This window comes from Streptosporangium sp. NPDC020145, assembly GCF_040631275.1.
Classification (GTDB): domain Bacteria; phylum Actinomycetota; class Actinomycetes; order Streptosporangiales; family Streptosporangiaceae; genus Streptosporangium.
On the sequence record NZ_JBEXZT010000009.1, the window covers coordinates 225040 to 281081 of the forward strand.

Genomic DNA, 56042 nt, shown 5'->3' on the forward strand with positions numbered 1-56042 from the left:
TGGAGCACCTCGGGGTGAGCCGCGCCGTGGCCGGGGTCACGGTGCCGACCGGTTACTCGTTCAACCTGGACGGCACGGCCGTCTATCTGACGATGGCCACCCTGTTCGTCGCGGGCGCCACCGGCGTCTCCCTTCCTGCGGGGGAGCAGGTGTCGCTGCTGGTGTTCATGCTCGTGGCCTCCAAGGGGGCGGCCGGGGTCACCGGGGCGGGCCTGGCGACCCTCGCGGGCGGGCTGCGGGCGCACCGTCCCGACCTGGCCGACGGGGTCGGGCTGCTCGTCGGCGTCGACCGTTTCATGTCGGAGGCCCGCGCGCTGACCAACTTCACGGGCAACGCGGTGGCCGCCGTCCTGGTGGGGGCGTGGACCGGAGGGTTCGACAGGGCGCGCGCCGCGCTGGTGCTGTCCGGGGGCGCGCCGTTCGACGAGGCCGGTGATCGGGCCCCCGCCCGGCCGGAGGATGTGTCCACGGGGCACGAGGCGCTGGAGCGCGACGACAGAGTGGGCTGATCCCACACGGACAATTCACCATCCACCCCACGTCCTTTATAGGTGATATGTCCGAAATGGGGTGTTTTTATGGCATGGGTCGGGGATCATGAGCAGAAGACCTGCCGGACCGTCCTGTCCCGCCTGCCGTACCGGCCTGGGAGAACCGTGGGGAGAGGACGGCCGGGCCGGGCGTACCCTCCGGCGCCCATCGGTGTCGTCGTTTCCGTTCCGCCCCGTGCCCCGGCGCGGGGTGGAAGAAGAGGAGGGGCCGTGAAGTTCATCGAATCGGCCAGGCCGTACGTCTTCGCCCTGTTCCGTCTTGTCGTCGGACTGCTCTTCACCTGCAACGGGGCCGCCAAGCTCTTCGGGGTTCTCGGCGGTGGGGCGCTGCCCTTCGGCTCATGGCCTGGGTGGTACGCGGGTGTCGTCGAACTCCTCGGAGGGGTTCTCGTCATGGCCGGGCTCGGCACCCGGATCGCGGCGTTGATCTGTTCGGGGGAGATGGCCTACGCGTACTTCGTCGTCCACCAGCCGCAGGCCCTGTGGCCGATCCAGAACGGCGGTGAGCTGTCGGCCCTCTACGCCTGGGCGTTCCTGCTGATCGCGATCGTGGGGCCGGGGGCGTGGGCGCTCGAAACCGTCTCGGCCCGCACCCGGGTCAGGGACCGTGGGGACGCGCGCCCGGCGGAACCGTCGGAGAACCCGCTGACGACCCTCTGAGCCGACCGGCGGTTTCCCGGGGCCCGCGTTCCCGGGAAACCGCCGCGCTCCCGTCTCAGCCTCCGTTCAGGACCTCACGCAGCCGGGGGGCGAACCCCGCCGGGTCGTCGACGAAGGCGATGTGGCCACCGGGGAAGACCGTCGGCTCCGTGCCGAGCGCCGTGGCGAGCGCGGCCGAGGTGAGGTCGCAGAACTGACCCGCCGAGTCCTGCCCGACGCCGACCACGACGCGGACCGGCCCGTCGCGCAGGGCCGCGATGTCGGGCCGCCAGCGGGTGGTCTCCCGCATCTCGTGCAGGAACCAGAAACGCTCGTCGGCCACCTGCCGCGGGTCGCGCTCGGCGGGCGCGCCGGACTCCTCATCAGGGGCCGGCGGGATGTTGGCGTTGACCAGGAACTTGACCCAGGCTCCCCCGACGTCGCCCGAGGCGTAGGTGGCGATGATGTCCTCGACCGCGGCGTCCCGCCCGGCGGGGTCGTCGAGCACGTGGTTCAGCGGGGCCTCGTGCGCGATCACGGTGTGCGCCCGCTCGGGGTGGGCGACGGCGAGCGCCAGCGCGGTGACGGCGCCGCCGCTCGAACCGAAGACCGCGGCCGGGCCCCGGCCGAGGTGCTCCAGGAGCAGGGAGAGGTCGTCGGCGCGCAGCCCGGGGGTCGAGTCCTGCTCGGGGGTGTCCAGGACACTGCGGTTGAGCCCCCGGGGGTCGGTGGTGAGCACGGTGTGGTCGGCGGCGAGCAGGTCCGCCAGCGGCGCGAAGAACGTGGCGTCCATCGGGGCGCCGACAAGCGCCACCAGGGGCCCCTCGCCCCGTACCTCGTAGTGCAGCGTGGCGTCGGAGACCCTGAGGGTCCCGGTGGTGACGGTCGTCGTGCGGTTCATCGGATCTCCCGTGATGCGGGCCTGAGGTTTTCGGTCGAAGAAGGAGACTCCGGCGGTGGGGCAGAATCGTCGTCTGTGAGGGAAGTTTTTTCCGGACAAAAGGAGACATCCACCGGCGACCCCGACCTGGCGCGGGCGCGCGGTGGAGACGACGCCGCGTTCACCCGCCTCGTACGGCCGTTGCGCGGTGAGCTGCACGCGCACTGCTACCGGATGCTCGGTTCCTCCCACGACGCCGACGACGCGCTCCAGGACGCCCTGCTGCGCGCCTGGCGGGGGCTGGCGCGCTTCGAGGGACGTGGTTCGCTGCGCTCCTGGCTCTACACCGTGGCCACCCGGACCTGCCTGGACATCGTCGAGGCCCGTGGCAGGCGGGCCCTGCCCGTCGACCTCGGCCCGTCGAGCGATCGGGCCGTCACCGGGGACGTCCCGCGCACCGACATCGCCTGGCTCGGCCCCTACCCCGACGCGGACCTCCCCGAGGGGCCCGCCGGGCGTTACGAGCGGCGCGAGGCCGTCGAACTCGCCTTCGTCGCCGCCCTGCAGCACCTGCCGGGCAACCAGCGGGCGGCGCTGCTGCTGTTCGAGGTGCTCGGATTCTCCGCCGCCGAGATCGCCGAGACGATGAACACCTCCGCCGCCTCGGTGAACTCCGCCCTGGCGCGGGCCCGCCGGGTCGTCGCGGAGCGGGTTCCCGCCGTCACCCAGCAGCGGACGCTGCGCCAGATCGGCGACGCCCGGGTGCGGGAGATCGTCGCGGGATACTCCGCCGCGCTGGAACGCGGTGACGCCGACGCCCTGGTCGCGTTGCTCACCGAGGACGTCACCTGGTCGATGCCGCCCATGGCGCACTGGTACCGAGGCGTCGAGGCCGTCATGGACTTCGCCGTGCGGCTGCCGCTGACCTCGTGCGGAAGCTGGCGGCATCTGCCGGTCGGGGCGAACGGCCAGCTCGGTGTGGCCGGTTACCTGTGGGACGAGGAGGCGGGGGCACACCTCGGCTGGTCGATCGACGTGCTGACCCTGCGTGACGACCGGATCGAGGAGATCACCTCCTTCGTCGGCCCAGGCCACCTCGGGAGGTTCGGACTGCCCGCCTCACTGCCCTGACCAGCCCGGCAGGGCACGGCCGCACCGTGGCCCCGCCGTCTCATCCGGCCCGCGGCCTCACCTGGCTCCGGTCCTGGCCCCGGCGAGGTAGATCCGCCTGGCCAGGGTGGTGGTCTGCGCGGTCGAGCGGCTCCAGGTGGCCGTCGAGGGGTGGGCGGTGAGCAGCACCATGATCCAGCGCTCCTCCGGGCCGACGAGACCGGTGGTGTGCAGCACCGGATGCCCCAGGTCGGGGACCGTGACGGCCGCGGGACGGGCAGGGAGCGAGGCGGTCCTCCAGGTGGCGGGTACGGCACCGCCCGAGGCGGGGGCGGTCTTGGCGCACCGGACCGGGGGCGTCGAGCCGTACCCCGACCAGCCCTGCTTGACCGCCCAGGGCCGGGGCACCGCGCGGGGGATGCCGAAGTACTGGTCGAAGCCGTCGGAGCCGCACTGCTCGGCGGCGCGCAGGTGCCCGAGGACGATGTCTCGGACCCTCGGGGCGGCGCGGTCGAGGAGATAGCGGTAGGCGCGGACGACGTCCATCGCGCTGAGCGAGGTGTAGCCCCAGAACCCCGGCTTGTCGGCGGGCGGGGGAGCGGTGTCGGTCAGCCCGAGCCTGCGCGCCGTCCGCTCGACGATCCGGCCCCGGCCGCCCCTGGCCCAGAAGGAGGTGGCCGCGGCGTCGTCGCTGACCCGCAGCATCCTGCCCAGCAGCGCGAGGTCGCGCCGGGGGACGTCGCGGTGCGACTCCAGATAGTCGATCGCGATCAGGATCTTCACCACCGACGCGGAGCGGAACCTCCGGTGCGCGTCGTGCTGGACGGTGACGCGGCCTGTCTTCCGGTCGAGGACGACGTAGCCGGCGCGCACCCCGGCCGGCACGTCCGGCTGGGCGGGTGCCGCCGAGGCGGGGGAGGCGAGGCTCAGCAGGAGCAGGGCGGTCGCGACGATCGTCAGGGGGCGTCTCACCCGCACATGCCTACCAGATCACCGCTCTTCCCGGGCGGTCTCGGGAGACCTCGCCGGCCTGGCGGGTTATCTCCCACCCTAAATGCAACTAAACCTGTAGGAATTACTGGTTTTGGTGTTATCGTCATGACATGTCGGCAGATCATCTCCATCTCGCCGTCGCGCTGGACGGCGCGGGATGGCATCCGGCGGCCTGGCGCGATCCAGCCGCCTCTCCGAAAGAACTGTTCACCGCCGCCTACTGGGCCGGGCTCGTGGCCGAAGCCGAACGAGGACTACTCGACTTCGTCACCATCGAGGACACCCTCGCCCTGCAGACCACCCGCCTCGACGGCCCCGACGGCCGTACCGACCAGGTGCGGGGCCGTTTCGACGCCGTCCTGCTGGCGTCGCGGATCGCCCCGCTGAGCCGGAGCATCGGGCTGGTGCCCACGGCCACGACCACCCACACCGAGCCCTTCCACGTCGCCAGTTCCCTGGCCACCCTCGATTACGTCAGCGGCGGCAGGGCCGGATGGCGGGTGCAGCTGTCGGGCAGGCGCACCGAGGCCGCCCACTTCGGCCGCCGCGACGTCCCGGAGCTCGGGCCCGCGCAGGCCGTCGCGCTTGAGGACCACGCCATCTACCACGAGCTGTTCGGCGAGGCCGGGGACGTCGTGGAGGTCGTGCGCCGCCTCTGGGACAGCTGGGAGGACGACGCGGTGATCCGCGACGTCGGGACCGGCCGCTTCGTCGACCGCGACAAGCTCCACTACGTCGACTACGAGGGGCCCCACTTCAGCGTCAGGGGACCCTCGATCGTCCCGCGACCGCCGCAGGGACAGCCGCCGGTCACCGCGCTGGCCCACTCGCGGCTGCCGTACGAGTTCGCCGCGCGCGGGGTGGACGTCGAGTACATCACGCCGCACGACGGCGACCAGGCGCGCGCCATCGTGGCGGAGATCCGCGAGATCGGCGGCGTCCAGCCGAAGGTCTTCGCCGACCTGGTCGTCTTCCTGGGCGAGACCCCCCAGGCGGCCAAGGACCGCAGGGCCAGGCTGGACGAGCTCGACGGCTCCGAGTACGTCTCGGACGCCGCGATCTTCGCCGGAACCCCGGAGCAACTCGCCGACCTCCTGCTCGACTGGCGCGAGGCCGGCCTTGAGGGCTACCGGCTGCGCCCCGCCGTACTGCCGACGGACCTGAACGCGATCACCCGCGCCCTGGTGCCGGAACTGCGCCGCCGCGGCGCGTTCCGCGACGGGTACGAGGCGGCCACGCTCCGCGGTCACCTCGGGCTCGACCGTCCCGCCAGCCGCTACGCAGGGAGCAGCCGATGAAGCAGGTCATCCTCGCCGCCCACTTCCCGGGGGTGAACAACCAGACGGTCTGGAGCGATCCAGCGGCGGGCAGTCAGATCGACTTCTCCTCCTTCGTCCATCTCGCGCGCACCGCCGAGCGCGGCCGGTTCGACTTCTTCTTCCTCGCCGACGGCCAGCGGCTGCGCGAGCAGCGCGGCAGGATCCACGACCTCGACGTGGTCGGCCGTCCCGACTCGCTCACCGTGCTCGCCGGTCTGGCCGCGGTCACCGACCACCTGGGCCTGGCCGGGACGATCAACGCCACCTTCAACGAGCCCTACGAACTCGCCCGAAAGCTCGCCACCCTCGACCACCTGTCCGGCGGAAGGGCCGCGTGGAACGTGGTCACCTCCTCCGACGCCTTCACGGGGGAGAACTTCCGCAGGGGCGGTTACCTGGACCACTCCGAGCGCTACGCGCGGGCCGCGGAGTTCGTGCGGACCGTGCGCGAGCTGTGGGACTCCTGGACGGCCGAGGACCTCGTCGCCGACCCCGCGACCGGGTTCTTCTCCTCGGCGAACGCGGGCGAGTTCGCCCACCACGGCGAGTTCTTCGACATCGAGGGCCGGTTCAACGTGCCGCGCGCCCCGCAGGGGCACCCGCTGACCATCCAGGCGGGGGACTCCGGCGAGGGCAGGGAGTTCGCCGCCGCCCACGCCGACGCCATCTTCTCCAGGCACGGCACCCTTGAGGACGGCAAGGCCTTCTACCGTGACGTCAAGGCCAGGGTCGTCGCCAACGGCAGGTCGCCCGACTCGCTGAAGGTCCTGCCGGGGGTCACGTTCGCGCTCGGCGACACCGACGCCGAGGCCCAGGAGAACGCCGACCACATCCGGCGCCAGCAGGTCAGCCCGCAGACCGCGATCCTGCTGCTGGAACAGGTCTGGAACCGCGACCTGTCGTCGTACGACCCGGAGGGGCCGCTGCCGGAGATCGACCCGCTCGTCTCCGAGGAGACCATCAGCAGGGGCCGCACCCGGCTGACCAGGGACCCGCTGGAGACGGCCGCGCGGTGGCGGGCACTGGCCGAGGAGAAACGGCTCGGCATCCGCGACCTGATCATCGAGGTCACCGGCAGGCAGTCCTTCATCGGCTCGCCCGCCACGGTCGCCGAGCAGATCAACGCGTTCGTGCAGCAGGACGCCGCCGACGGCTTCATCCTGGTGCCGCACCTCACGCCGACCGGGCTGGACGGCTTCGTTGACGAGGTCGTCCCGTTGCTGCAGGAACGCGGCGTGCTGCGTACCGAGTACGGCACGACCACCCTGCGCGGGCACCTCGGGCTGGAGGGCGGAGCGTGAGGTTCCTCGCCATCACGCTGATCGTCCACGGCCCCCACCCGGTCACCGGTGAGCTGAAGCCGACCAACGCGCGCCTGCGTGAGGTCGTGGACAACGCCGTCCTGGCCGAGGAACTCGGTTTCGACGGCTTCGGCGTCGGCGAACGGCACGAGCGCCCGTTCATCTCCTCCTCCCCGCCGGTCGTGCTGAGCCACATCGCCGCGCGGACGTCCAGGATCAGGCTGTTCACCGCGGTCACCACGCTGAGCCTGCTCGACCCGGTCAGGGCCTTCGAGGACTACTCGACGCTCGACCACCTGTCGGATGGGCGCCTCGAACTGATCATCGGCAAGGGGAACGGCGCCGCGCAGGCCAAGCTCTTCCACGTCACCCCCGAGGACCAGTGGGAACGCAACCGCGAGGGTTACGAGCTGTTCCGCCGCCTGTGGCGGGAGGACAAGGTGACCTGGTCGGGCACCTTCCGGCCGCCGCTGGAGGAGGCCGAGACGTGGCCGCGCCCGCTGCAACGGCCCATCCGCGTCTGGCACGGCAGCGCGACCAGCAAGGAGTCGGTCGAGCTGGCCGCCCTGTACGGTGACCCGCTCTTCTCCGCCAACGTCACCAACCCCGTCGAGCCGTACGCCGAACTGGTCCGCCACTACCGGGAGCGGTGGGAGTTCCACGGCCACGACCCCGCCGACGCCCTCGTCGGGGCGGGCAGCGCGGGTCTCTACGTGGCGAAGAACTCCCAGGAGGCGGTCGAGACCTACCGGCCGATCTTCGACGCCAGGCTGGCCCTGTTCGAGAAGGCCGGGGTCGACCCGGTCTTCCGCACGATCGAGGACGCCGTGGAGCGCAGCTCCATCCTGGTCGGCAGCCCCCAGCAGATCATCGACAAGGTCCACCGCTACCACGAACGGCTCGGGCACGAGGTCATGCACCTGTCCGCCGACGCCGACGGTCTGACGGACGAACAGCACCGGGCCAGCCTTGAGCTCTTCCAGAGCGACGTGGCCCCCGTGCTGCGCAGGGAGATCCCCAGCAGGCCCTTCCCCGGGCACGAGAACCAGCACGAGAGCCGGCACGAAAGGCAGTCATGACCTCGCTGTCCATCCTCGACCTGTCCCCCGTCACCTCAGGAGGCACGGTCGCCGACGCCCTCCGCAACACCGTGGACCTGGCCAGGCGCGCCGAGGAGTTCGGCTACCGGCGTTACTGGCTGGCCGAGCACCACTTCGCCCCGGGAGTGGCAAGCGCGGCGCCCGCCGTGCTCATCGCCCTGGTGGCCGCGGCGACCAGCACGATCAGGGTCGGCTCAGGGGCCGTGCAGCTCGGTCACCAGACGGCGCTGGCCGTGGTCGAGCAGTTCGGCCTGATCGACGCGCTGTACCCGGGCCGGATCGACCTCGGACTCGGCCGTTCCGGGCAGCGCAGGACAGAACTCCTGGCCGAGGCGGGCAGGCCGCCCGCCCCGTCGCGGCCTGCCCGCCTCGTGGACGGGCTGCTCATCCCGGAACCGTTCTCCTTCGCGGCCCTGGCCACCTCCCCGGTCTTCGCGCTGCAGTCCTCGCTGCTGCAGCAGCCGGGGGCGCGGAGCCCGGACTTCGCCGACCAGGTGGACGACATCGCGGCCCTCATCGCCGGGACCTACCGCTCGGAGGACGGCCTGGCCGCGCACGCCGTACCGGGGGAGGGGGCGGGGGTCGAGCTGTGGATCCTGGGCAGCAGCGGCGGCCAGAGCGCCCAGGTCGCCGGGGAAAGGGGTCTGCCGTTCGCGGCCAACTACCACGTCAGCCCGTCCAACGTGCTGGAGGCGGTGCAGGCCTACCGGGAGGCGTTCAAACCGTCCCGGGCCCTGCCCGCGCCGCGTCTGGTCGTCTCCGCGGACGTGGTCGTCGCCGAGGACGACGAGACGGCCCGTGAGCTGGCCTCGCCGTACGGGCTGTGGGTGCGCGGCATCCGCAGGGGCGACGGGGCGATGCCGTTCCCGACGCCCGAGCAGGCCGCGGCCCACGAGTGGACGCAGGAGGACCGTGCCCTGGTCGCGGACCGGGTCACGACGCAGTTCGTCGGCTCGCCGCGGACCGTCGCCGAGCGGCTGCGTGTCCTGCGCGACGTCACCGGCGCCGACGAACTGCTCGTGACCACCATCACCCACGACCACGCCGACCGGGTGCGTTCCTACGAGCTCCTGGCCGAGGAGTGGGCGGCGTCCGGCGGCTGACGGTGCGACCCCGCCGGGTCCGCGAGGGAACCGGCGGGGAGCCCGCCGCCCGGCCTCAGCCGAAGAAGCCCGTCAGGTGTCCGATGACCGCGGCGGGCCGTTCCTCGACGAAGTAGTGGCCCGTCCCGGTCAGCTCGGCGACGCGGACGTCGGTCGCCTGGGTGGGCAGCACCTGGTTCATGTGGGGGTGGAAGGCGCTGTGCGCCAGCCCGAGCGTCGGCGCCGTCACCTTCCCGTACGTCCGATGGTCCTCGATGTCCTGGCCGAACGCCTGATACCAGCTGTTTCCGCCGCGAACGGCGTCGGGAGAGGAATAGGCCTTGGCGTACACGGCGCGGTCACGGTCGCCGATCGCCGACTTGTCCACCAGGAGGTGGTCGAATATCCAGTCGACGAGATATCGGGACCTGCCGGAGACGAGCTGCTCGGGCAGTCCCTGAACCTGGTTGAACGCGAACCACCAGGGAAAGAAGGCCTGCCCCGGCTGGGGCAGCATGCGGAACTCGTAGTAGGAGTCGTCGGGGTGGGTGACGTCGAGCAGCGCCAGTCTCCGGGTCGCCTCGGGGTGGTTCACGGCGAAGCTGAAGGCGATCATGGCGCCGACGTCGTGCCCGGCGATGTTCACCCTGTCGTGGCCGAGCGCGCGCACCAGCTCGCGCACGTCCCGCGCCATGGTCTTCTTGTCGTATCCGGAGGCCGGTTTGCCGGAGCCCCCCATGCCGCGCAGGTCCACGACGATGACCCGGTAGCGGGCGGCGAGCGCGGGCATGACCTTGCGGTACTCCCACCAGGTCTGCGGCCAGCCGGGCAGCAGGACCAGCGGCTCCCCGCTGCCTCCTGACACGTAGTGCAGCCGGACGCCGTTCACCTCGGCGTGCCGGCTGGTGAAGCCGCCGGGCAGGGAACGCGCCAGCTCCGCGTCCGAGGGGACCGCCGGTCCCCGCTCCGCCTGCCCGGTCTCCGCCGCGGACGCCGGGGGCACGGCGCCGCCCGTCGCGGCCAGTGCGATCGCCCCGGCACCCAGCGCCATCGCGTTGCGTCTTCCTAGCGACACCTCGGGAAATCCTCTCCTCGGCCGTTCGATGAATCCCCGATTCAGGCGGACCTTTCGGTTCCGCTGAACGCTTGGGCAGATCATCTCGTATTCGGCCGAGAAGAACACCCCCTAATCCGGGGTATTGTCCTACCCATTTAAGGGTGATACCCGGATAAATGCTGCCATTTATCCTTAAATCCTGATAACAGGGGTGCCGGGTGGAATTTCGTGACGAATGAAACAGGGTACGGCCGCGCCGTGTGGCGTCGCCGTACCCTGTTTCAAGGTTTCAGGGTTCCAGGGTCAGGTGCGGCTGGCGACGGCGGTGATGAGGGGCTGGACCAGGCGAGCGGCCAGCGGGCCGAACGCGGCGAGGATGAGGACGTAGGCGGCGGCCAGCGGGCCGAGGTCGGGGTGCACCCCGGCCGCGACGGCGAGTCCGGCGATCACGATGTTGAACTCGCCTCTCGGGATGAGCGCGATGCCCGCCCGGGCCTGGCCCGCCTTGGCGATCCCGGCCCTGCGGGCGGCGTACGCGCCGGTGAGCAGCTTGGTGACCATGCTGACCAGGGCGAGCAGCGCGGCCAGCCCGGCGACCGGGGCGATCTTGGTCGGGTCGGTCTGCAGGCCGAAGAAGACGAAGAACACCGCGGCGAACAGGTCGCGCAGCGGTGTCAGCAGCGCGTGGGTGTCCTCGGCCAGCTTCCCGGAGAGCGCGATGCCGACCAGGAAGGCGCCGACGGCGGCGGAGACCTGCAGCTGCTGGGCGACCCCGGCGACCAGCAGTGCCAGCCCGACCACCTTCAGCAGCAGCACCTCCGAGTTGGGGCTGGCCACGAAGCTCTCGATGAACCGGCCGAAGCGCAGCGCGATCAGCAGTACGACGCTCACCGTGCCGAGCGCGATCGCCACGGTGACCGCGCCGCCGATGAAGCTCAGCCCGGCCAGCAGCGCGGTGAGGACCGGCAGGTAGATCGCCATGGTCAGGTCCTCGAACACCAGCAGGGAGAGCACCACCGGCGTCTCCCTGTTGCCGATCCATCCCAGGTCGGAAAGGACCTTGGCGGTGATGCCCGAGGAGGTGGCGTAGGTGACCCCGGCCATCGCCACGGCGGCGACCGGGCCCCAGCCGAGCAGCAGCGCCGCGATCGCGCCGGGCGCCGCGTTGAGCGCCAGGTCGACGAACCCGGCGCGCGCGTTGCCCTTCAGGCTGGTCACGAGTTCGTCGGCGTTGTACTCCAGGCCGAGGGTGAGCAACAGGAGGATGACGCCCAGCTCCGCGCCGACGGAGATGAACTCCTCGCTGGTCGCCAGGGGGATGATGCCGCCGGTGCCGAAGGCGAGACCGGCCAGCAGGTACAGGGGGATGGGGGAGATGCCGACACGCAGTGCCAGCGCGCCCAGGACGCCCAGTCCGAGCAGGACGGCGCCGAGCTCAAGCAGAAGGATCGCTGTGTGCACCCGCTGCCCTAACCGTGGGCCAGGATCTCGGAGACCGCGGACGTGCTCTCCGGGCTGCCGACCACGACCACCACGTCCCCGCCGTCGAGCGTGAAGTCGGGGCCGGGGCTGGCGAACACCTGGCCCGCGCGGACCACGGCGACGATGGAGGCGCCGGTGCGGGTGCGGACCCGGGCGTCGCCCATCGGCCTTCCCGCGTACGGCGTGCCCGGCGAGATCGGCAGCTGCAGGCTGACCAGGCCCTCGACCTCCCGGTGCAGGGCGTTGAGGCGCTGCACGATGCGCGGGGCGCCGAGCAGCTCGACCAGCGCGTCGGCCTCCTCGTCGTTCAGCTTCACGGTCTCGCAGGCCCGGTCCGGATCGGCGGGGTCGTAGATCACCAGGTCGCGGCGGCCCGTGCGGTGGGAGACGACTCCGATGCGCCGGCCTGCCCGTGTGGTGAACTCGTGCCGTAGCCCTATCCCCGGCAGCGCCGTCTGTTCGACGTCCACTGTGCCCTTCCTCCACTTTCGCGTAAATCGACGAAATCCTGAACCTATCAACGAACGACATCGGCTCCGGTTCCACGCATAACCCCTATTACCGATTGACTTTGTGAGTTATATGGCCGACGATGGGCGAAACCCCGCCTGCGTGACCGTGGAGGAGACCCCGTGAAGTTCCACTGGTTCCTGCCGACCGCGGGCGACAGCCGGGTCCTCACCGGCGGCGGGCACGGTCTCGGCAGAGGCCACGGCCGCCCGGAGAGCGCGGCCTTCCGCCCGCCGGACATCGAGTACCTCGCCCAGATCGCCCGCTCGGCGGAACAGCTCAGGTTCGAGGCCGTACTGACCCCGACCGGTTCCTGGTGCGAGGACGCCTGGCTGGTCACGGCCGCGCTGACCCGGGAGACCGAACGGCTGAAGTTCCTGGTCGCCTTCCGTCCCGGCCTGCTGTCGCCCACACTGGCCGCGCAGATGGCCGCGACCTACCAGCGCCTGTCCCGTGGCAGGCTGCTGCTCAACGTGGTGACCGGGGGAGAGTCGGCGGAACAGGTCAGGTTCGGCGACCACCTGCCGAAGGACGAGCGCTACGAGCGCACCGGCGAGTTCCTCTCGGTCGTGCGCGGGGCATGGAGCGGCACGCCGTACGACTTCGCGGGCAGGCACTATCAGGTCGAGGGGGCGACCGTCGCCGAGGTGCCCGACCCGGTCCCGGAGATCTACTTCGGCGGTTCTTCGGCGGCGGCGGGGCCCGTCGCGGCCGGGCACGTGGACGTCTACCTGACCTGGGGTGAGCCGCCGGACCAGGTGGCGGGGAAGATCGAGTGGATCCGCGGGCTCGCCGAGGAGCGGGGGCGCACGCTCAGGTTCGGCGTACGGCTGCACGTGATCACCAGGGACACCGAGCGGGAGGCCTGGGCGGAGGCCGAGCGGTTGCTGGCCGCGCTCGACCCGGAGGACATCAGGGCCGCCAGGCGGGCGCTCGGCCGCAGCGAGTCGGTCGGTCAGCAGCGGATGCTCGCCCTGCACGAGGGCTTCGCCGGAGGTACGGCCCGCGACCTGGAGATCCATCCCAACCTGTGGGCCGGGGTCGGCCTGGTCAGGGGAGGCGCGGGGACGGCACTGGTCGGCAGCCACGCCCAGGTGGCCGAACGGATCGAGGAGTACGCGGCGCTGGGCGTCGAGGAGTTCGTGCTGTCCGGCTATCCGCACCTGGAGGAGGCCTACTGGTTCGGCGAGGGGGTGCTCCCCCGGCTGCGCCCGGCCCTGGACGACCTGACGGCGGCCCCGGCCCGCCGCGCCCGCGTCCCCGCCCTGTGACACCCCGCCTCACGGCACTCGGCCTCACCGCCGTGGGCGGCTCGCGGAGGGCCGTGTCCGCCGTGTCCCGGAGCGTGCCCCCTGCCGGCCCCGCGAGGAGGCCCGCGGTGACGGCCGCCCCGGAGGGCGTGACCTGCGGTCGGCGAGCACGTCGGCGACCGCGACCACCAGCGCGGCCAGCACGAAGCCGATGGTGACCAGCAGCGCCGTCCTGAACGCCGTGGCGTGGTCGCCGTGTGAGGAGGCGGTCACGGCGAAGAACACCGAACCGATCGCCGCGATGCCCAGGGCCGTGCCGATCCGCTGGCCGGTCTGCAGCACCCCGCCCGCGGTGCCCGCCTCGGCGACCGGGACCTGGGCCAGGGTGAGCGTCTGGTTCGGTGAGATCACCAGCCCGCTGCCCAGCCCCGCCAGCAGCAGCGGCGCCGCGATCGCCCAGGCGACCCCGGGCCCGGCGTTCAGCCGTACGGCCAGCTCGGTGACGGCCAGCCCGATCACCACCATCACCAGCCCCGCGACCACCAGCGGCCTGCCGAACCTGACGGTGACCCGTCCCCCCAGCATGGAGGCGACCGCCGAGCCCGCGGCGAACGAGGTGCTGGCCAGGCCCGCCTCAAGCGGGGAGTACCCGAGCCCGTTCTGCAGGTAGATGGTGAGGATGAAGAAGATCGAGGTGAACCCGGCGAAGTAGAGCGCCGCGATCAGGGCGCCGAAGGTGTAGGACCGTCTGCCGAACAGCGACAGGTTGACCATCGGTTCGCGGCTCCGCCCGTACCGGCGCTCCCAGAGGGCGAAGAGCCCGATCGTCGCCAGTCCGGCCACGGGCAGCAGCCACCTGCCCGCGCCCCGCCACTGCTGGCCCTCCACGAGCGGCAGCAGGATGAGCACGAGCCCGGCGGCCAGCAGCAGCACCCCGACGGGGTCCATGCTCTTGCGCGAACGTCTCTCCGGCGGGCGGCGCGGGATGTAGCGGTAGGCCAGGGCGATGGCGAGCAGGCCGATCGGCACGTTGACGTAGAAGACGAGGCGCCAGCCGTCGTGTTCGCCGCCCAGGCGGATGAGCAACCCGCCCAGCAGCGGGCCGACCGCGGTCGAGATGCCGATGGTCGCGCCGAGCATGCCGAACGCCCTGCCCCGCTCGGCTCCTCGGAACAGTTGCTGGATCAGCCCGCTGACCTGAGGGTTGACGATGCCGCCCGCCACCCCCTGCACGAGCCTGGCCAGGACCAGCCAGGTCGAGGTCCTGGCGATGCCGGCCGCCGCGCTGGCCAGGGTGAACAGGGCGACGCCGAAGACGAAGACGTTGCGCCTGCCGCGCATGTCGCCGAATCGCCCAGCGGGCACCAGCACCAGGCCGAAGGTGAGCGCGTACCCGGAGACCACCCACTGCAGGTCGCTCTGCGGCGCGCCGAGGCCCGTGCGGATCGCGGGCAGCGCGACGTTGACGATGCTGACGTCGAGCAGGGTCATGAACCCGGAGACCAGGCAGACGGTCAGCGCCTTCCAACGGCGCGGGTCGGCCTCCTCCTCCCGCCACCGGGTGGCCGGTGTCCCGCCGGACCGGGCCTTGGCGCTCATACGCCCCTGTCCCGGCCCGGCGCGGGAGTTCTGCTGCGGAGCATCATGACCGCCTTGGTTCTTGGCCTACCGTGATGGACTTTCCCCACTTAGTGCGACATACCTACCCTTTTCGGGTGGGCCAACCCGCTACCGCGCCCGGCGTGCCTGGGCCCGGTAACGGTCGAGGATGTCCTGGCGGAGGAGATGGCCGAAACCCGCGCCCTCGATGCGCAGGGCGAGTTCGTGCTCGGTCATGCCGAGCGCGGCCGCGGTCTCGGCCAGGTTCCAGCCGCAGGCGGCCAGCCGGGTCAGCAGATGACCGCGCCGGACCTGGTTCTCCGACAGGCGGAACGTCTTGAGGTAGGCGAGCCGGCCCGCGCCGTCGGTGATGAGCTCTCCGATGTGGTTCTCCTGCCGCCGCTCGAAGGACGGCAGGAAGCGGGACAGGAGGTAGCCGTCCATCTCGTAGACGCGCTGGTAGGTGTGGTCCGTCCGCAGCAGCCCGTTCGCCATGACCCCGTCGTGGAAGGACGCCCACTCCTCCTGCCGCTCACGGGCCCGCGCCCGCAGGTCGGCGAGGGAGCCGACCTGCGCGTCCACGATGCGGGCGCGGAAGTCGGGCACCGCCACGCTGTACATCGCGTAGTGGTGGATCAGCTCGCCGTACAGGTCGTGCAGGAGGGTGGTGTGCAGGGCGCGGTAGTCGTCGGGGTGCGGCACCACGAACGCGGAGGCGAGGGCGTCGGCGACGTAGACCAGGACGCCGCACTGGCCGGGGTGGATCTCGAAGATGCGCAGGGCGTCCCGCAGGCCCCTGACCTCGGCGCCGGAGTAGCTCTCCTCGACGCGCGGGGAGAGCCCCTGGTCGATCGCGCGGCGCGACCACTCCTCCCACGCGATCTCCGGCCCGCCGAAGTGCAGCGACAGGTAGCCCTCAAGCGCCAGGTGCAGGGGCAGGAAGCGCAGCCGGTTCCTGCCGGTCCTGCGGGCCATGCGGCGGTGGAAGTGCAGCGGCATCCCGCTGGGCACGTGGTCGCGCTCCGCCGGTCCCCGCAGCTGGGTGCCGTACGCCGCGGCGGGGGAGCCGTCGCGCGTCCAGTCCGCCACGAACCCGTGCGGGATGTAGGAGAGGTACGCGGCCCGCGGGGTCACCTCGACGAGGCCGAACTCCTCCTCGTATATCTGGGCGGACAGCCGCAGGTCCTCGATCGGCTCCTGACGGACCAGCGGGACGAGCCGTACGCCGCCCCAGACCTGCGCGGGGCGGGTGGACAACCCGGTGAGGGTGAGAGCCGTCATGTGTCCCCCAGGAGGAAGCCTTCGACACGGCGTGCCAGGTGGGCGCGCAGCTCGGGGAGCCCGGTGCGTCCGTCCGCGAACTGGGCCAGCTCCACCAGGGCGAGGAGGTTCTCGGCGTCGCGGATCCCGGCGGTCGGGACGGTCGGCGCCAGCCGCCGCACGTCGAAGTCGGCGGCGTCGTAGACCGGGTTGAGATGCGTGACGGCGCAGGTGTGATGCGGGTCGAGCCGGGTGCGCCAGATCCGCAGCACCTCCTCCGCGAGTCCCGGCGGTGAGTTGTCCCATCCGTCGGAGACGACGATGAGGCGTTCCGGCCGGAGTTCGAGGCCGTCGAGGACGCGCTCGCCGAGGGGCGTGGCCCCGTGCGGATGGACGAGCAGCGCGTCCTGGCGGCCGGAGAGCCACAGCGGCGTGTACTCGCGGGCCAGCGCCTCCAGCAGGAAGTGACAGGCGAGCGCGACGGCGAGCGGACGCCGGCGCTTGTGACCCGACCCGTAGGTGGAGAAGCTGTCGTCGAGGACGGCGGCCACCGTCCCCCAGCTCCCGGCCTGCCCGCCCGCGGCCCGGCGGGCCGCCGCGCGCAGTGCCCCGGTCAGCTCGGTACGGCGGCGCGCGCGCTCGTCCAGGGAGAGGGAGAGCACGTACGACGCCAGCCGGGTCAGCGGCATCGTGGTCAGGTCGGCCCGCACCGCCTCGGCTCCCAGGCCGCGTGCCGACTCCTGAAGCCGCAGGCGCTCCAGCCGGGTGAGCCGGGGCGCGATGCGCTCAAGGAAGGCGGCACGCGGGATGCGGTGTTTCGCCGCGAACCCCTCCGCCACCGTGTAGGGCAGCCCGTACAGCGCGGCCTGCTCGTAGTGGGCCCTGCGCCACGTCTCCAGGATCGGCGTCGCGTAGGCGGCCCTCCTGCGCGGAGTGAACAGGAACGGTCCCAGCTCCCCTTCCGGCCGCAGGTGGGCGTGCCGGACCACGTCCTTGACGGCGCCGCGGTACTTCACCGCGTCGAACGCGAGGTCGGGGCGGGCGGCCAGCCAGTCCCGCATGATCGCCCTGGTACGCCGGTTGTTGACCTTGGCGCGGCGCAGCGCGCGGAACAGCCCGTAGACCCGGGGCGGCGGCAGCAGGGCCAGCCGCCGGGCGATCAGCCGTCCCTCTGCGCGGCGCTGTTCCGGATCCGCCTCCGCCGCCGTGGTCAGCAGGTTTTTTGCGATCATCACGGCGTTGTGGTCGTTGACGTCCAGGGCGAGGGTGGCGGTGTACAGATCGCGGTAGTTGCCCAGCAGGTAACGGTGCAGGAAGTCGAGCGAGAGGCTCTGTTCCTCCGCGCCGGAGTGGAACTCACGCTGGCCGGTCGAGGTGATCGCCGCGTTCACGAACAGCAGGACGTCGTCGGCGGCGATCAGGTCCGCGCTGGTTTCGACGTGGGTGTCGATCGTCGCCTCCGGGTCCGATGCCGAGGCCGGCCGGGGAATGAGGGCGCGAACTGCGAATCATCGCTTCAAATGCGGGTTCCGGAAGTCGCGCCGGAGTCCCACGGCCGGCGCTGGAAGCGTAACAGCGTAATTAACGATCTATCAGCTCATTTTTCAGGGCATCTCCGGACACAGATACGGCGGGCGGTTGTGGCCGCCCGCCGTACTGTCACCCGGTTTCCTGGTTGGTTCCGGTGGATCGATCAGAACCGTTCAGCCGGTTCGGATCCTCTGCTCAGATCTTCTGCCAGAGAGCGGGGACGTTCGGCGGCTCCCAGCCGGGGTAGGCCGTGTGTCCCTGGATGCAGCGGTAGCTGGAGCCGCCGTAGGTGACGACGTCACCGGTCGCGTAGGTCTTCCAGGCCGCCCACTCGGTGCCACTCTGGCCGCCGTTCACGGTCAGGGAGATGGTGGCCGTGTGGGTCACGTTCCCGCTGCCGGTGATCGTGATGGTGTAGGTGCCGGTCGGGGTCGTGGACGAGGTGGCCACGTTGACCGTCGAGCTGCCGGGCACGGAGACCGTGGACGGGCTGAAGGACACGGTGGTGCCCGCGGGGGCGCCGGAGGCGCTCAGCGAGACCGACTGCGAGTTGCCGGAGACGAGCTGGGTGTTCAGCGTCGTCGAGGCCGAGGCGCCGGGCTGGACGGTCAGCGAGCTCGGGTTGACCGAGATCGAGTAGTCGTCCGTCGGAGGCTGGCCGCCGACCGTGAGCCTGAAGGTGGCCGACTTGGCGCCGCTGGCCGCGTTGCCGTTCAGGGTGATGGTGTAGGTACCCGACGGGGTCGAGGGGGAGGTGGAGATGGTGACCGTCGAGTTACCGGGGACGGAGACCGTGGACGGGCTGAAGGACACGGTGGTGCCCGCGGGGGCGCCGGAGGCGCTCAGCGAGACCGACTGCGAGCTGCCGGAGACGAGCTGGGTGCTCAGCGTCGCCGTGGTCGAGGAACCCGCCTGCACGGTGGCCGAGGAGGGGCTGACCGACAGCGAGTAGTCGTTGGAGGGAGCGTCGCTGACGCCCAGCTTCCACACGGCGTTCGCGATCGCGTCGGCGTTGACGTCCAGCGCGGTCACGTTGATGTTGCTGGTGGTGTCGCAGGAGGAGTGGTAGCAGCGGTCGAAGGCCTGGCCCGCCTGGCCGCCCCACTTGGCCGCCTGCGCCGAGGACTTGCGGGTCTCGGCACCGGTGAAGACGCCGCCGACCTTCACGCCCGCGTTCTTGAAGGCGGTGTGGTCGCTGCGGCCGTCGCCCTCGGTCTCGATCTCGGTCGGGATGTTCTTGCTGGCGTAGAAGTCGTTGAAGACCTTCTGGATCGCCGGAACGTCGTCGTAGACGAAGTAGCCCGGGTTGGGCGAGGCGGTCATGTCGAAGTTGAGGTAGGTGTCCACCCCGTTCGCGCCGCCGTTCTGCACGTAGTACCTGGAGCCGACCAGGCCGAGCTCCTCGGCACCCCACCACGCCAGGCGCAGGTGCTTGTTGAGGTTGGGCTTGAGGCTGGCCACGTTCAGGGCCAGCTCAAGCAGGGTGGCCGAACCGGAACCGTTGTCGTTGATGCCGGGTCCGGCCGTCACGCTGTCCAGGTGGCTGCCCAGCATGAGGGTGGGGCTGGCGGGACCGGACGGCCAGTTGGCGATCAGGTTGTAGTGGGTCCGGCCGTTGTAGCTGAAGCTCTGGGTCTGCGTGGTGTAACCCACCGCCTCCAGCTTGTTCTTCACGTAGTTCAGCGACGCCGTGTAGCCGGAGGAACCGGACGAGCGGTTTCCGCCGTTGCTGTTGGCGATCGACTGGAACTGCTGCAGGTGCGCCTGGATGTTGCTCACGGACAGATCAGGTGCCGCGAGTGCGGCGCTGTTGCCCGCCGCGGGGGCCGCGACGGCGGTTGTGGCGCTCGCCACGGACGATGCGGCCATGGCGACGGCGGCCAGTACGGCGACCGCGCCTAACTTGACCTTGGGATTCACGCGGGGTGACTCCTCTCGGTGTCCCTTGGGGGGTTTGAGGGATGCAAGGAGCCCTGACGGTTTGGGCTGGACCAAAGCTCACACTCCGGGGACCGGGTGGAGTACCCCACGAATGTGGATAACTTGGAGATATGGTCGGCCAAACCTGGCAGGAAAGGGATATGGTCGTCTAGACCGGCGGAGAAAGCGGCACGTGGCGCCTCAGCCAGGAGGCATAGACCGGTGCGCGCCGTACCTCGGACCAGTAGGTCTTGGTCACCGCCTGAACCAGGTCGGGCCCGTGCCTGGCGATGGGGCCGTGTTCGGTCCAGCCGATCATGTGCCGGAACCGCAGCGGGGTTCCGGCGAGCGGCCGGATGACGATACCCGGATAGCCCTTGCTGGTCGCCTGGAACATGCCCACACAGCGTCCCGCGGCGATCAGGTCGATGGCGAGGCTGAGGTCGGCGGAGTAGGCGATCTTCGGTGCGAAGCCCTGCCGGGCGCAGGCCGCCCAGAAGTGCTCCCTGTGACCGGATTCGGCCAGCGCGTGCAGGGTCCAGTCCTCGCAGGCCAGATCGCGCAACTCCACCTCCTCCCGCTGGGCGAGCGGGTGGGTGGCGGCCAGGCCGACGAAGATCGGTTCGACGGCGACACCCGCGTACACCACTCCGGGGGGCGGGGTGAGCTCGTGCCCCGGATAGTCCCCGAGCGTGGCGAGTTCGAGCCGCTCGGACTCCAGCAGCCCGGGCAGCAGGTCCATGGCCTCCTCGGTGCGGACGGTGATGTCCGCTCCGGCCAGCAGTTCATGGAGGCACTTGATGACGTTTATCGCGAGATGGCTGGACATACAGCCCACTCGGATTTTGAGCTTCTCCGCGGCCTGTTCGGCGTAGCGCATGCCGTCACGCCGGAGCTCGTCGAAGGCCGGCAGCAGGGAGCGTGAACGGACCAGCACCCACATGCCGAGCTGTGTGGGCCGTGCTCCTTCCCGGCCCCGCTCGAACAGCGGTCCACCGAACATGCGTTCGATGCGTCGCAGCTGTGTGGCGAGCGCAGGCTGCGACATCTTGAGGGCTGCCGCCGCCTTGGAAATGCTGCCCGAGTCGGCGATCGCACAGATCGCCCGTAAATGACGCACTTCTAGGTCCACACCGGAAGGTTAATAGTAAAGAACCTTTCCGGTAAGGCCCAACTTTGTTGCGCGCCGTTTTCGTGGGCCGTATATCGGCGTCTGTGCAGCGTGTGGCGTCGGGGGGCCGCATACCAAATCGCATATGACGGCTCGATATGGAGTCCCTGTAAGGAACAAAAGGGACATTTTCACAGCCTGTCAGGCTGGTGAACGGCGTTGGACCACGCCCCGGGGACGGATGGGACCGGATGGGGGACGGGCGTCTCGGTGAGGCCGATCCTACGGTGCAGGCGGCGAAGAGGCGCGGGCGCCCACCAGTTGGCTCTTCCCGTCAGCCGCATCAGGGCGGGCACCAGAACCGCGCGGATCACCGTGGCGTCGACCGCGACGGTCAGCGCCATGCCGATGCCGAGTTCCTTGAGGAAGACGACCCCGCTCGTCGCGTAGGTGGCGAACGACAACGCGAGGATCACCGCGGCCGCGGTCACCAGCGGGGCGCCGCGGGAGACACCGGCCACGACCGAGCCGCGCGGGTCACCGGTGCGCTCGTACTCCTCCTTGATCCGGGCCAGCAGGAGGATCTCGTAGTCCATCGACAGGCCGTAGGCGACGCAGAACATCAGGATGGGGATGCTCGGCTCGATCGAACCGGTCGGGGTGAAGGCGAGCGGGCCCGCCAGGTGGCCGTCCTGGAAGACCCACACCAGTGCGCCGAACATCACCGACAGGCTCACCAGGTTGAGCAGCGAGGTCTTCAGCGGGGCGACGACGCTGCCGGTCATCAGGAAGAGCACGACGAGGGTCACCAGCACGATCAGCGCCGCGACCAGCGGAAGACGGCCCGCGACGCCGTCGTGGTAGTCGGTCATCTCGGCGGGTGAGCCGCCGACGAGCACCTCGAAGGGCGCGGGCACCGCGCGTACGGCCCGAATCAGGTCGCCCGCGCCGGACTCCAGCCGCGCGGAGGAGGGCACGACGGAAAGCCAGGTTCCGCCACGGCCGTCGTGTGCGGTGAACCGCGCCGGGGCGGGGTCACCGGTCCTGCGCCCGCCGCCGAAGGTCCCGGCGGCCGAGTCGACGCGCACCACGCCCTCAAGCCGGGACAGGGCCGCGGCGTACGGCCCGGCCGCCGCGGCGTCGCCGGTGGGGGCGACGACCCGCAGGGCGTCGGCGTCCTCGGCGGCGAACCCCGTGCGGACCTGGTCGTACAGCAGGCGTGCCGGGGCCGAGGCGGGCAGTACCCGGTCGTCGGGCGCTCCGAAGCGCAGGCCGAGGAACGGCGCGCCGAGCAGGCCGAGGACGAGCAGCGCGGCGCCGCCGGAGATCAGGGGGTGCCGGGTCACCGCCAGCGCGGCGCCGTACCAGAGGGAGGAGGAAGAGGGGGCCGGTCGGCGGCGCTCGACACGGGAGCCGAGCAGGACGAGCGCGGCGGGCAGCACGACCAGCGCGGCGGCCACGGCGGCGAGGACGACCGCGATCCCGGCGTAGCCGAAGGAGGCGAGGAAGGGAAAGGGGAAGACCAGCAGCACCGCCAGGGAGGCCGCGACGGTCAGGCCGCTGAACAGCACCGTACGGCCCGCGGTGCGCACGGTCGTGGCGACGGCGGCGCGGACCGGCGCGCCGCCGAGCCGCTCCTCCCGGAACCGGAAGATCATGAACAGGCCGTAGTCGACGCCCAGGCCCATGCCCATGACCAGGCAGACGTTGGCGGCGAAGGTGGAGACCTCGGCGAAGCCGAGCACCCCGCGCAGCAGCGCCAGCGATCCGGCCACGGCGAGCAGCCCGGCGCCGAGGGTGAGCAGCGCGGCGGCCAGGCGCCGGTAGACCCACCACAGCGCCAGCAGCACCATCGGCACGATGATCAGCTCGGCACGGGTGAAGTCGCTCCGCGACTCCTCCATCACCTGGCGGAACACCTCGTCGCCGCCGCCGACCTCGACCCTGACCGGGCCGGACGGGCCGGTGAAGGCCCGCGCCAGGCCGGGCAGGACGTCACGACGCACGTGGTCGGCGCTGCCGGGCACCCAGGCGAGGACGAGCGCGCCACGGGCGTCGCGGCTGCGCAGGGTGTCCTGGCCCGTGGTCCAGTACGACCAGACGTCACCGGCGCCGGGATGGGCGGCGAGCCTTCGGGTGAGGTCGCGACCGGCCGCGGCGACGCGGGGGTCGTCAACGGTGCCCTCGCGGGCGGTCACCAGGAGCGCGACGTTCGGCACCCCGGTTCCGAAGCGCTCGGCCAGGACGTCGCGGGCTCGCGCCGACTCCGAGCCGGGTGCCTCGAACCGGTTGAGGGACAGCCGTGTCATGGTCCCCGAGGCCAGGAGGGCCGCCACGACGGCGGCGATCACCCCGGCCGCGACCAGCCATGCCGGGCGCCTGGTCACGAGACCGGCGAGTCTGCTGAGCATGGATTCCCCCGGTGAAGTATTTTTACGAGTAGTCGCTCGCATCAAGCGAAGATTACGAGTGATTGCTCGTGTTTTTCAAGCGGGGTTCGAGAGAAAGGAGGCCGATGGCCGAGACGACGGAGGATCCACGGCCGCGCAGACGACAGGCACGCGGGGAACGGCGCATGGCGGAGATCCTCGCCGCGGCGGCCACGGTGTTCGCCCGGCTGGGGTACGAGGCCGCGACCACCAACAAGATCGCGGCGGAGGCCGGGATCTCACCGGGCTCGCTGTACCAGTTCTTCACCAACAAGGAGGCCATCGCGCGGGCCCTCGTCCAGGACTACCTCCTGGAGCTGGGACGGGCTCACCGTGGCGCGCTCGACCTCGCCGACCCCGCGGGGCTCGGTCTCGTGGAGCTGGTCGACCGGGCCGTCGATCCGATCGTGGCCTTCAACCTCGCCCATCCCGGCTTCAAGGCGCTGTTCGCGCGCCCCGACATGCCGCCCGAACTGGCCGCCGCGCTCGCGCCGCTCCAGACGGCGTTGCGGGCACGCGTCGAGCAGATCATCGGGGAGCTGGCGCCGCACCGGGACGGCACCGAGCGCGCCCGTGCCGCGCTGACCTGCGTGCACATCGTGCAGGGGGTGATCTCGCTGATCACCTCGGCGGACCCGGCCGAGCGTCCCCCGCTGACCGGGGAACTGAAACGGGCGCTGTGCGGCTACCTGGAGTCGCTGGTCGCGCGCCCGTGACCGCTCACTCCGTGGCGTGCTGCCAGTAGGGGTCGCGGTAGAGGACGACGGTGGTGCCGCGCAGGAGTTCGTCGGGGGCGGAGACCAGGACGAGTTCGCCGTTGGCCTCAAGCCCACGCAGGACGTCGCGGACGCGGGGGCCGACCGGCAGCCGGCCGACGGGCAGTTCGAGGGTCGCGCGTACGGCGTCCGCGACCTGGGAGAGCCGGAAGGGCTCGGTCAGCGGGGTGATCAGCTTGCGGACGAGCTCCACGGTGATCACGGCTTCGGCCTCGGCGTAGGCGAGTTCCCAGCTGAGCTGCGCCTTGCGTTTGCCGGTTCCCGCGCACGAGGTGCAGGGCTGGGAGAAGTTCGGGGTGATCTGCTCCGTCGTGGTGCCCAGGCAGGTGGTGCACTGGTTGGTTTCCATGGCGTGCAGTTCGGCGGCGTCGCGGTCGGCCAGGTGTTTGCCGCACAGGCACAGGTAGCGTCTGAACCCGCCACGAACCACGAGGAGATCGTCGGCGTCGTCCGGAATCTCGTCCCACAGCGTGGTCATGGTGTGTTTTTTCATGATTTTGTGACTCTATCCACCTCAGCTCGTCTGACGCAGTTCAACGGGGACCACCCGCGTGGGCGTGTTCCACAGCCATTCCTCGGTGATGTAGGTCGCGGTCAGCAGCGTCATCAGGGCCAGGGCCCGCTCCGTCGAGGTGGACGGGTGCGCCCCGCAGTCGCCGAACCGGCACATCCACAGCTCGACCGGACTGTCGTCGCCGAGCTGTTCGTGCACCGACGGCCTGGCCACGCTGACGCCGTCCCGCCATATGTCGATCGAGCCGCTGGTCAGCGGAAAGCCCCCGGCGAGGACTCCGCCGCCCGAGGTGACGCGGCGGGCGACGGCGTCGTGCACCGGCAGTATGCCCTCGGCCTGGAAGAGCACGACGCCACCGCCGGGAGGGCTCGCGATCCGCACGGTCTCAAGGGGGGACTCGCGCTCGGCCAGCCGCAGTTCCCCGCCCCTGATCGGCGGGCACCACTCGGGCACCGCCCCCAGGCGGCGGACCACCTCCTCCTCGGTGACGCCGCCGACGAACGCGATGCAGAACTCCTCGTGGTAGTCCTCGTAGGAGAACATCATCTCGTCCACGGTCTCCTGGATCTCCCGCAGGTTCGGGCCGATCCGGGGAGCGCCGGGCAGGTGGGCGAAGAGGTCGGCCAGTTCGGTGAAGAGCGCCTGGAGGCCGGGGGAACGTCCGGCGATGCACGGCCTCCACGGGTCGGCGCCCGCCGCCAGCAGCAGCCTGACCGCCTCGTCCTGGCCGTGCCGTACGGCCTCCCAGAGGGGGGTCACCCCGTCGCCGTCGGTCGCGTCGACCCGCGCCCCCGCGGCCAGCAGCAGCCCGATCACCCGGACCGCGCCCTCCTGGGCGGCCTGGTGCAGGGGCGTCGAGTCCAGCCAGGGAAGCCGTTGCCCGGGGTCGAAACCCTCGGCCAGCCGTTCGCGGATCTCCTTCAGGTTCGTGTCGCTCCACGCGCCGGTGATCTCACTCCACTCGATGTCGCCCACTGTCACCCCATCTCTTCGCGATGACAGGATCAAATCACTCGAAGGCGACATTTTCGATCAAACCCATACGTGACAACCGGTCAGAGATCCGAGTCGTCTCCGGCAGGCGGTGCCGGGGGGTCAGGGCGAGAACGTTGTGACAGGCGGTTTCGAGGTCCACGCGGTGGCCGACCGAGACGAAGACCGGTTTGACGCCGTCCCGGGTGCGCAGCACGCGTCCGACCACCTCGCCGTCGAGGACCAGGTCGCTCCACGATCCCCGCGTGGTGCCCGGAGCCGAGTACGAGCCGACGAAGGCGGTCTTCCCGACGCCGATCGTGGGCAGGCCGGTCAGCACCCCCAGGTGACAGGCCAGGCCGAACCTGCGGGGATGGGCCAGGCCGTAGCCGTCGCAGACGACGAGGTCGGGCGGAGCGCTCAGCCGTCCGAGTGCCTCGACGAGCGCGGGCATCTCCCGGAAGGCGAGCAGCCCCGGCACGTAGTCGAAGGCCACCCGGCCGCCGACGACGACCTGCTCGACGACCTCCAGCGTCGTCCCGTCCAGTACGGCCACGGCCGCCGAGAGCCGTTCCCCCTCGTAGGCCACGTCCACCCCGGCGACCCTGGCGGGCCGCAGCGGGCCGGGACCCGTCAGGTCGACCAGTGGCCGCAGCTCGTCCTGGATCGCCTCGGCTTCGGCGACGGTGCGGGGCGTTCGTGCCTTCATATACACATGATCGCTATTTTTGACGCGTGACGCCGTACTCCAGGGCGGGACATCCCAGGACGCGAGGGAGAGTGACATGTCAGTTCTTGTGGCGTTCAGCGTGACTCCGATCGGCACCGGGGAGGACGTCGGGGAGCTCGTCGCCGAGGCCGTACGGGTCGTACGCGCCTCGGGACTGCCGAACCGGACGGACGCGATGTTCACCACCGTCGAGGGGGCGAACTGGGAGGAGGTCATGGCCGTGGTGCGGGACGCGGTCGCCGCGGTCGAGGCCCGGTGCGGACGGGTCAGCCTCGTGCTCAAGGCCGACATCCGCCGGGGCCGGGACGGCGGTCTCGACGCCAAGGTCGCCACCGTCGAGGACTATCTCGCCTGACACCCCGCGGGGGAGGAGTGGCGCCGGACCGTCGAGCGGACCGTGGTCACCGTCAGCAGCAGGGTCACCAGCGAGGCCACCGCGAGCAGGGCCAGGCTCAGGCCGTAGGAGCCGAGCCTGCCGTAGTCGAGTCCCATCACCAGTGGCGGGACGAACCCGCCCAGGCCGCCCGCCGCGCCGACCAGGCCGGTGATCGAGCCGACCAGATCGGCCGGGGCGACCAGGGTGACCAGGGCGAAGGTGGCCCCGCTGCCCGTGCCGAAGGCCGCGGCCATGGTCAGAAAGGCGACCGTGCCGGTGAGCGCGAGGGACGGGGTGAACGCCTGCGTCGTGGCGCAGACGGCGAGCACGGCGAAGACCGTGACCAGGACGGGAAGCGGTCCCGAACGGTCGGACAGCCAGCCGCCCAGGGGACGCGCCAGAACCGCGACGAGCACGAACCCGGCCATCCTGCGGGCGGCGTCCGCCTGTTCGAGGCCGTAGGCCGTCTGCAGGTAGACCGGCAGGTAGACCGAGAACGCGACGTATCCGCCGAAGGCCACCGCGTACAGGACGGACGCCTGCCAGGTGATCGGCAGCCGCAGCGCGGCGGCCATGCCCGACGACCCCGAGGGCGCAGAAGAGGGCCGTGCCCTCATCGGGGTGCGGGCCGTGTGCCCGGGAGGGTGCCGCAGGACGAGACAGGCGACGACGGCGTAACAGGTCAGCACGCCCGCCGTGAGCAGGAAGGGCGCCGAGGGGCCGCCCGCCTGGGTCAGCCCGACCGTGGTCAGGGCGCTGATCGCCGTGCCGCCCATGCCGATCCCGAAGACGCCGACGGCCAGGCCACGGCGCTCTGGCGGGAACCAGGAGGCGACGAAGGGCACGCCGACGGCGAAGATCGTCCCGGCGACGCCGAGGCAGAGCCCGCCGGCCAGCAGCGCCGCCAGTGACCGCTGCCCGGCCAGGCCGACGAACAGGACCGGCGGTACGGCGGCGGCCGAGACGAGCGGGAAGGTCACCCTGCCGCCGAGCCGGTCGGTGAGGGCTCCGACGGGAATCCGGCCGAGGGAGCCGATGACCACCGGAACCGCCACCAGCAGCGCCTGCTGGGAGGCCGACAGGGAGAGCGTCCGCTTGAACTGCGGGCCGAGCGGGCTGAGCAGCGCCCATGCCCAGAAGTTCACCGTGAACCCCGTCGTGGCGACCGCGAGCATCAGCGCGGGGCGGTGAGCGCGGCCGCTCGCATCGGTCCGTACATCGTTCGATTTCATCGCCCATCCTTGTTGCGCTGGTTTGTGCACAGATGAGGTGGTCGTGAATCCCGTCATTTCTGACGAGTGAACGTGTTCCTGGATAATCCGGACCGCACTGTCCGGTGGAGAAGGCCGGCGGATCGCCGAGGCGGAGCAGAGCGATCCGCTGCCGAGGCGGAGCGTATCAGCTGGAATGAGGCCACGCTCCCCCTGCAAGGACCTTCACCTCCAAAAAGGACGCCGAAAGGCCGGAGGTCTCCGCGGCCGTACCGGGAACACCGGCCGGGGCTTCGCGAGTTAGGGGATCGGAGTCGTTTCTGGAGTGTTGTGAGGGTGTGGGCGAATGGCGGGAAACGGGCGGGCCGGGCGTCTGGTCGCGGGCGGGCTGGCGCTGGCGGCCGTGGGGTGGGCGCTGCGGGACGTCCCGGCCGCGCTCGGCGGCGGGGCGGCGGGCGAGCGGCTGGAGCGGATGCGCCGCTCACCGAGGTTCCGTGACGGCGCCTTCCACAACTCCGTCCCGGGTACGGCGATGCCGAGGGGCGACCTGGTGAAGCTCCTGGGCGAACTGCTTCGCGACCGTGACGGGCGCCGTCCTCCGGGGCGTGTCCCGGTGGTGGGCTCCCCCCTGGTCCCGCCGTCCGAGGACGGTCTCAGTGCCCTGTGGTACGGCCACGCCACGACGCTGGTCGAGATCGAGGGGCGGCGGGTGCTGTTCGACCCGGTGTGGAGCGAGCGGTGCTCCCCGGCGCCGGTCGGGGGCCCCAGACGGCTGCACCCGATGCCCGCGTCGCTGGTCGGCCTGCCCGCCCTGGACGCGGTGGTGATCTCGCACGACCACTACGACCACCTCGACATGGCGACGGTCCGCGCGCTCACCGCCCTGCAGCGGGCCCCCTTCCTGGTCCCGCTGGGCATCGGCGCGCACCTGGAGCGCTGGGGTGTGCCCGGGGAGCGGATCGTCGAGCTCGACTGGGAGGAGGAGACGCGGGTGGCGGGCCTGCGCTTCGTCGCGACCGCCGCCCGGCACTTCTCCGGGCGCACCCTGAGGCGTGACACGACGCTGTGGGGGTCGTGGGTGGTCGCGGGGGAGCGGCACCGGGTCTTCTACGCCGGAGACTCCGGATACTTCGACGGCTACGCGGGGATCGGCGCCGCGCACGGTCCCTTCGACCTGACGCTCATGCCCGTCGGGGCCTACAGCCCGAACTGGCCGGACATTCACATGAACCCGGAGGAGGCGGTGCGGGCCCACCTCGACCTGGGCGGCGAGCTGCTCCTGCCCGTGCACTGGGCGAGTTTCACCCTGGCCTTCCATCCGTGGGCGGAGCCCGCCGACCGTCTGTGGCGCGAGGCCAAGGCCAGGGACGTCCGCGTGGTCGTCCCGCGTCCCGGCGAGCGGATCGACGTCGGCGACGCTCCCGCCCCGGACGGCTGGTGGGAGCTGCTGGGCGGGTGACCTTTACCCCGGCCAACCGGCCGGGGTGTGGATTTGGTAGTTTCCGGACCGTTCCATGAAGAATCTGAGAGTCTTCTGGAACGGTGCAGAACCTCACGTGACAGGTGATGCCTGGCTTACCGCTGAGAATATGATGGGTCATCCTTTATCGTTCTATGGGCCGGTGACGGCCGTGCCTTCAGGCAGGGTGGCCCATGTGATCTGCCTGGGGGGACAGTGCCGGTGTTCCGCATGCGCGTGGTGAGGTCACCGATGCGATGAGCGTCGGCACCGGACCCGCGAGGCGCGCCCTCTACGACTACGAGCGGTTCAGCAGGCTGGCCGGGCCGATGACCGAGCCCGACCCCGGCGAGCCGTACCGGGTTCGCTACCGCTCACTGCTGGCGGGCGAGCCGCACCGGGTGCGCGCGGTGCTGCTGATGGTCGCCGCGCTGCTGGTCGAGTTCACCCTGATGGTCTGGCTGCTGCTGCCCGCTCACTGGACGGAGCGTCCGGACCCCTACGGCGGGCTCCCGTGGTACCTGCCGGTCGCCGACCGGGTCATGCTCGTGGCGATCGCCCTCATCGAACTGTTCCGGCTGGTCAGCGTGGTCTCCAACGTCCACGCCATGCTCGCGGCCAGGGACCCGGTACCGGTGAGGCCGGAGCCCGGCGGCAGGGTCGCCTTCATCACCACCTGCGTGCCGGGCAAGGAGCCGCTGGAGATGGTCAGGCGTACCCTGACCGCGGCGCTGAAGATCCGTCACCAGGGCGTGTTCGACGTGTGGCTGCTGGACGAGGGCGACGATCCGGAGATCCACGAGCTGTGTGACTGGCTGGGCGCGCACCACTTCACCCGCAAGGGCGTGCCCGAGTGGAACCAGCCGAGGGGGCCCTTCAGGGCGAGGACCAAGCACGGCAACTACAACAGCTGGCTGGCCGCCCACGGCGACGACTACGACTTCTTCGTCTCGGTGGACACCGACCACGTGCCGTTGCCGGAGTTCTGCGAACGCATGCTCGGCTACTTCCGTGACCCCACGGTCGCCTTCGTCGTCGGCCCCCAGGTCTACGGCAACTACACCCTCGGCGTCACCAAGGCGGCCGAGAGCCAGCAGTTCCTCTTCCACTCCCTGATCCAGCGCGCGGGCAACCGGTACGGCGCGCCGATGTTCGTCGGCACCAACAACGCCGTGCGGATCAGGGCGCTCAAGCAGATCGGCGGACTGTACGACTCGATCACCGAGGACATGGCGACCGGCATCGAGTTCCACCGCGCCCGCGACCCGGAGACGGGACGGCGCTGGACGTCGGTCTACACCCCCGACGTACTGGCCGTCGGAGAGGGGCCGACGTCGTGGACCGACTTCTTCAGCCAGCAGCTGCGCTGGAGCCGGGGCACCTACGAGACGTTGCTGACCCAGTTCTGGCGGGCCGTCCCGCGTCTGTCGCCCGGCAGGCTGTTCAACTACACGCTGATGGTGACGTTCTACCCCATGTCCGCGCTCAACTGGCTGCTGGCCGGGCTGAGCGCCGTGCTGTTCATGGCGGTCGGCGGCTCGGGCGTGACCGTGCCGATGGACATGTGGCTCATGCTGTACGGCGACGCCGCGCTGCTGCAGATCATGCTCTACACCTGGAACCGCAGGCACAACGTCAGCCCGCACGAGCCCGAGGGCTCCTCCGGCGTCGCCGGGATGGTGATGTCGGCCCTGTCCGCGCCCATCTACGTGGCCTCGCTCGCCGGGGCCGCGCTGCGGCGCCCCAGCCGGTTCGTGGTCACCCCGAAGGGCGACTCGGCCAGTCCGGACCAGGTCGCGACCTTCCGCATCCACCTGTGGTGGGCGGCGGTGTTCGGCGGGGGCCTGCTGCTCAACGTCTTCTGGACCGGCCACCTGCACGTGGCCATGACCCTCTGGGGGGTTCTCGCCCTCGTGATCTGCCTGGGGCCCATGGCCGCCTGGGCGTGGACCTCTAGGAGAGGCCGATGAGCAGGCTGCGCAAGAACCTGGTCGTTGCCGCGATCGTGACCGTCGTCGTGGGGGTCAACCTGCCGGCCGTCGCGGGGTTCGCCTACCGGGAGTGGCACGACTACCGGATCAACCGGGACGACTACAAGGCGAGCCACGGCCACTGGAGCTTCCTGAACATCCCCGAGCGGTTCAAGGTGAACGCCATCCACGCGGCGCTGCTGCACACCGGCAAGGTGCTCATCGTCGCGGGCTCCGGCAACAACATCGTCAACTTCGACAAGGGCACCTTCAAAACCCTGCTCTGGGATCCGGCCAAACCAGGACAGCCGGGCGAGTTCAAGCTGGTCGACACCCCCGTCGACCTCTTCTGCTCCGGGCACGTCATGCTGCCCGACGGCAAGCTGCTCATCGCGGGCGGCACGCTGCGCTTCGAGGTGCTCAAGGACAAGGTCAAACGGGCGGCCGGGCCGCTGGTGGTGAAGAACGAGAACCCGCACATCACCAAGCACCTGCCCGCGGGCACACTGGTCGCCTCCCCCGACGGGCGGCTCTACCGGACCACCTCCATGATCATGGTGCCGCCCGCGACGAAGACCGAGACCGGGGTGCGCGGCAAGGCGCGGGTCACGCCCAGTGAGACCAAGGTGTTCGCCGAGTCGGTGGCCGAGGGCGCCATCGGGGTGATCAACGCGGCCGACGGCTCCGTCAAGTACGAGATCCAGGGGCTGACCACCGACAGGGAGAAGCGCAACCTGTACGCCATGGGCGGCGGTATGACGCTCGACAAGCAGGACTTCCAGGGCATCAAGGACGCCTTCGAGTTCGACCCCGTGACCGAGCGGTACACCAGGGTCCCGGACATGGCCGAGGGCCGCTGGTACCCGACGCTGACGGCCCTGCCGGACGGCAGGGTGATGACGGTCTCCGGGCTCGACACCGTCGGGAAGGTCACCAGGGACAACGAGATCTACGACCCGGCCACGAAGAAGTGGAGCCCCGGCCCCCGGCGCTTCTTCCCGACCTACCCCGCGCTGTTCCTGCTCGACGACGACACGCTCTTCTTCTCCGGGATGAGCGCGGGGTACGGCCCCGGCCAGCTGTCGATGCGTCCCCCCGGCGTGTGGGACTACCGCCACGACACCGACCGTCTGGTGTCGACCCCCGGGGCGCCCGGCGGCCTCGCGCCGGACGAGATGGAGGCTTTCACCCCGGTGCCCGGCCTGCCCGAACCCGAGCTCAACGAGACCGGAGCCTCGGTGCTGCTGCCTCCCGCGCAGGACCAGAAGATCATGGTGCTGGGCGGAGGGCCGGTCGGGGAGCGCCAGCCCGGCCAGAAGAACGCGACCGACCGGACCGCCATCATCGACTTCGAGCAGCCCGCGCCCCGTTACGTCCGCGGTCCCGACCTCTCCCACCCCGTTCGCTACTCCTCGGCGGTACTGCTGCCGGACGACACCGTGTTCACCTTCAACGGTTCGAGCGACTACCGGGGCAGAGGGGACAGCAACATCCTGCGGGCGGAGTTCTACGATCCGCGGGTCAACGCCTTCCGGCAGGCCGCCGCGCCCGCCGTCGGCCGCAACTACCACGCCGAGGGCCTGCTGCTTCCCGACGGCCGGGTGCTCAGCATGGGCTCGGATCCGCTCTTCGGCAACGGGGAGGGCTCGGTCCCCGGCAGCTTCGAGCAGCGGGTCGAGGTGTACACCCCTCCCTACCTGCACAACGGCGAGTCGCGTCCGGTGTTCACCGACGGCAGGCAGCAGGTGAAGCTGGGCGGAAAGGCGGGCTTCAAGACCCCCGACGCCGAGCGCATCACCGAGGTGCGCTTCATGCGGCCCAGCGCGGTCACCCACGTCACGGACGTCGAGCAGCGCTCCATCAAGATCGACTTCACCCGGGTGTCGAGCGGCATAATCGTCACGCTCCCCTCCAACCCCGCACTGATGCCGCCAGGCTGGTACATGATGTTCGGAGTCACGCAAAAGGGAACACCGTCCCAGGCCCGCTGGGTCCACGTCCTGGACGGTCGAGCCTGAGGAGCCCGATGAACAGCTACGGCCGCGCCGCCGCCGCGCTCGCCCTCGCCCTGGCGACGGCCTGTACGGCGGCCCCGGAGCCGTCAGCCGTACGGCCGCCCGCCTCCACCGGAAGCGGCGCGGGGGCCGCGGGGGAGGACGTCCGCTTCTACGTGGACGACGAGGGAGCGGCCGCCAGGGAGGTCAGGAGGCTGCGCGAGGAGGGCAAGACCCAGGAGGCGGAGCTGATCGGCAGGATCGCCGAACGGCCGAACGCCGTCTGGATCGGCGACGCCGACCCCTCACCCCGGGTCGCGGCCGTCACGGAGAAGGCGGCCAAGGCGGGCCAGGTGCCGGTCCTGGTGGCCTACCACATCCCCGACCGCGACTGCGGCCAGTTCTCCGCGGGCGGCGCCGCGAACCCCGACGAGTACCGCTCCTGGATCCGCCGCTTCGCCGAGGGCGTCGCCGACCGGCCCGCCTGGGTCATCCTCGAACCGGACGCGCTCGCCCACATCCTCGACAACTGCACCAAGGGCGGCAAGGCGGATGAACGGCTCGACCTGCTCAGGGACGCCGTCGAGACGCTCAAGAAGCAGCCGAGAACCAGGGTCTACCTCGACGCGGGCAACGCGGGCTGGATCAGGGACCCCGGGGCCTGGGTCGATCCGATGCGGCGCGCCGGGGTCGCCACGGCCGACGGGTTCGCCTTCAACGTCAGCAACTTCTTCACCGTCGAGGAGAGCGTCGCCGTCGCGGGACGGCTCTCCGACGCGCTCGGCGGGGCGCCGTACGTGATCGACACCTCGCGCAACGGCAACGGGTCGCCACAGGGCGCGCAGGGTGACGACGCCTGGTGCAACCCGGCGGGCCGGGCCCTGGGCACGGCGCCGACCACCCGGACGGGCCGCGAGCGGGTGGACGCCTTCCTGTGGGTCAAACGACCCGGTGAGTCGGACGGCGAGTGCCACCGGGGCGAGCCCGCGCCCGGAACATGGTTCCATGACTACGCAATGGAGTTGGCACGTAACGCCAAGTAGTCAGTGAATTCGTTACCTCCCGGATCTTGTCGGTGAAGTTCCGACTGCTGGACATTGACAACTGTTGTCAATCTTCATCGGCCTTCGGGAGTCCCCCTCGATGAACAGATGGAAGACAGTCCTCATCGCCATGGCGGTCGCCGTACCCTCCGGCGTCATGCCCGCGGCGGCCGCGCGAACCGCGGCCGCCCCGATGCCCTCCTCGTCGTCCGCCCCGGTCGTGAACGAGGAGACCCAGCCGGTCTACTCACGCGCCGACGCCCTGACGGAGACCGTGTTCGTCGAGGTCGCCGGAGTGGACAGCGACCGTGACGGCAGCCCCGACCGGGTCGCCGTCGACATCATGCGGCCAAGGGAGACCGCGTCCGGGCTGAAGGTCCCGGTCATCATGGAGTCCAGTCCCTACTACGCGGGCACCAACACCGTGGTCAACCACACGGTGGACCTCGACGCCTCCGATCCCTCGGGCATGGACTACCGCCGCAACAAGCTCGACGGCATGGGTGAGGCGATCTTCGGCTCCGAGGAGCGTCCCCCGACCTCCAGGGCGGTCGCGCCGCCCTTCCGCGGCTACTACGACAACTACTTCGTCCCGCGCGGCTACGCCGTCGTGCTGGTGGAGAACCTCGGTTCCGGGCGGGCCACCGGGTGCCCGACCTCCGGCCTGGAGAACGAGACGGCCGGGCCCAAGGCGGTGATCGACTGGCTCAACGGCAGAGCCCGGGCCTTCGACGCCTCGGGCGGCCAGGTCCGCGCCGACTGGTCGACGGGCAATGTCGGCATGATCGGCGTCTCCTACAACGGCACGCTCGCCAACGCCGTCGCCGCGACCGGGGTCAAGGGTCTCAAGACCATCGTGCCGATCGCGGCGATCTCCTCCTGGTACGACTACTACCGCGCCAACGGCGGCGTGGTCGCCCCCGGGGGCTACCAGGGCGAGGACACCGACATCCTGGCCCGTTACGTCCTGACCAGGCAGAACGCCGAGCAGGCCTGCGGCGCTCTGGTCGACTCGATCGAACGTGACCAGGACCGGGTGACGGGGGACTACTCCCCGTTCTGGGCCCGGCGCGACTACCTCAACCACGTGCGCGGGGTCCGCGCCTCCGTCTTCGCGGTCGCCGGGCTCAACGACTGGAACGTCAAGACCAAGCAGACCGTCCAGTGGTGGAACGCCCTCGCCGCCCAGGGGGTGCAGCGCAAGATCTGGCTGCACCAGGGCCCCCACTTCAACCCCTTCTCCTTCGCCGCCCGCAACGCCGAGTGGCTGCGCCAGCTGCACCACTGGTTCGACTTCTACCTGTACGGCCTGCGCAACGGCATCCTGGACGAGCCGAGGGCCGACGTCGAGTCGGGGCCGGACCAGTGGGCCCAGTACGCCACCTGGCCGCTTCCCGGCACCCGCGACGTCCGGCTGAACCTCGGCGCGGGGACGGGCGGTCGCAACGGCACACTGAGCCCGCGGCGCTCGCACGGCCGCGCCGTCGAGTCCTTCACCGACCAGGGCGGCCGCACCGCCGGTCAGCTCGCCCAGGACGTCGCCACGACCGATCCGAACCGGCTGGCCTACCTGTCGGAGCCGGTGAGCGGGCAGGTGCGCCTGTCCGGCACGCCGAAGGTGCGGGTCAAGGCGGCCTTCGCGGCGGGACGCTCGCCGTACCTGACCGCGTTGCTCGTCGACTACGGCACCGACACCCGTGCCACCGGCGGCGTGGTCTTCGGCCAGGAGCCGGTCTGCTACGGACAGGGCGTGCCGGGGGACACCGGCTGCTCCTACCTGGCCAGGCACGTCACGGAGACAGCCCCCTACAAGATCATCACAAGGGGCTGGCTCGACGTGCGCAACCGCCACTCCGCAGCCAGGACCGAACTGCTGAAGGAAGGCAGGTTCTACGACTTCGACTTCGACCTGCAGCCCAGCGACTACGTGGTCAAGCCCGGCCACCGGATCGGCGTCGTGCTCATCTCGACCGACCGTGACTTCACCCTGCGCTTCCCGGCGGGGACCAGGGTCTCGGTCGAACCGGGTGCGGGTTCGGTCACCCTTCCCCTCGTCGGGGGCCGCGGCGCCCTCGGCTGACGGAACGCGCCCTCCGGCCCTGCCGGAGGGCGCAAACCCCTTGACCTTCACATCAATGTGAAGGTTTTACCCTCCTCTCGCGGTCGGCGGCGCACCATGGTCAACGATCAACCGGGCACGCCGACGTCTGGACTGAGACGTGAGGGGAGCCAAGCGGATGAGCGACGAGGGAAGGCGCCGGCACGGGGCGTCCGAACCCGCGCCGGCGAAGGCGGAGCCGGGAGGCGTGGTGGTCATCGGCGCGGGGCCGGGGATCGGGCGCTCGGTGGCGGCGCGGTTCGCGCGGGAGGGGCTGCCGGTCGCCCTGGTGGCCCGTACGGACAGGACCGTGAAGGCGGTGGCCGAGGCGATCGCCCCGGCAGGGGTCCGGGTGGTCGCCCTGACGGCGGACAGCGCCGACGAGACGGCGCTGCGGGAGGCCCTCGACACGGCGGCGGCCGAGATCGGCCCGCCGGATGCCGTGGTCTACAACGCGGCGATCGTCCGCCCGGACGAGCCCGGTGAGCTGTCCGTACGGGAGCATCTGGACATCTGGTCGGTGAACGTCATCGGGGCGCTCACCGCCGCCGCGCACGTCGCGCCCGGGATGGCCCGGCGCGGCGGCGGCTCGTTCATCGTCACCGGAGGGATGCCCGAGCCCAAGCCCGACTACGTGAGCCTCTCGCTGAGCAAGGCGGGGGTGCGCACGCTGGTCGCGCTGCTCGACGGGCGTTACGGAACCTCGGGCGTCCACGTGGCCAGTGTGACCGTCGGGGGCGTGGTCGCCCCGGGGACGGACTACGACCCGGACGACATCGCCGAGCACTACTGGCGGCTGCACACCCAGCCGCGTCAGGAGTGGGAGCACGAGATCGTCCACGGGGCCTGAGGCCGCCCGAGATCGCCCGAGATCACAGCCCGGTGACGATCAGGCGGTCGCTGTCGGTGTTGCGGATCCGCAGGGGGGCGATCCGCTGGTATTCGGGGGAGTCGTTCCACGCGCGGGCGGCCTCGGCGTCGGGGAACTCAAGGACGACGATCCGGCCGGGCTCGGGGTCGCCTTCGAGGACCTCGACGGCTCCGCCCCGTACGAGATAGCGGCCGCCGTACGGTTCGAGGGTCGCCTGGACCTGGGCGCGGTACTCGGCCAGCTCCTCCTCGTCGCCGGTCGCCTTCACCTTCGCGATCACATATGCGGTCATGGGCCTCACCGTACCGGGAGGCGTTCCGCGGTCCCCGCCGCGGGGAGGGGCCGCGGAACGCCCCGGCCTTCACCGGCGGGACGTCACAGGCCGAGGGCCCGGGCGGCCAGCGCGGTCCCCCGCACCCGCGCGGTGATCTTGGCGAACGCGGTGTCGCGGGAGGTCGAGGTGTCGTCGGCGAAGGGGGAGAACCCGCAGTCGTCGCAGGTGCCGAGCTGGTCGGCGGGGATGTGGCGGGCGGCGGCCAGCACCCGGTCACGCACCTGCTCGGCCGTCTCGACCAGGGGGTCGATCGGGTCGATGACGCCGACGAAGACCCTGACGCCGGGGCGCAGGGCGCCGCCGATGAGGCTCAGCACCCGTTCCTGGTCCGGCTCACCGGCCAGCTGGACGTAGAAGTTGCCCGCCTGCAGCCGGAAGAGCGTAGGCAGCAGGTCCGCGTAGTCGACGTCGAGGCTGTGGGTGGAGTCCAGGTCGCCGCCGGGGCAGGTGTGCACGCCGATCCTGGCCCGCTCCTCCTGGCTGAAGCGTTCGAGGACCCGGTTGTTGAGCTCGACGAAGTCCCCGAGCAGCCCGCCACTCGGGTCGAGCTTGAGCGAGAGCCGCCCCTCGGTGAAGTCGAGTTGCACGGCGTGCGCGCCCGCCTCCAGGCAGCCTCGGATGTCCGCCTCCGCCTCATCGACCAGGTCGTCGAGGAAGGCCTTGCGCGGATAGTCGTCGATGCCGTCGGCCGGGTAGAGCAGGCTCAGCGCGGACGGGGCGATGACCGCCTGCTTGACCGGCAGGCCCGTGTGGCTCCTGGCCTGCCTGAGGTACTTCTCCGCGTGCACCGCGTAGCGGAACGGGCCCGAGGTCAGGCACGGCAGCTGCCGGGTGTGGCCGTCGGCGAAGGGGATGACGGCGCCGTCGGGGCGCAGCCCCGCCAGGCCGGTGATCGGATAGGTGGCGAAGCTCGGCTTGGACTGCTCGCCGTCGACGAGGACGGGGGATCCGGTCCCCTCCAGGCGTGTGATCGTCTCCGCGACGGCCTCGGCCTGCCGTGCGGCCAGTTCCTCGTCGCCGATCCGGCCGTCGGCGTGTCCGGCCAGCGCGGCGAGCAGTTCCGGAGGCCGGGGGATGCTGCCGATCGGTTCGGTGGGGATCGTCATGCCGCGAGCGTAGATAACGATGCGTGTTCCATCAATCACTCGTCGGTGGAGATGATTACACCCCGAGATGTGGAACCTCCGCCCACGGATGTGGAACATCCGCGCGCCTGGCCCCGCTCACGGCGCGTCGCCGTCCCGCCCCTGAGGAACGGCGGGCGGTACGGCCCTGCCGGTCGTCAGGTCGATGACGCGGCCGTTCCCGCCGGTCGCGGTGAGCGCCGCGGCGAACAGGACGAGCTGGTTGAGGAGCTTGAGGAAGACGAGCATCGCGGCGGCGCCCGCCACGACCTGGTAGGCCGGGTTGGCCGCGGTCATGCCGATGTAGAGCTGGCCGAGGGACTTGAGGATCTCCAGCCCGACGGTGATGAGCAGGGCCGGGCCGATCGCCCTGCGCGGGGGCAGCCGCAGCCTCGGCGGCCCGCTCAGCAGGGCGAACGCCAGCAGCGTGTTCACCCCGAGCCCGATCAGGAAGGCGGCGGCCGACAGCAGCCACTTGGCCGGGGCGTCGTCGGTGCCCACGGTGTGCGCGACCAGCCAGCTCAGCATCTCCCCGGTGACGAACGCCAGGGCGAGCGTCAGGGAGAGCAGCAGTCCCAGCCCGGCCAGCACCCCCAGGTCGATGAGCTGGCGCAGAAGGAGCACGCCCGGATACTGCTCCAGGCGCCAGATGGCCCTGATCGCCGAGCGCAGCGTGTCCATCCAGAACAGGCCGGTCAGCGGAAGGCCGACGAGGGCGATCATCCCGGCCGTGCTCTGCGCCTCACGCAACGCCGCCACGTCCAGGCGCGGGAAGTTCTCACTCAGATAGTCCTGTACGGCCCGCACGACCTCCGGCGTGTCCAGGACGTGCCCGATGATCGCGAAGCCGAGCAGGCCGAGCGCGAAGACGGCGAAGAACGAGTAGTAGGTGAGCGCCGCGGACAGGCGCCCGCCGTCCACCTGGTCGTAGCGCACGGCGGCGCGCGCCAGATGGTCGAGCCATCCGTGGCGGCGGCGGGCCCGTGCCCACGCCTGGGTGATCCTTCCGGACAGGCGCCCGGTGAAGCTGACGACCGTCATGACAGGGCCTCGCCCCGGGGCCGTGCGGCACGTCCCAGGGGGTGTGGCCAGGGGCCGGATGTCACGGAACGCGACGGAATCATCCCGGAAGTCTGGCAGAAGCCCCGCTCCCAACGGCACCCCGACACCCCGTCGCACGCGGCCTTTCCGGGCTTTTGTCCCCTACGGCGCAGGAGATCGGGGACGTCCCCCGGCCGTTGTGCCGGGGCCGTTCGTGCTGATGGCGTGTCCCGGGTAGCGGGGGCGGCCAAGGCGCGAACAGCCTCGTCCGGCGTGTCGTCCCCCCGACGGGGGGTGGGGTCAGCGCCACCACGATGGACCGGCCCGCCGGATCGAAAGGCCCGGCGCCGATCCCTAGTTTGATGAGCGTCCGGTGACATCGACCGAAGGAACATCCATGAGGAAGACCCCCCTGCGTCGCGGCCTGCTGGTGGCGGTCGCCCTGGGCGCCGTGGCGGCCCCCGCGCTGGCCACTCCCGCCCTGGCCGCTCCCAAACCGGCGTCGGAGACATCGGAGGAGCGGGTCGTCGCGGGCCTTGAGCGTCACGCCCACCCACTGCGCGGCACCCGACCGGACACGCCGGGACATGATCTGAAGGCGCTGTCGGCGCTGGTCCGTGACGCGGAGATCGTGGGAATCGGCGAGGCCACCCACGGTTCCAAGGAGCTGTTCACCCTGCGCCACCGGCTGTTCCGGCACCTGGCGACCACACAGGGCTTCACCACCCTCGCCCTGGAGGCGCCCTGGTCGGCCGGTGTCCGCCTGGACGAGTACGTGCGCACCGGCAAGGGCGACCTGCGCACGATCCTCAAGGAGGAGGGCGAGACCACCGGCGGCGTGTGGAGCACCGAGGAGTGGCTGGGCCTGTACTCCTGGATGCGCGACTACAACCGCACCGCCCGCACCAAGCTCCGGGTGATGGGCTTCGACCTCAGTGACGTCCACCCGCAGCAGTACCGGCGGATCCTCGACTGGGCCGAGGAGCACGAGCCCTCGATCCTGCCCGAACTGCGCCGCCGCTACGCGAAGCTGCTCGCCCTTCCCGGTGGTGCGAAGGAACGGGTCGACGCGCTGACGGCTCTTCCCCCGGAGCGGCTCAAGGCCGTGGCCGGGGACGCCGAAGCCGCCTACCACCTGGTCGAGAAGGCCGCCAAGGTCGACCCCTACGTGCTCCAGGAGGCCCGCGTCATCCACCAGATGACCAAGGTGTACGCCTCGGAGGGGTCCGAACTGCACCTGAACCGCGACCGGTTCATGGCGGAGAACACCATGTGGTGGAAGCGGCAAACCGGTCTGAAGATCGTGGCCGCCGCGCACAACGGGCACGTGACCTACCTCTCCCCCTTCCCGCAGCACTACCCCGTCACCCAGGGGGCCCGGCTACGTGCCATGGCCGGGCGCTCCTACGTCGCCATCGGCACCTCCATCCACAGCGGCGGATTCCGGGCCATCAATCCCGACAACGGCAAGGCGGAGAACTTCGACACGGGGGTTGCGGGGCCGGACAGCAACGAGCACATCCTCGACAAGGTGTGCCATCGCGACTACTACGTGAGCCTGCGCCAGGCGGAGCGCGACCCGGCCACGCGGAAGTGGCTCGGCACCGCCCGCCCGACGTTCACCGTGCCGGCCACCTACCTGCCCGACATGCTCAAGGCACCACTGGCCCTGGGCCAGGCGTACGACATCGTGGTTCACCTCCACCGCGTCAAGGCGGCCGATCCGCTGTGAGGACGCCTGAGGCTCCCGGCGCACGGAGCCGGAACGGCCGCTGAATCCGGCCGGGAAGACGCGGTACGCGAAGGGAAGGAACGCCGGGGAGGCCTGGGCCGGGCCTCCCGGAAACAGCATGGGGGAACACCCTGGTCCTTCCCCCGCCTGCTGTATCGGGGGTTCCATTCGTACTGGCGGCGTGATCTGAGAACTGGTCGATGAGGACGCCAGGGTCGAAACACCACAGAAAATGGATGGAGTGCTACGGAGCGAGGTACCTTAGCAAGAGTTGATCTTCAAACTACTATGCAGCGCGTCTTGACACGGTGATCGTTAACCGGTGTCCTAATGAGGAAGCGAAGCGGAGCACCACCTCCAGCGGACGTAAGAAGTCCTATTGGGAGAGGTGGGTTCCGTGGCCGGGGCAAGGCAGCCGAAGCTCGTCCGGAAGTTGGACGACGCTTCCAAGGTCGTCAAGGCTGCCACTGGCCTTCTCGGGCAGACGACCCACCTGCTTCGGCAACTGGTCACGGTCGTCGGCTGGCTCGTCCTGCTGGTCGCCTCGATGCGGCTTCTGATCTTCCCGCCCGCCACGCTGGCGCCCGCGAACTTCCTAGGCCACGCAGCCGGGGCGGCAGCCATTCTCCAGGGCCTCGTCAAGGTCCCCGCCCGATGGCGACGTAGTCCCCAAGGGATCGAAAGTAAGGTAAAGTAGCTTCCGATTAAGGACCCCCAAAGGCTGGAAGCCCTACTACTTCCGGTGAGTTATGGGGGTTTTGTGTTTCCGGAGTCTCCACTCCACCAGCAACGGGTGGCGTGACGTGCAGATTCTCGCAGGGGTATTCGACCTGCTGAAGGTCGCACTTGTTCCCACAACTGTGTACGTCGGACTCATGACCCTTTCTGCCCTGGTCGCGATCTTCTCCAAGAAGAAGGTCCGCCGAGACATGGCTTGGAAGGTCTTCAACGCCTTGATCCGTCGTCGTGCGGACCTGCCTTCGCTGTCCTCCGTGTCTGCGGACAAGCTGCAGAAGTGACGCAGGGGCGGAATCGGCCTAAACCCGAATGCACGAAGCCCCCGACAGGTAACCTTGCGCCAGTGGTCGGTGCACGTTGGCCGATCACTCTGCGACTCGGCGCACCTGATGCCGATAGCCAATCCGCTCCAAGCCATACCAACCCAAGCCAGCGCGGGACCCGTCGTCACATCCGTGGGGGCGGCGAACGACTTGAGGGCCTTGGCCCTCTCGATCGGCAAGGATGGGTATGTCCAAGTTCCCTCTGTGGTTGCGAGTTCTGCTCGCCGCCATGCTGGCGCTGCCTCTGCTGGTGGTGGTTGTTGCGTTCGTCCCAGCACTCGCGGTCGCGATCCTTTTCGGTAAGGAAAGGCGTGACTGGATGCTGGAAGTCCTGGACCGGCTCGGTGGCTGGTATGGGGCGATCTTCTCCGACAAGGGCGAAGACGACGACAAGGGCGACGACAGCGCCTAGTGAGAACCGTTCGAGCCCCGCCCGGTGCTTCCGCCCTGGCGGGGCTCGTCTGTGCCGGGGGAGACCTTTCTAGGGGTCTCCAGGGTCTACTCCTCCGGCTCCTCTGGATCGTCCGGGAAGAGGTCGGACAGGTCCACGGGCTCGAAGTCCGGACCCTTTACGGCCTTGCCGTCTTGGCTGCCCTCTTTGGTCATGTTCGAGCGGTGGACCCTGGCCAGCACCTCGTCAAGGTCGATACCGTAGGTCAGGGCCGTGCCGTACGTCACGTAGATCACGTCGGCCAGCTCCTGCGCGAGATTCTCCAGGTCGCCCGCTTCGACGGCCTTCCTGACCTCGTTCACCTCCTCATCGAGGAAGCGCTGGCGGGCACTGGCCAGTTCCTCGTCTGCCAGGCCCGGGGTGTCCGCTACGGGGAAGCCGAACTTTTCGTGGAACTCTCGAACCAGTCGTGCTGGTGTCACGGTGGGCTCCAAGATCAGTCATGGGGATATTGATCGGAGTAGCGTTCGGGCGTCCTCGTCGTACAGGGCGACCGTGGATAGATCGTCGAACAGCCGTACGTAGGTGTCGATGTCGCGCGGGTCGGTGAGAGTCAGCTCGGATGTGTAGGTTTCGACGACCACCCGCTGATCGTCGAAGATCGCGAAGCCGTGCAGAGCTACGCGAGGCAACTCGGCTGACCAGGGCACGATACCGAGCCGCACATTGCTGAGAGTGGAGATGTTGGAAAGCCGGTCGAGCTGGGCGAGCATGATGTCCGCCGGTCCGAGCCGGACCCGTAGAGCGGCCTCGGTGATGAGGAACTGGAAGTGGTGATCCGACGAGTAGAGCAGGGTCTGGCGGTCCATGCGGGCGGCGATGGCCCGCGCCATCTCCTCCTCAACGAGGAACATGCTTCGTACGAAGATCTGCCGGGCGTACTCGGCGGTCTGGAGCAGGCCAGGCACCACAGCCGGGTGGAATGACCGCCTGAGGGTGGTGGCCCGCTCCCGCTCGGCCAACATAGCTTGCTTCGCCTCTCCGCGACCTCCTGCCTTGCGCCAGGTCGCGATGTCGGTGCTGATGCGCGTCAGTTCTTCGAGCAGGTCGTCTCGAACCTCGGTGCCCAGCCCGATTGCGTCGGCAAGCCGGGTGACCACTTCGACCGAGGGCAGCATCTTGCCTGTCTCGATCTTGCTGATCGTTGGCTGAGTGACTCCGGCCACCGCCGCGAGGCGCTTCCCGCTTATGCCTGCGGCTTCCCGGACTTCACGCATACGCTCGCCGAACTGGCGTAGCTGGCGTGACCTGTAATCACTCACCTCGCCATAATGCCAGCGGGCGGGCCGCTCGCCAGACGAGGTCACGAGCGAGGACATATGCCTGAGCGTCCCCCTCGTATAGTTCCCGGTCGATCAACTCACCGTCGTCGTTGTAATGCATGAGCACAACCGTGCGTTTGTCGAACAGCCAGAAGTCCACGTTCGGCACACCTTCGGGCACCCGCTCACGCTCGATGAGCTGGATCTCTTCCCCGAAGCTGGCGTTCCGGGTGTAGCTCTCGATCTCCCACCGGAGGTACTCGGTGAGCGGCAGTTCAACCACGTGAACTCGCCGCATCCGGACGCCTCGGGGAACCAGCAGCTTGAGCCGCTCCTGCCAGGGTGTCGTGTCAGCGGGCCACGGCGCCCCGGACTTCCAGGCGGCAAGCCTCGCCTTTTCGCCCGCCACCTTGTATGCCTGCCGAGTTTCCAGCCGGAATACGTCGCGCTTTGAGGAGGCGAACAGCTCGCTCAGGTTCGCTGAGGTCACAGTCCTTGGATCACGTCGGCGGGCACTTCGACGGCTGATTCGCCATCTGGCGTGGTAACAGAGGTGAACGTGACACCCTGCACGACGTAGGTGCCCCGGTCAGTCTTGAACACCTTGGGGCAGTCGTCGCCGTCGCACCCGCGTAGCTGGATCAGTTCCATGCCTGTCCTCCAGTGGTGGTTGCTGGTGTATGCCTCTTGACGGTAGCCCACCAGGAATACCCCACACAAGAGGTGCAGGGTCGCTGGTCAGCCATATTCCCCTGGATGCTTCCGTATGAGGCATAGGCAGGCATAGCCTAGAGGCATTCCCCGGCAACGATACGAGAGACGGGATGCCATGAAAGTGGACTACGAGCGCGAGATGTCGGAGTGGAGCCAAGCCACCGCCAAGCACCTCGGCGAGACCTGGCGCGAGATCGTGGCGAAGGAGCGCCCCTCCTGGGTCGCCGAGCTGATCACTCCCAAGCTCCACCCCAAGGCGGACGATCACATCGTGTGGATGCTGACCAGCGACCAGGCCACCCTGCTCCTGCAGGTCCTCCGCAAAGGCTCGATCGGGTAGGCCATGGGGTGCCTTGGCCCGCACCCTAGGAAGCCGGTCGCCGGGCACCAACGCGTCAGGTGGCTCCCGGCGCGGTGCTGGACGACCCCCACGATTCGCGCTCGGTGGTTCACGTGTTCGTGCCGACCGGTGGCCTACGAGTTCGGCCAAGCCGGGGGGAGGTTCGTCATCCAGCGCATCACCAAGACCGCTAGCAAGGTGGTCGTCGAACGCACCTTGCCCATGCGCCTGGACGAAGCCGAACGTCTCTGGCTGGCCCTCTGCGAGGGCGCTGCTCAATGAGCCGGAGCCCCGCAGGCTTGTTCCCTGCGGGGCTCCAGTTTCCGAGCTAAGGTGTCACCTAGACCTTCATCCGGGACCGCCGGACGCGTGACTCGTGATCACGAGAAGGACAACGTACGGGAGCCCAAGCCATAAGTCGGGTCGCTACCGGTCGATGTTGATCATCGAGCCCGGTACTTCTGTACGTCGGTAAACCCGCCACGTCAGCGCAGGGAAGATTGACACGCTGACGGAGATAAAGGTGGGCATCCTCCCAAACCTGTCCGGCCTGCTAACGGTCGTGTTCGCGCCTGCGGTGCTCTACATGCTGTTGATGTGCGCAGCGGCGGCGGTGGCCATGGGGTCCAAGAAGAAGTTCCGCCGTGACATGGCGTGGAAGATCTTCAACACCCTGGCACGTCGGCGCCCCGACCCCCCAGCTTTGCCTCCCAGCGTTGAAGACAAGCCTCAGAAGTGATCGCGTGCGAAGGTTCCCGACTCCGCGGGAACATGTCGCCGGCCCGCCCTTCGACCCAAAGCTGTGGGGTAGCGCGGGGGGTGGCACGGCGAAGGGCCGCACTCCCTCTCCGGAAATGCGGCGCTAGTACCTACGCCAGGGAGTGCGCCACCCCCTCCGCAGCGTTCTCGCCGGGGGCTCAGCCCTCTCTGACGACCCGGAGCGCCGCGCGGCCCCCTGGGCGCAGCGAGTAGGTAGGCGGAGCGCCATCGGCGCCCCCGTGGCACTCCACGAGGTGCTTGATTTCCCGAAGTGCTCTCCGGACCTGATCAGTAGTGAGGCCCGTCGCCTCATCGATGTCCTTGCGAGGCATCCGCCCGTACTTCCCGAGGGCGTGCAACACCTTGTCCTGGTTGGTCTCCACGCCGGTCGGCGGAGGCAACACCATGATCCTGGGCTTGGAGCCGACCGCCATCTGTTCGGCGAGGCGGGTCACCTCCATCCGACACGTCTCATCACTGATGAACTGGGCCTTGTAGTGCACTGGGCTGTTGAGAGTGGGTGTCTGCATCAGAAACTCACCGGGCATGTGCAGGCTCTTGGGGTCGTAACCACTGTCCGCACCGAAAACCATGGTTCCCAGGTGCTTCTCGTTCATCCGGACACAGATCCGGTTCGCGACGTTGTTGCGTCCGTCCGTGGTTCCGCCGAACACTACCTTGCTGGGGGTCTGGGTGATCAGGACAAAGTGGATGCCGAAAGCTCTCGCCCTAGCCAGGAGCGACATCAGAGGGCTGGAGATCTTCCCTTCGCCCTCGTTGAGGGGGTTGCCTTTGTCATCGCCCTCCCGGACCAACTCCGCCAACTCGTCGGCGAGAACGAAGATTGGCTTGCGCCCGTGCTTCTCGGGAACCCACTTGGTGTCGCCGTGCTCAACGAGGATCTCGCCACGCTCGTCCATCTCCCTCAGCATGCCCTCGAACAGAGCACGGCCCTGCTCCAGGTTGGTCGCGAGGCCGGAGAGGAGCGGCTCGATCTGTCGCAGCTCGGGAGCGCCGCTCTTCATGTCGATGCCGTATAGCTCAGCACCGGCCTCCGCGAGCCGGAAGGCCACCAGCTTGACGAGGTTGGACTTACCGAAGTCGCTCGACCCGGCAATGATCGTGTGTCGGTAAGCGGTCTCGAACTCGGCGGCCTGGCCGTACTGGTCGATCCCAAGCAAGATCGGGTCCAGGAACGTTCGCCCAGGACCAGCCGGTTCGTAGGGCAGAACGTCGGACAGTAGATCCCGGTCGAAGTGGTGCACCACCACGCGGTTGGGCAGGTCCCCGTTCCTCACCTCGAACTTGTCAGTGCGGATGTGGCGCTCGGCAGCCAGGTGGCTCGACACCGAATCCCAGTTCTTGACGACCTGCACTCTGGTCAAGGTCGCGGGAAGCTCTACGGAGGCCGCCCAGCCGTAGGGGGTATCTGCCACCCTGACCGCCAGCGGAAGGGTTTTCCACCGGGTGCGGAGGGCTTCCGCGATGGCCCTCTCCAGCACTGTGCCCGTGAGCACTGGGGCGGGCTCGGGAATGGCAGTTGTTGATGCCGTGAGCTTGCCCGCCAGGGCCATCTGAGCCGTTTCCAGGCGCACCAGCCCCGTCTGGTACTTAGTCATCTTGATCTGTTTGTCGAGGTGGTGGGTGTCGTGGCGCGTGTGGTGTCGGTAAGCCAGGTACGCCGCGAACGACAGGCCGGAACTGATCACCCACGAGTACAGGGTGGGCCAGCCCCAGCCGGAGAGTGCCGATACCCCAGCATGCAGAGTGGCCAGCGAGAAGGCCCCGGAGGCCCACGAAAACGTTTCGCTCCACTTCTTCGACAGGCTGGCCAGGGCCAGGGCTCCAGCCGTTCCCGCTGTCCCCAGCGCGCCGAGTGCCACAACGTCGCCGTACTGCCCAGCGGCGTGCATCGCCAGTCCGGCCACGGCGGAGGATGGCCCGACCGTGCACGCAATCGCGGGCCAGTTGCTCGCCGCTGCCCGCCCAAGCTTGTTCATCGTCCATGCCCCCTTAGTTGGCTGCCCTGTCCGGACACCCGGGCCGACCCGCCTCGGGAGGGTCGGCCCTAGAGTCCTTGCAGTTCAGAGGTAGAGTCCCGTTCCTTCGTCGAGCTTCTTGGCCTGCCGCCTGACCTCGGCCTTCACGGATTCGGGCTTGGCGTCGGGCAGTGCTCGGAGGATGCTCGCCACCACGTCATCCCTGCTCGCCCCGCTCGCGAGCAGCTCGCGCGCCTGCTCGGCGATGCTCGGAGTGCCTGCTCGCTGCTCGTGGCCGGTGAGAACGCTGCTGCTCGGCTGGGCGAGCAGGGGGCGAGCAGGCTGCTCGGGGGTGCTCGGCTGCTCGTGCTCGCTGCTCGCGAGCTGCTCGGGGGTGCTCGTCCGCGCTTGGATGGCCTGCACGCGCTGCTCGGCCCGGACCATCTCGACTGACGTGACCGCGATTGCGCGCCTCATGTATTGCTCATCCCTGGCCTGGGCGAGCCACCTGGCGTCCTCTCGCGACAGCTTCCGGGTGTGAATCGCCATAGTCATGGCCCAAAGGCTCTTGGCCATGAGCGAGATGACGGCGCCGAAGATCGCCACCACTACACCCGCAACCTGGAGGCCGTGCGCGAACACCGCAGCCATCGACACCAACAGGGCGAGCCACCCGCCCCACATCGGGAGCCGACGCTTCTTGGCGTCGAAGCGGTTGCGGAACTCCAGCAGCATAAACGCCACCCACAGCAGGTCGAAGACCGCCGCGACGAGATAGGCCGTCCAGGTGAAGGTCAGAGGGCTGAGCAACTCGCCAATGCTGAGCGTTGACCAGGTGACCGCCCCGACCAGCACGAACCCGGTGATCCCAACAATCACTCTGTCCGCGAGGGCGTCTAGGTCAAGAGGCTCATCAACGGGGACGTTGTAAGTCTTGCCGTTGATGGTGTGTGGCTTGGTCCTATTCATTGGGCACTTCCTCGGTAAGGTCTTCGATTTCAACGCCAAGAATCTCGGCAATCTGTGACCATCTCCACTGAGCTGGGTTGGTGTGGCCCAATTCCCACCTATGCACAGTTGCAGTGCTGACATCGAGTGTGTAGCACAGCCGCCGCTGGCTGAGTTCGGCAGCCTCGCGAGCCGCCTTAAGCTTGGCGCCGCTGAATTGGCGCACGGTGTTCCTCCTAAAACTCAGGGGCCTCCGCCATTCGGGCGAAGGCCCCGGGGGTTCTTAGATCTCCCGGTTGAAGGGCCAGCCGCCGACCTCTCGATTGCGGGCGGCCATCCGTGTGTAAATCCCCAAGTCGAGGATCGTGTCGTCACTTACGCGCCTGCCTTCGACGATGGCGGCGGTCCAGCGGGCCACCTTGCCCACGATGTAGAAATAGATTCCGAGTTCGGTGGCCTCTTCGTTGTGAACTCTCCGGCCAGCCGTCAAGGCCAGGTTCTGGCCGATCTGGATGAGGTCGAGAGCGGCCCCGTTGCCTCCATACTCGACGGCCTTACGTACGACCATGTCGATTTCTTCGCTGGCCATCTTGCTCCACCAGTGAGCCAGTTCCTCGGCCAGTGCTTCCTTGCTCATCGCCATCTCTCCGCCCTTCTTTCGCCGACAATTCCCGTGCTGGGTGCTGGGTGCTGGGTGCTGCCTCCAGCCAATCAGGCCGTACATTGCGGCAAAAGATCGCGGCGCAATTACCCAGGGGTGATGGCCCAATTACTTGTCTCGGAGTCACGTGCGGATCTGAATTCCGCTAATTCCTGCGTGGGAATGTCCCCGCGCCTTTTGGCGGGGGTGCGGGGGCGGAGTGGCCCGCGCGCTGCGGGCGCCTTCGTGGCGGGCCTCCGGAGACCGTCCGTGGCCGCCCTGCGGGCCACCGCCGCCCCCCAGTCTCTGCGCATACGCGCAGGTAGAAGCAATACGGAGCGTGACTGGGTGTCAACCCATTGTGTGCGCGAGGTGTGTGTGCTGTGCTGGGGGTGGCGGTGCCGCCGCTACATCCCCAGCCCTTCTCGTTGAGTGACCCTGTGGCGTTCCACAGGGCGGCCCGTCTTCCCGGCTGATGGAGACAAACTGCTCCCGTCGGCCCCCATCAATCAACGCTCTGGAGGTTTGCCATGCCAAAAACGATCGTTGTTCCAAAATTCAATGGAGAAAAGCTCAGGCAGGCAAGAATTCGCGCCGGAATTTCTCTGCGTGATTCGCGATGGAAATTCAAAAGCCCTGGTACGCGCCTTGTGCAGTGGCAGCGCGGCGCACACGTCCCCAAAATTGAGACGGCTCAGTATCTGGCTCAGGTTCTCGGCTGCCCGGTCAGCGACTTCTACGACTACGTCGAGGTCGGGGGCGACGATGAATGAAGTTCGCTGGCGGTTCGAGCCCAGCATCGACAGGCGCCGGAGGCTGCTCAACCTGCTGTTCAGGGAGCCACTCCAGCCTAATCAAGCCCCAGACATGGAAAGGGGCCGAGTCGCGTGACCTCCACAACCAACGCGACCGGCCCCAATCACCAGATCCTTCACGACCAGGAAATCACAGTGAATAATGATCAGGCAATTACTGACTACACGCACCCGTTCAAGTTTGCACATGGCCTATATCGCGAGGCTGGCTGGCAGGGAATTATTCGACTTCCCCACCTAGCCAAGAAGCACCCGCCGCGCGGGTTCACCGGATACAACGGCCAGTGGCCGAGTGAGCAGCAGCTCGCCCAATGGGCAGACGGGGATGGCGGAAAGGGAAACATCGGCCTACGGCTTCCGCGAAACGTCGTAGGCATAGACGTCGATCAGTACGTCAAGGAGGGCCGACAGAAGCGGGGAGCCGAACAACTCGCGGCTCTCGTCGAAAAGTACGGCCCTCTTCCTCCAACTTGGTCATCGACTCGCCGAGAGCCTGATGGTCCGTCGCGGATCTACCTGTTCCGCGTCCCTGAAGGTACTGAGCTGGAAAACAAGCCCGGTGATGATATCGAGGCCATCCAGTTCCACCACCGGTACGCGGTCGTGTGGCCATCGATGGCGCGGGACGACAGCAACCCGGAGGACTACTGGCAATACGCCTGGTACGCCCCGGACGGCAACCCCTCAGAGCGCGTGCCCAGGCCGGAGGAACTGGCCGAGCTTCCCGAGGCGTGGGTCAAGGGTCTGAGTGGCCGGTCCGGTCGGCGCGGCTCCTCCCGCCTTGCCCAAAAAGTCGCTCTGCCTCGGGATGACTCGGGTCGAGGCAACGACTGGCTGACATCGATTGCGGGCAGTTTGGCCAAGGAGATCCGGAGTTACGACACATACATCGAACTTGTTCGTGCAACCGACCGAGGGTCGGACGCCCCCCAGGACCCCCAAATCGTTGACAGCATCGCCAATCGCATCTGGGAGAAGGAGCAGGCTAAAGCGGAACTCTCGGGAGAGGACACTGGGTGGCTGAGATCTGGCCCAAATCAAAACTGCATCATGTCTACTAAGTCGGACCAACAATGGTCCGACTTCGACATTCGAGTCCAAGGCGTGATCGAGATTGAGGTCAATCGTCAGTACTGCGTAATTATCCGGCGCAAGCGTGACAGCGCTTCCTTCTCGGCCCTGCTGTCCGCTGCCACCGTTGCCAGCAATCAGGCCCTCACCAAGTGGTTGGCCAACTTCGGCTGCACCATCGCCGCGCCTTACACTGACGCTGAACAGCTCAAGGGCATGCCCAATCATATTCGCCTGATGCGTTACCTAGAGTCGCAGGGAGCCCCACCGGCCCGGGTGACTCCATTCCTCGGCTGGGACAACAAGTCAGACGCCTTCCTTACCCACACGGGCCTCATCCTCGGCGTTCCAGGAGAGACGGACGTCTCCCCGTTCAAGGGTGTTCGACCGGACCCGGCGATTCGAGAAAACGACTGGGTGTCGTGCCACTACGGCTTTGAGGCCGACGAGGCCACCGCGCGCCAGGTGCTCGGCGAGGTCATGCACTTCCACTTCCCACAGTTCACGGCAGTGATGGGGTCGTTCATGGTGGCAAGCGTCCTCAAGGGCCAGCTCGACCGGCTTGCGGATGTCTGGCCGTACCCGATTATCGAGGCGCCCTCAGGAGCCTCAAAATCCAACGGCTTCATGCCGATGATCCAGCAGCTCATGGGGCGTAAAGGCAGATCGTCGGTGTTCTCTGAGGCAGCCATGAAGTCCGCCCTGGGCGCCCACCGGTGCCTGCCGGAGTGGATCGACGACCCGAACGACGTCGAGAAGCTCAAGGAGATCTTGCGGCTCTGTTCCTCCAAGGGAGGAGCTACCAAGAAGGGTGGGGCCGACTGGAAGAAGAACGAGAAGACAGTCTTCGTGACCACGCCCATCGTGTCAGCCGAGTCCCTGAACATCCTCGACCAGAAGGCTTACATCGACCGGGCCATCCCTCTCTCCCCAGAGAAGCCCAGCAAGCGGATTTCCCGACACGGCGACTATCCCCAGATCGACGACATCAAGGACCTGGAGATCCGGTACGAGGACGAGCTGTCCTGCCTAGCGGGTCATGTGGTCTCCATGATCCTTCAGCGCAGGCACCTGGTGACCCCCACTCTGTTCCGTAAGTTCAAGGCGGGCCACTCGGGGCGGCACGCGGACAAGCTGGCCATCCTCCAGGTCGGCGCAATGGTCCTAGCGGACATTCTGGGTGAGGGCTTCGAGTGGATCCGGGAAGAGGTCGAAGCCTGGGTCAACGCGCAGGTCTACAACGAAGGCGACAACCGGTTCACTCGAACCATCCTCCGCCAGTACATCGCTCAGAACGAGCTACACGAGAAGCCGACCTACTTGGACCGCTGGCAGGTTTACGCTCCGGTGCTGCTCGCCAAGGACGTCAACGGTGAAGAGGCCCTCTGGGTCAACATCCAGAACCTGGCGATCTGGTGGGACAAGTCCAACCACGGGCGCATCGAAAAGCGCACCGACACCGAAGACGCCATGAAGGGCCAGGCCCGGCAGCTCGGCATGAAAAGTAAGTCGTCCGCGAATCCCGAAATCGGCAAGGACGTCGATTGGCTCTGGCCCAATGTCTACAAGGTGGAGGGCGGGCGGCCCATTACCTCCCGCACGAAGATCTTGTACCAGCGGGTGCCGGACGGAATTACCGAAGCACTTCTCAGTGAGAACACACCCTGAGAACTACTGAGAATCCGGGGCGGTTCTCAGGTGGTTCTCAGCACTAACGTTAGCCCACAAGCACCTTTCCAGGTGAGCGGGAAAATGGGCTGAGAATCCTAGATGACCGCCCTGAGAACCCCATGAGAACTGGGGTGGTTCTCGGCCCCGTGGCCGGTGAGAACACATAGAGAATCTGAGAACCCCCTGGGGGTAGTCATGGAGTAGGGGTGGTCCTCTCTACGGGAGGAGGGGGCAGGGGGGTATATATGGCGGCGCAGATTCTCACCCCGGTTCATTTTAAAGAACGAATGTCAGAGAAAAGAAAAGGAGGCACAACGTGATTCCTGCGAACCCAGGGCTGGTGGCCCGCTTCGAGCACGAGACCGAGAACGACCTCATCATCACTTACCGACGGGTGGAGGGGTGGGACAGGCACGGACGCGCCGTAGTCGTTGGGGACGACGACCGCTTGATTGCTGCGGACGAGTTCCCCAACTTCGTGGGGGTGGCCGAGGCCAGCCCACCCAACCTCCACATCGGGTTCATCCCTGGGCAAGGGTGGCGGCTCAGATACGAGCACCCCGAGACCGGCGAGGCGTGGACCGAGCCGGTGGTGGGCTTCGCCTTCACCGCTGACGGCCAAGGAGTGCCATTGGAGGAGATGTCGGGGGTGGTCAGTCCCGCCGAGGGTGGCACCTACCGGCTTCTTCCGCCCGACGAGCCCAAGGAGCCCAACACCTTGAGGCCGGTTCGCTGATGCTCAGCGAGCAGCAGGCCCAACGGCTCAGGCGAACCGCTCACCTGTACGGCGGTCCCCGAGGCCGATGCGAGGACAACCACCCCGGTGAGAGGTGCGGTCACCAGACCATCATGTGCCGCAAGTGGAGTCCAAGCGCGACCGGTCACTGGGTGCAAAGGCGACGCCTTAATGAGCGGGCCCTGCGGGCCGGTGGCCGCCCCAGCGAGAACGCCGACGATCAACCGACAAAGCGGGTTGGAGAGTGAAGAGGAACGCACCCCTACCCGCGAGTAATTGCGGAAGGAAAGCACAAATGACGAGAACCGCTCGGGGCTGGTACCGGGTCGCCAATCAGCATCAAGCCGACACCGTTGACATCTACATCTACGACGAGATCTCAGCCGAGGGCATCACGGCCAAGGACTTCACCCGAGACCTCCGAGGCATCACCGCCTCCAACATCGAACTCCACCTGAACACGCAGGGGGGAGACGTGTACGACGGCATGACCATCTACAACGCCCTTCGTCGGCACCGGGCTCACGTCACAGTGATCGTCGATGGGTTGGCCGCCTCAATCGGTTCGGTGATCGCTATGGCCGGTGACCGAATCATCATGGCTCCTCACAGTCAGATGATGATCCACGAGGCATGGGTTCGATCTGTCGGGGACGCCGACGAGACACGAAAGACCGCCGATCTGCTGGACAAAATGTCCGACAACATCGCTCAGGTGTACGCCAACAAGGCGGGTGGCTCGGTGGTCCACTGGCGCAGCCTCATGAAGGCCGAAACCTGGTTCACCGCTGAGGAGGCGGTGGAGGCGGGCCTGGCTGGTGAGGTGGCGGACCGGCTGCCCGTCGCCGCCCGGCTGCGAGAGCCGCAATCCGTTCTGCATGACCGCGACTTCGCGGCGATCTTCGACGACGCCATGGCGGTTGCGGCAGCCACTTACTACGAAAGGAACGCCCGATGAACGACCATTTCCCTGCGGTTACACCGTCCACTGAGGAATGGGCCTGGCGCCAGCGCGAGGAGCGCAAGGGAGCTATCAGGCGCGATCCGGTGATCACGACGATTCGGACAAGGCCGACTGACCGGGGCCACTGGCAGGCCGACCGGGCCATTGACCTGCTGGCCAGGGTGCCCCTCACTGAGGCTCAGAAGGAGCGCCTTCGGGAGCTGCTCGGCTAACTGATTCGAAGGAACGGGTCATCGCCCTGGGGGGGGCGGTGGCCCGTTCTGTGTTTGCAGGAATAGGTGACGACCAGCACAAATATTGTGGCGAATTTGGCCAATGAAATAAAATGAAATATGTATCAAGAAGCGCAAACAATGACCGGCGTAACGCTCGCCTGGGGTCAGGGAGAAATTCCAATTCAGCACTCCGATGGGGCCTATGAGGCGCTGAACGAGCTGTTCGGCGACTGCCCGAGGTTCGCGCCGGAGGACCCCGCCCGGGGGCGGTGGCTCGTTGCCCTGCCTGCCACAGCCTCAGCCGACCTGGCCGCGTTCGGCCTGCTGTTCCTCAGCGCCGGAATCTTCACCCTCACCGCGCGCAAGGAGGCCTGACGTGGCCGCCAAGCCCGCTCGCGCCACCCGCGCCGCTGCGCCCGAGAAGGCCCCAGAGGCCCTCGAAAACGTTGCACAGGCCGCCCAGGCCACCACACACCCCACCCCCGGGGAGCGGCTCACCGTGCCAGAGGAGCCCCGACTTTGCCTGTGCGGCTGCGGGGGCGGAGTGGCCAGCAAGAAGGCGCTGTTCCTGCCAGGCCATGACGCCAAGGCGGCAAGCCAACTCGTGCGTGCGGTGGTTGCGGGGGAGTTGACCGAGGCCCAGGCCCTTGAGCGCATTGCCCCCGCCTCTGAGCGGCTCAAGGACAAGATCACGCGCTCAATCAAGGCCAAGCAGGTCTCCACCGGCGCCACCGAGAACGTCAGCGCGTAGCCGCCCACCCCCCGGGCCCCTGCCGAGCCACTCGGCGACGCGGGGCCCCCACCGAAGGAGTTGCAATGAGAGCTGCCATTTACGCCCGAGTCTCGACCGAGGACCAGGTTGACAACACCTCCCTGGTGGACCAGGAGCGCATCTGTCGCCGGTACGCCGAGACCAGGGGGTGGCGCGTCGTGGAGGTCTACCGAGAGGAGGGATTCACCGGAACCAAGGGACGGCGTCCCCAGTGGGACCGCCTCATGAAGGACGCCAGGGCGAAGCTGTTTGACGTTGTAGTGGTCATGAACTGGA

General features: G+C 68.9%; 57 protein-coding genes (2 of these 57 only partly in view). 31 read left to right on the forward strand and 26 right to left on the reverse strand.

Features of this window, described 5'->3' with window-relative positions:
* A protein-coding gene (locus tag ABZ463_RS19350; RefSeq protein WP_352013030.1) for a cation:dicarboxylase symporter family transporter crosses the window boundary here: on the forward strand, positions 1 to 509 show its final stretch. 826 nt of this gene lie to the left of the window's left edge; the window shows 509 of its 1335 coding nt (coding positions 827-1335); its start codon lies beyond the left edge, outside the window; its stop codon occupies positions 507 to 509.
* Positions 510 to 761: 252 nt separating this feature from the next.
* On the forward strand, positions 762 to 1211 hold the full coding sequence (locus tag ABZ463_RS19355) for a DoxX family protein (RefSeq protein WP_362777514.1): 450 nt from the start codon (positions 762 to 764) through the stop codon (positions 1209 to 1211).
* 55 nt (positions 1212 to 1266) lie between these two features.
* Here ABZ463_RS19355 and ABZ463_RS19360 read toward each other — a convergent pair whose 3' ends face one another.
* Positions 1267 to 2091, reverse strand: a complete 825-nt coding sequence (locus ABZ463_RS19360; RefSeq protein ID WP_362777517.1) for an alpha/beta hydrolase — start codon at positions 2089 to 2091, stop codon at positions 1267 to 1269.
* Between the two features lie 75 nt (positions 2092 to 2166).
* Here ABZ463_RS19360 and ABZ463_RS19365 point away from each other — a divergent pair, with 75 nt between their 5' ends.
* Entirely contained in the window at positions 2167 to 3201 is a 1035-nt protein-coding gene (locus ABZ463_RS19365; RefSeq protein WP_362777519.1) for a sigma-70 family RNA polymerase sigma factor, read from the forward strand.
* Positions 3202 to 3258: 57 nt separating this feature from the next.
* Here the strand turns inward: ABZ463_RS19365 and ABZ463_RS19370 are convergent, their stop codons facing one another.
* On the reverse strand, positions 3259 to 4152 hold the full coding sequence (locus ABZ463_RS19370) for a hypothetical protein (RefSeq protein WP_362777522.1): 894 nt from the start codon (positions 4150 to 4152) through the stop codon (positions 3259 to 3261).
* Between the two features lie 131 nt (positions 4153 to 4283).
* Between ABZ463_RS19370 and ABZ463_RS19375 the strand changes: the two genes are divergently transcribed.
* Genes ABZ463_RS19375 through ABZ463_RS19390 form a run of 4 tightly spaced genes read left to right on the forward strand, consistent with a single transcriptional unit; the run spans position 4284 to position 8996 of the window.
* On the forward strand, positions 4284 to 5471 hold the full coding sequence (locus ABZ463_RS19375) for an LLM class flavin-dependent oxidoreductase (protein WP_352013025.1): 1188 nt from the start codon (positions 4284 to 4286) through the stop codon (positions 5469 to 5471).
* A complete protein-coding gene (locus ABZ463_RS19380) occupies positions 5468 to 6793 on the forward strand; it encodes an NtaA/DmoA family FMN-dependent monooxygenase (protein WP_352013024.1) in 1326 nt (441 codons plus the stop codon). Before ABZ463_RS19375 ends, ABZ463_RS19380 begins: the two co-directional genes overlap by 4 nt.
* Positions 6790 to 7872 (forward strand): LLM class flavin-dependent oxidoreductase, encoded by a 1083-nt coding sequence (locus ABZ463_RS19385; RefSeq protein WP_362777525.1) that lies wholly within the window; start codon positions 6790 to 6792, stop codon positions 7870 to 7872. The genes ABZ463_RS19380 and ABZ463_RS19385 overlap by 4 nt, the downstream gene beginning before the upstream one ends.
* The gene (locus tag ABZ463_RS19390) at positions 7869 to 8996 is read left to right on the forward strand and encodes an LLM class flavin-dependent oxidoreductase (protein ID WP_362777527.1); all 1128 of its coding nucleotides are present in this window, start codon (positions 7869 to 7871) and stop codon (positions 8994 to 8996) included. The genes ABZ463_RS19385 and ABZ463_RS19390 overlap by 4 nt, the downstream gene beginning before the upstream one ends.
* Positions 8997 to 9051: 55 nt before the next feature.
* Here the strand turns inward: ABZ463_RS19390 and ABZ463_RS19395 are convergent, their stop codons facing one another.
* From ABZ463_RS19395 to ABZ463_RS19405, 3 genes are all read right to left on the reverse strand, one after another.
* A complete protein-coding gene (locus ABZ463_RS19395; RefSeq protein WP_352013021.1) occupies positions 9052 to 10050 on the reverse strand; it encodes an alpha/beta hydrolase in 999 nt (332 codons plus the stop codon).
* Between the two features lie 285 nt (positions 10051 to 10335).
* On the reverse strand, positions 10336 to 11493 hold the full coding sequence (locus tag ABZ463_RS19400; RefSeq protein WP_352013020.1) for a cation:proton antiporter: 1158 nt from the start codon (positions 11491 to 11493) through the stop codon (positions 10336 to 10338).
* 8 nt (positions 11494 to 11501) lie between these two features.
* A complete protein-coding gene (locus ABZ463_RS19405) occupies positions 11502 to 11984 on the reverse strand; it encodes a cation:proton antiporter regulatory subunit (protein ID WP_352013019.1) in 483 nt (160 codons plus the stop codon).
* Between the two features lie 162 nt (positions 11985 to 12146).
* On the opposite strand from ABZ463_RS19405, the gene ABZ463_RS19410 reads away from it, so the two are divergent.
* Positions 12147 to 13295, forward strand: a complete 1149-nt coding sequence (locus ABZ463_RS19410; protein ID WP_362777531.1) for an LLM class flavin-dependent oxidoreductase — start codon at positions 12147 to 12149, stop codon at positions 13293 to 13295.
* Positions 13296 to 13319: 24 nt separating this feature from the next.
* Here the strand turns inward: ABZ463_RS19410 and ABZ463_RS19415 are convergent, their stop codons facing one another.
* From ABZ463_RS19415 to ABZ463_RS19440, 6 genes are all read right to left on the reverse strand, one after another.
* Complete coding sequence (locus ABZ463_RS19415; protein ID WP_362777533.1) at positions 13320 to 14873, reverse strand: DHA2 family efflux MFS transporter permease subunit; 1554 nt, start codon at positions 14871 to 14873, stop codon at positions 13320 to 13322.
* Between the two features lie 129 nt (positions 14874 to 15002).
* On the reverse strand, positions 15003 to 16154 hold the full coding sequence (locus ABZ463_RS19420) for a hypothetical protein (protein WP_352013016.1): 1152 nt from the start codon (positions 16152 to 16154) through the stop codon (positions 15003 to 15005).
* On the reverse strand, positions 16151 to 17524 hold the full coding sequence (locus tag ABZ463_RS19425; RefSeq protein ID WP_362777537.1) for a hypothetical protein: 1374 nt from the start codon (positions 17522 to 17524) through the stop codon (positions 16151 to 16153). Before ABZ463_RS19425 ends, ABZ463_RS19420 begins: the two co-directional genes overlap by 4 nt.
* Before the next feature lie 334 nt (positions 17525 to 17858).
* Positions 17859 to 19583 (reverse strand): M28 family peptidase, encoded by a 1725-nt coding sequence (locus ABZ463_RS19430; protein WP_362777539.1) that lies wholly within the window; start codon positions 19581 to 19583, stop codon positions 17859 to 17861.
* A 169-nt stretch (positions 19584 to 19752) separates the two neighbouring features.
* Positions 19753 to 20715, reverse strand: a complete 963-nt coding sequence (locus ABZ463_RS19435) for a LysR family transcriptional regulator (RefSeq protein ID WP_352013013.1) — start codon at positions 20713 to 20715, stop codon at positions 19753 to 19755.
* Between the two features lie 170 nt (positions 20716 to 20885).
* Positions 20886 to 23105: an MMPL family transporter gene (locus ABZ463_RS19440; protein WP_362777542.1), complete on the reverse strand. Its 2220-nt coding sequence runs from the start codon at positions 23103 to 23105 to the stop codon at positions 20886 to 20888.
* Between the two features lie 104 nt (positions 23106 to 23209).
* Between ABZ463_RS19440 and ABZ463_RS19445 the strand changes: the two genes are divergently transcribed.
* Positions 23210 to 23839 (forward strand): TetR/AcrR family transcriptional regulator, encoded by a 630-nt coding sequence (locus ABZ463_RS19445; RefSeq protein WP_362777544.1) that lies wholly within the window; start codon positions 23210 to 23212, stop codon positions 23837 to 23839.
* 4 nt (positions 23840 to 23843) lie between these two features.
* Here the strand turns inward: ABZ463_RS19445 and ABZ463_RS19450 are convergent, their stop codons facing one another.
* The 3 genes from ABZ463_RS19450 to ABZ463_RS19460 are packed head-to-tail and all read right to left on the reverse strand — an operon-like array spanning position 23844 to position 26094.
* Positions 23844 to 24392 carry a hypothetical protein gene (locus ABZ463_RS19450; protein WP_352013010.1) on the reverse strand — a complete coding sequence of 183 codons (549 nt, stop codon included), beginning with the start codon at positions 24390 to 24392 and terminating at the stop codon, positions 23844 to 23846.
* A 21-nt stretch (positions 24393 to 24413) separates the two neighbouring features.
* Positions 24414 to 25394: an ankyrin repeat domain-containing protein gene (locus ABZ463_RS19455; protein WP_352013009.1), complete on the reverse strand. Its 981-nt coding sequence runs from the start codon at positions 25392 to 25394 to the stop codon at positions 24414 to 24416.
* 28 nt (positions 25395 to 25422) lie between these two features.
* A complete protein-coding gene (locus ABZ463_RS19460; RefSeq protein ID WP_362777548.1) occupies positions 25423 to 26094 on the reverse strand; it encodes an endonuclease V in 672 nt (223 codons plus the stop codon).
* A 76-nt stretch (positions 26095 to 26170) separates the two neighbouring features.
* On the opposite strand from ABZ463_RS19460, the gene ABZ463_RS19465 reads away from it, so the two are divergent.
* Positions 26171 to 26470 (forward strand): MTH1187 family thiamine-binding protein, encoded by a 300-nt coding sequence (locus tag ABZ463_RS19465; protein ID WP_362777551.1) that lies wholly within the window; start codon positions 26171 to 26173, stop codon positions 26468 to 26470.
* Here ABZ463_RS19465 and ABZ463_RS19470 read toward each other — a convergent pair.
* Positions 26458 to 27723 (reverse strand): MFS transporter, encoded by a 1266-nt coding sequence (locus ABZ463_RS19470; protein WP_362777554.1) that lies wholly within the window; start codon positions 27721 to 27723, stop codon positions 26458 to 26460. The genes ABZ463_RS19465 and ABZ463_RS19470 overlap by 13 nt on opposite strands.
* Positions 27724 to 28048: 325 nt before the next feature.
* Between ABZ463_RS19470 and ABZ463_RS19475 the strand changes: the two genes are divergently transcribed.
* The 6 genes from ABZ463_RS19475 to ABZ463_RS19500 all read left to right on the forward strand — a co-directional run bounded on the left by ABZ463_RS19475 (position 28049) and on the right by ABZ463_RS19500 (position 37116).
* Complete coding sequence (locus ABZ463_RS19475) at positions 28049 to 29161, forward strand: MBL fold metallo-hydrolase (protein WP_362777556.1); 1113 nt, start codon at positions 28049 to 28051, stop codon at positions 29159 to 29161.
* Between the two features lie 257 nt (positions 29162 to 29418).
* Positions 29419 to 31131, forward strand: a complete 1713-nt coding sequence (locus tag ABZ463_RS19480; RefSeq protein ID WP_352013004.1) for a cellulose synthase catalytic subunit — start codon at positions 29419 to 29421, stop codon at positions 31129 to 31131.
* Complete coding sequence (locus ABZ463_RS19485) at positions 31128 to 33149, forward strand: galactose oxidase-like domain-containing protein (protein WP_352013003.1); 2022 nt, start codon at positions 31128 to 31130, stop codon at positions 33147 to 33149. Before ABZ463_RS19480 ends, ABZ463_RS19485 begins: the two co-directional genes overlap by 4 nt.
* Positions 33150 to 33157: 8 nt before the next feature.
* Positions 33158 to 34168 carry a glycoside hydrolase family 6 protein gene (locus tag ABZ463_RS19490; RefSeq protein ID WP_362777560.1) on the forward strand — a complete coding sequence of 337 codons (1011 nt, stop codon included), beginning with the start codon at positions 33158 to 33160 and terminating at the stop codon, positions 34166 to 34168.
* A gap of 100 nt (positions 34169 to 34268) precedes the next feature.
* The gene (locus ABZ463_RS19495; RefSeq protein ID WP_362777563.1) at positions 34269 to 36248 is read left to right on the forward strand and encodes a Xaa-Pro dipeptidyl-peptidase; all 1980 of its coding nucleotides are present in this window, start codon (positions 34269 to 34271) and stop codon (positions 36246 to 36248) included.
* A 157-nt stretch (positions 36249 to 36405) separates the two neighbouring features.
* Entirely contained in the window at positions 36406 to 37116 is a 711-nt protein-coding gene (locus tag ABZ463_RS19500; RefSeq protein ID WP_362777565.1) for an SDR family NAD(P)-dependent oxidoreductase, read from the forward strand.
* A gap of 22 nt (positions 37117 to 37138) precedes the next feature.
* Here ABZ463_RS19500 and ABZ463_RS19505 read toward each other — a convergent pair whose 3' ends face one another.
* From ABZ463_RS19505 to ABZ463_RS19515, 3 genes are all read right to left on the reverse strand, one after another.
* On the reverse strand, positions 37139 to 37429 hold the full coding sequence (locus ABZ463_RS19505; RefSeq protein ID WP_362777568.1) for a DUF1330 domain-containing protein: 291 nt from the start codon (positions 37427 to 37429) through the stop codon (positions 37139 to 37141).
* Between the two features lie 83 nt (positions 37430 to 37512).
* Positions 37513 to 38577 (reverse strand): cobalamin-independent methionine synthase II family protein, encoded by a 1065-nt coding sequence (locus ABZ463_RS19510; protein ID WP_352012998.1) that lies wholly within the window; start codon positions 38575 to 38577, stop codon positions 37513 to 37515.
* Positions 38578 to 38694: 117 nt separating this feature from the next.
* On the reverse strand, positions 38695 to 39636 hold the full coding sequence (locus ABZ463_RS19515; protein WP_362777570.1) for a YihY/virulence factor BrkB family protein: 942 nt from the start codon (positions 39634 to 39636) through the stop codon (positions 38695 to 38697).
* A 397-nt stretch (positions 39637 to 40033) separates the two neighbouring features.
* Between ABZ463_RS19515 and ABZ463_RS19520 the strand changes: the two genes are divergently transcribed.
* The 4 genes from ABZ463_RS19520 (at position 40034) to ABZ463_RS19535 (ending at position 42841) form a co-directional block, all read left to right on the forward strand.
* The gene (locus tag ABZ463_RS19520) at positions 40034 to 41368 is read left to right on the forward strand and encodes an erythromycin esterase family protein (RefSeq protein ID WP_362777574.1); all 1335 of its coding nucleotides are present in this window, start codon (positions 40034 to 40036) and stop codon (positions 41366 to 41368) included.
* Positions 41369 to 41765: 397 nt separating this feature from the next.
* The gene (locus tag ABZ463_RS19525) at positions 41766 to 42065 is read left to right on the forward strand and encodes a hypothetical protein (RefSeq protein ID WP_362777577.1); all 300 of its coding nucleotides are present in this window, start codon (positions 41766 to 41768) and stop codon (positions 42063 to 42065) included.
* Positions 42066 to 42171: 106 nt separating this feature from the next.
* Complete coding sequence (locus ABZ463_RS19530) at positions 42172 to 42387, forward strand: hypothetical protein (RefSeq protein WP_362777579.1); 216 nt, start codon at positions 42172 to 42174, stop codon at positions 42385 to 42387.
* Positions 42388 to 42616: 229 nt separating this feature from the next.
* Positions 42617 to 42841 carry a hypothetical protein gene (locus tag ABZ463_RS19535; RefSeq protein WP_362777582.1) on the forward strand — a complete coding sequence of 75 codons (225 nt, stop codon included), beginning with the start codon at positions 42617 to 42619 and terminating at the stop codon, positions 42839 to 42841.
* Between the two features lie 86 nt (positions 42842 to 42927).
* Here ABZ463_RS19535 and ABZ463_RS19540 read toward each other — a convergent pair whose 3' ends face one another.
* Genes ABZ463_RS19540 through ABZ463_RS19555 form a run of 4 tightly spaced genes read right to left on the reverse strand, consistent with a single transcriptional unit; the run spans position 42928 to position 44793 of the window.
* On the reverse strand, positions 42928 to 43302 hold the full coding sequence (locus ABZ463_RS19540) for a MazG nucleotide pyrophosphohydrolase domain-containing protein (protein ID WP_362777585.1): 375 nt from the start codon (positions 43300 to 43302) through the stop codon (positions 42928 to 42930).
* A gap of 18 nt (positions 43303 to 43320) precedes the next feature.
* On the reverse strand, positions 43321 to 44199 hold the full coding sequence (locus ABZ463_RS19545) for a helix-turn-helix transcriptional regulator (protein WP_362777588.1): 879 nt from the start codon (positions 44197 to 44199) through the stop codon (positions 43321 to 43323).
* Positions 44135 to 44632: a DUF6879 family protein gene (locus ABZ463_RS19550; protein ID WP_362777591.1), complete on the reverse strand. Its 498-nt coding sequence runs from the start codon at positions 44630 to 44632 to the stop codon at positions 44135 to 44137. The genes ABZ463_RS19545 and ABZ463_RS19550 overlap by 65 nt, the downstream gene beginning before the upstream one ends.
* Positions 44629 to 44793 carry a hypothetical protein gene (locus ABZ463_RS19555; RefSeq protein ID WP_362777593.1) on the reverse strand — a complete coding sequence of 55 codons (165 nt, stop codon included), beginning with the start codon at positions 44791 to 44793 and terminating at the stop codon, positions 44629 to 44631. The genes ABZ463_RS19550 and ABZ463_RS19555 overlap by 4 nt, the downstream gene beginning before the upstream one ends.
* Before the next feature lie 178 nt (positions 44794 to 44971).
* On the opposite strand from ABZ463_RS19555, the gene ABZ463_RS19560 reads away from it, so the two are divergent.
* From ABZ463_RS19560 to ABZ463_RS19570, 3 genes are all read left to right on the forward strand, one after another.
* Positions 44972 to 45196, forward strand: coding sequence for a hypothetical protein (locus tag ABZ463_RS19560; protein ID WP_362777595.1), 225 nt, complete (start codon positions 44972 to 44974; stop codon positions 45194 to 45196).
* Between the two features lie 129 nt (positions 45197 to 45325).
* On the forward strand, positions 45326 to 45478 hold the full coding sequence (locus tag ABZ463_RS19565; RefSeq protein WP_362777598.1) for a hypothetical protein: 153 nt from the start codon (positions 45326 to 45328) through the stop codon (positions 45476 to 45478).
* A 241-nt stretch (positions 45479 to 45719) separates the two neighbouring features.
* The gene (locus ABZ463_RS19570) at positions 45720 to 45935 is read left to right on the forward strand and encodes a hypothetical protein (protein ID WP_362777601.1); all 216 of its coding nucleotides are present in this window, start codon (positions 45720 to 45722) and stop codon (positions 45933 to 45935) included.
* A gap of 178 nt (positions 45936 to 46113) precedes the next feature.
* On the opposite strand, the gene ABZ463_RS19575 is transcribed toward ABZ463_RS19570, so the two are convergent.
* From ABZ463_RS19575 to ABZ463_RS19590, 4 genes are all read right to left on the reverse strand, one after another.
* The gene (locus ABZ463_RS19575; protein ID WP_362777604.1) at positions 46114 to 47955 is read right to left on the reverse strand and encodes a hypothetical protein; all 1842 of its coding nucleotides are present in this window, start codon (positions 47953 to 47955) and stop codon (positions 46114 to 46116) included.
* Positions 47956 to 48039: 84 nt separating this feature from the next.
* Positions 48040 to 48903 carry a hypothetical protein gene (locus ABZ463_RS19580; protein ID WP_362777606.1) on the reverse strand — a complete coding sequence of 288 codons (864 nt, stop codon included), beginning with the start codon at positions 48901 to 48903 and terminating at the stop codon, positions 48040 to 48042.
* Complete coding sequence (locus ABZ463_RS19585; RefSeq protein ID WP_362777609.1) at positions 48896 to 49108, reverse strand: helix-turn-helix transcriptional regulator; 213 nt, start codon at positions 49106 to 49108, stop codon at positions 48896 to 48898. The genes ABZ463_RS19580 and ABZ463_RS19585 overlap by 8 nt, the downstream gene beginning before the upstream one ends.
* 57 nt (positions 49109 to 49165) lie before the next feature.
* Positions 49166 to 49525 (reverse strand): hypothetical protein, encoded by a 360-nt coding sequence (locus ABZ463_RS19590; protein ID WP_362777612.1) that lies wholly within the window; start codon positions 49523 to 49525, stop codon positions 49166 to 49168.
* Between the two features lie 527 nt (positions 49526 to 50052).
* On the opposite strand from ABZ463_RS19590, the gene ABZ463_RS19595 reads away from it, so the two are divergent.
* The 8 genes from ABZ463_RS19595 to ABZ463_RS19630 form a co-directional block, all read left to right on the forward strand.
* Positions 50053 to 50295 (forward strand): helix-turn-helix transcriptional regulator, encoded by a 243-nt coding sequence (locus ABZ463_RS19595; protein WP_362777615.1) that lies wholly within the window; start codon positions 50053 to 50055, stop codon positions 50293 to 50295.
* A gap of 114 nt (positions 50296 to 50409) precedes the next feature.
* Entirely contained in the window at positions 50410 to 53076 is a 2667-nt protein-coding gene (locus ABZ463_RS19600; protein ID WP_362777617.1) for a bifunctional DNA primase/polymerase, read from the forward strand.
* A 319-nt stretch (positions 53077 to 53395) separates the two neighbouring features.
* Positions 53396 to 53815, forward strand: coding sequence for a hypothetical protein (locus ABZ463_RS19605; protein ID WP_362777620.1), 420 nt, complete (start codon positions 53396 to 53398; stop codon positions 53813 to 53815).
* 244 nt (positions 53816 to 54059) lie between these two features.
* Positions 54060 to 54773 carry a head maturation protease, ClpP-related gene (locus ABZ463_RS19610; protein ID WP_362777623.1) on the forward strand — a complete coding sequence of 238 codons (714 nt, stop codon included), beginning with the start codon at positions 54060 to 54062 and terminating at the stop codon, positions 54771 to 54773.
* Complete coding sequence (locus tag ABZ463_RS19615; RefSeq protein ID WP_362777626.1) at positions 54770 to 54991, forward strand: hypothetical protein; 222 nt, start codon at positions 54770 to 54772, stop codon at positions 54989 to 54991. The genes ABZ463_RS19610 and ABZ463_RS19615 overlap by 4 nt, the downstream gene beginning before the upstream one ends.
* A 141-nt stretch (positions 54992 to 55132) precedes the next feature.
* The gene (locus ABZ463_RS19620; protein WP_362777628.1) at positions 55133 to 55369 is read left to right on the forward strand and encodes a hypothetical protein; all 237 of its coding nucleotides are present in this window, start codon (positions 55133 to 55135) and stop codon (positions 55367 to 55369) included.
* A gap of 1 nt (position 55370) precedes the next feature.
* A complete protein-coding gene (locus ABZ463_RS19625; RefSeq protein ID WP_362777631.1) occupies positions 55371 to 55745 on the forward strand; it encodes a hypothetical protein in 375 nt (124 codons plus the stop codon).
* Positions 55746 to 55810: 65 nt separating this feature from the next.
* Positions 55811 to 56042, forward strand: the start of a protein-coding gene (locus tag ABZ463_RS19630) for a recombinase family protein (RefSeq protein WP_362777633.1). It continues 1271 nt past the right edge of the window; 232 of the gene's 1503 nt are visible here — the first part of the coding sequence; the start codon lies at positions 55811 to 55813; its stop codon lies beyond the right edge, outside the window.

Excerpts from the sequence above, each read along its gene's own strand:
- ABZ463_RS19460 (WP_362777548.1), bottom strand. The coding sequence starts at position 26,094 with ATGAAGGCACGAACGCCCCGCACCGTCGCCGAAGCCGAGGCGATCCAG.
- ABZ463_RS19595 (WP_362777615.1), top strand. The coding sequence starts at position 50,053 with ATGCCAAAAACGATCGTTGTTCCAAAATTCAATGGAGAAAAGCTCAGG.
- ABZ463_RS19500 (WP_362777565.1), top strand. The coding sequence starts at position 36,406 with ATGAGCGACGAGGGAAGGCGCCGGCACGGGGCGTCCGAACCCGCGCCG.
- ABZ463_RS19450 (WP_352013010.1), bottom strand. The coding sequence starts at position 24,392 with ATGAAAAAACACACCATGACCACGCTGTGGGACGAGATTCCGGACGAC.
- ABZ463_RS19495 (WP_362777563.1), top strand. The coding sequence starts at position 34,269 with ATGAACAGATGGAAGACAGTCCTCATCGCCATGGCGGTCGCCGTACCC.
- ABZ463_RS19555 (WP_362777593.1), bottom strand. The coding sequence starts at position 44,793 with ATGGAACTGATCCAGCTACGCGGGTGCGACGGCGACGACTGCCCCAAG.
- ABZ463_RS19380 (WP_352013024.1), top strand. The coding sequence starts at position 5,468 with ATGAAGCAGGTCATCCTCGCCGCCCACTTCCCGGGGGTGAACAACCAG.
- ABZ463_RS19535 (WP_362777582.1), top strand. The coding sequence starts at position 42,617 with ATGTCCAAGTTCCCTCTGTGGTTGCGAGTTCTGCTCGCCGCCATGCTG.
- ABZ463_RS19415 (WP_362777533.1), bottom strand. The coding sequence starts at position 14,873 with ATGAGCGCCAAGGCCCGGTCCGGCGGGACACCGGCCACCCGGTGGCGG.
- ABZ463_RS19375 (WP_352013025.1), top strand. The coding sequence starts at position 4,284 with ATGTCGGCAGATCATCTCCATCTCGCCGTCGCGCTGGACGGCGCGGGA.
- ABZ463_RS19470 (WP_362777554.1), bottom strand. The coding sequence starts at position 27,723 with ATGAAATCGAACGATGTACGGACCGATGCGAGCGGCCGCGCTCACCGC.
- ABZ463_RS19510 (WP_352012998.1), bottom strand. The coding sequence starts at position 38,577 with ATGACGATCCCCACCGAACCGATCGGCAGCATCCCCCGGCCTCCGGAA.
- ABZ463_RS19440 (WP_362777542.1), bottom strand. The coding sequence starts at position 23,105 with ATGCTCAGCAGACTCGCCGGTCTCGTGACCAGGCGCCCGGCATGGCTG.
- ABZ463_RS19545 (WP_362777588.1), bottom strand. The coding sequence starts at position 44,199 with ATGTCCTCGCTCGTGACCTCGTCTGGCGAGCGGCCCGCCCGCTGGCAT.
- ABZ463_RS19515 (WP_362777570.1), bottom strand. The coding sequence starts at position 39,636 with ATGACGGTCGTCAGCTTCACCGGGCGCCTGTCCGGAAGGATCACCCAG.
- ABZ463_RS19485 (WP_352013003.1), top strand. The coding sequence starts at position 31,128 with ATGAGCAGGCTGCGCAAGAACCTGGTCGTTGCCGCGATCGTGACCGTC.
- ABZ463_RS19475 (WP_362777556.1), top strand. The coding sequence starts at position 28,049 with ATGGCGGGAAACGGGCGGGCCGGGCGTCTGGTCGCGGGCGGGCTGGCG.
- ABZ463_RS19505 (WP_362777568.1), bottom strand. The coding sequence starts at position 37,429 with ATGACCGCATATGTGATCGCGAAGGTGAAGGCGACCGGCGACGAGGAG.
- ABZ463_RS19420 (WP_352013016.1), bottom strand. The coding sequence starts at position 16,154 with ATGACGGCTCTCACCCTCACCGGGTTGTCCACCCGCCCCGCGCAGGTC.
- ABZ463_RS19575 (WP_362777604.1), bottom strand. The coding sequence starts at position 47,955 with ATGAACAAGCTTGGGCGGGCAGCGGCGAGCAACTGGCCCGCGATTGCG.
- ABZ463_RS19390 (WP_362777527.1), top strand. The coding sequence starts at position 7,869 with ATGACCTCGCTGTCCATCCTCGACCTGTCCCCCGTCACCTCAGGAGGC.
- ABZ463_RS19480 (WP_352013004.1), top strand. The coding sequence starts at position 29,419 with ATGAGCGTCGGCACCGGACCCGCGAGGCGCGCCCTCTACGACTACGAG.
- ABZ463_RS19445 (WP_362777544.1), top strand. The coding sequence starts at position 23,210 with ATGGCCGAGACGACGGAGGATCCACGGCCGCGCAGACGACAGGCACGC.
- ABZ463_RS19520 (WP_362777574.1), top strand. The coding sequence starts at position 40,034 with ATGAGGAAGACCCCCCTGCGTCGCGGCCTGCTGGTGGCGGTCGCCCTG.
- ABZ463_RS19560 (WP_362777595.1), top strand. The coding sequence starts at position 44,972 with ATGAAAGTGGACTACGAGCGCGAGATGTCGGAGTGGAGCCAAGCCACC.
- ABZ463_RS19465 (WP_362777551.1), top strand. The coding sequence starts at position 26,171 with ATGTCAGTTCTTGTGGCGTTCAGCGTGACTCCGATCGGCACCGGGGAG.
- ABZ463_RS19615 (WP_362777626.1), top strand. The coding sequence starts at position 54,770 with ATGAACGACCATTTCCCTGCGGTTACACCGTCCACTGAGGAATGGGCC.
- ABZ463_RS19620 (WP_362777628.1), top strand. The coding sequence starts at position 55,133 with ATGACCGGCGTAACGCTCGCCTGGGGTCAGGGAGAAATTCCAATTCAG.
- ABZ463_RS19490 (WP_362777560.1), top strand. The coding sequence starts at position 33,158 with ATGAACAGCTACGGCCGCGCCGCCGCCGCGCTCGCCCTCGCCCTGGCG.
- ABZ463_RS19360 (WP_362777517.1), bottom strand. The coding sequence starts at position 2,091 with ATGAACCGCACGACGACCGTCACCACCGGGACCCTCAGGGTCTCCGAC.
- ABZ463_RS19590 (WP_362777612.1), bottom strand. The coding sequence starts at position 49,525 with ATGGCGATGAGCAAGGAAGCACTGGCCGAGGAACTGGCTCACTGGTGG.
- ABZ463_RS19580 (WP_362777606.1), bottom strand. The coding sequence starts at position 48,903 with ATGAATAGGACCAAGCCACACACCATCAACGGCAAGACTTACAACGTC.